The sequence below is a fragment of the Pseudomonas sp. 05L36 genome (genome assembly GCF_056398125.1).
This window is the reverse complement of the sequence record NZ_JBFTOU010000020.1, coordinates 57,672-114,923: the sequence shown is the minus strand read 5'-3', so window position 1 is coordinate 114,923 and position 57,252 is coordinate 57,672. Positions and strand designations below refer to the sequence as shown.

Annotated in this window: 55 protein-coding genes and 2 pseudogenes (2 of these 57 running past the window's edge); 40 read left to right on the top strand and 17 right to left on the bottom strand. The window is 56.3% G+C overall.

Annotation, left to right across the window (positions count from 1 at the left end; translation table 11 throughout):
• Both speF and AC1DKH_RS20625 read right to left on the bottom strand, forming a co-directional pair.
• Nucleotides 1-1,250, bottom strand: partial view of an ornithine decarboxylase SpeF gene (gene speF / locus AC1DKH_RS20630; RefSeq protein WP_477799130.1) — the 5' portion only. The gene continues 934 nt to the left of window position 1, outside the view; only the first 1,250 of its 2,184 coding nucleotides appear in the window; its start codon is at nt 1,248-1,250; its stop codon lies beyond the left edge, outside the window.
• A gap of 224 nt (nt 1,251-1,474) precedes the next feature.
• Nucleotides 1,475-2,347, bottom strand: a complete 873-nt coding sequence (locus tag AC1DKH_RS20625; protein WP_477799129.1) for a DNA/RNA non-specific endonuclease — start codon at nt 2,345-2,347, stop codon at nt 1,475-1,477.
• A gap of 348 nt (nt 2,348-2,695) precedes the next feature.
• Between AC1DKH_RS20625 and pdxR the strand changes: the two genes are divergently transcribed.
• The 4 genes from pdxR to AC1DKH_RS20605 all read left to right on the top strand — a co-directional run bounded on the left by pdxR (nt 2,696) and on the right by AC1DKH_RS20605 (nt 8,460).
• Nucleotides 2,696-4,204 (top strand): MocR-like pyridoxine biosynthesis transcription factor PdxR, encoded by a 1,509-nt coding sequence (gene pdxR / locus AC1DKH_RS20620; protein WP_477799128.1) that lies wholly within the window; start codon nt 2,696-2,698, stop codon nt 4,202-4,204.
• Between the two features lie 112 nt (nt 4,205-4,316).
• Nucleotides 4,317-5,387, top strand: a complete 1,071-nt coding sequence (locus AC1DKH_RS20615) for a sugar phosphate isomerase/epimerase family protein (RefSeq protein WP_477799127.1) — start codon at nt 4,317-4,319, stop codon at nt 5,385-5,387.
• A 51-nt stretch (nt 5,388-5,438) separates the two neighbouring features.
• Nucleotides 5,439-6,704, top strand: coding sequence for an MFS transporter (locus tag AC1DKH_RS20610; protein ID WP_477799126.1), 1,266 nt, complete (start codon nt 5,439-5,441; stop codon nt 6,702-6,704).
• Between the two features lie 268 nt (nt 6,705-6,972).
• The gene (locus AC1DKH_RS20605) at nt 6,973-8,460 is read left to right on the top strand and encodes a sensor histidine kinase (RefSeq protein ID WP_477799125.1); all 1,488 of its coding nucleotides are present in this window, start codon (nt 6,973-6,975) and stop codon (nt 8,458-8,460) included.
• Here the strand turns inward: AC1DKH_RS20605 and AC1DKH_RS20600 are convergent.
• The 7 genes from AC1DKH_RS20600 to AC1DKH_RS20570 form a co-directional block, all read right to left on the bottom strand.
• The gene (locus AC1DKH_RS20600) at nt 8,450-9,154 is read right to left on the bottom strand and encodes a response regulator (RefSeq protein WP_477799124.1); all 705 of its coding nucleotides are present in this window, start codon (nt 9,152-9,154) and stop codon (nt 8,450-8,452) included. The two genes, AC1DKH_RS20605 and AC1DKH_RS20600, sit on opposite strands and share 11 nt — an antisense overlap.
• Before the next feature lie 331 nt (nt 9,155-9,485).
• Complete coding sequence (locus AC1DKH_RS20595) at nt 9,486-10,937, bottom strand: multiheme c-type cytochrome (RefSeq protein WP_477799123.1); 1,452 nt, start codon at nt 10,935-10,937, stop codon at nt 9,486-9,488.
• Between the two features lie 452 nt (nt 10,938-11,389).
• Nucleotides 11,390-11,848 carry a MarR family winged helix-turn-helix transcriptional regulator gene (locus AC1DKH_RS20590; protein WP_477754574.1) on the bottom strand — a complete coding sequence of 153 codons (459 nt, stop codon included), beginning with the start codon at nt 11,846-11,848 and terminating at the stop codon, nt 11,390-11,392.
• Nucleotides 11,849-11,974: 126 nt separating this feature from the next.
• The gene (locus AC1DKH_RS20585; RefSeq protein ID WP_477799122.1) at nt 11,975-12,427 is read right to left on the bottom strand and encodes an Ohr family peroxiredoxin; all 453 of its coding nucleotides are present in this window, start codon (nt 12,425-12,427) and stop codon (nt 11,975-11,977) included.
• A 590-nt stretch (nt 12,428-13,017) separates the two neighbouring features.
• Nucleotides 13,018-13,668, bottom strand: coding sequence for a hypothetical protein (locus AC1DKH_RS20580; RefSeq protein WP_477764258.1), 651 nt, complete (start codon nt 13,666-13,668; stop codon nt 13,018-13,020).
• A gap of 493 nt (nt 13,669-14,161) precedes the next feature.
• Nucleotides 14,162-14,857: a tRNA (adenine(22)-N(1))-methyltransferase gene (locus AC1DKH_RS20575; protein ID WP_477799121.1), complete on the bottom strand. Its 696-nt coding sequence runs from the start codon at nt 14,855-14,857 to the stop codon at nt 14,162-14,164.
• A gap of 111 nt (nt 14,858-14,968) precedes the next feature.
• A complete protein-coding gene (locus tag AC1DKH_RS20570; RefSeq protein WP_477799120.1) occupies nt 14,969-15,925 on the bottom strand; it encodes a threonine dehydratase in 957 nt (318 codons plus the stop codon).
• Nucleotides 15,926-16,021: 96 nt separating this feature from the next.
• Between AC1DKH_RS20570 and AC1DKH_RS20565 the strand changes: the two genes are divergently transcribed.
• The 3 genes from AC1DKH_RS20565 to AC1DKH_RS20555 all read left to right on the top strand — a co-directional run bounded on the left by AC1DKH_RS20565 (nt 16,022) and on the right by AC1DKH_RS20555 (nt 18,006).
• Nucleotides 16,022-16,843: a helix-turn-helix transcriptional regulator gene (locus tag AC1DKH_RS20565; RefSeq protein ID WP_477799141.1), complete on the top strand. Its 822-nt coding sequence runs from the start codon at nt 16,022-16,024 to the stop codon at nt 16,841-16,843.
• A 160-nt stretch (nt 16,844-17,003) separates the two neighbouring features.
• Nucleotides 17,004-17,294, top strand: a complete 291-nt coding sequence (locus tag AC1DKH_RS20560) for a hypothetical protein (protein WP_477754579.1) — start codon at nt 17,004-17,006, stop codon at nt 17,292-17,294.
• A 151-nt stretch (nt 17,295-17,445) separates the two neighbouring features.
• Nucleotides 17,446-18,006, top strand: coding sequence for a magnesium transporter (locus tag AC1DKH_RS20555; protein ID WP_477754580.1), 561 nt, complete (start codon nt 17,446-17,448; stop codon nt 18,004-18,006).
• 32 nt (nt 18,007-18,038) lie between these two features.
• On the opposite strand, the gene AC1DKH_RS20550 is transcribed toward AC1DKH_RS20555, so the two are convergent.
• From AC1DKH_RS20550 to AC1DKH_RS20530, 5 genes are read right to left on the bottom strand one after another with little or no spacing between them, the layout of a single operon-like run.
• Nucleotides 18,039-18,356 (bottom strand): cytochrome C oxidase subunit IV family protein, encoded by a 318-nt coding sequence (locus tag AC1DKH_RS20550; RefSeq protein ID WP_477754581.1) that lies wholly within the window; start codon nt 18,354-18,356, stop codon nt 18,039-18,041.
• 13 nt (nt 18,357-18,369) lie between these two features.
• Nucleotides 18,370-19,083: a heme-copper oxidase subunit III family protein gene (locus AC1DKH_RS20545; RefSeq protein WP_477799119.1), complete on the bottom strand. Its 714-nt coding sequence runs from the start codon at nt 19,081-19,083 to the stop codon at nt 18,370-18,372.
• A gap of 6 nt (nt 19,084-19,089) precedes the next feature.
• Nucleotides 19,090-19,782 carry a cytochrome c oxidase subunit 3 gene (locus tag AC1DKH_RS20540; RefSeq protein WP_477799118.1) on the bottom strand — a complete coding sequence of 231 codons (693 nt, stop codon included), beginning with the start codon at nt 19,780-19,782 and terminating at the stop codon, nt 19,090-19,092.
• Nucleotides 19,779-21,554 (bottom strand): cytochrome c oxidase subunit I, encoded by a 1,776-nt coding sequence (ctaD, locus tag AC1DKH_RS20535; protein ID WP_477754588.1) that lies wholly within the window; start codon nt 21,552-21,554, stop codon nt 19,779-19,781. Before ctaD ends, AC1DKH_RS20540 begins: the two co-directional genes overlap by 4 nt.
• A 49-nt stretch (nt 21,555-21,603) precedes the next feature.
• Nucleotides 21,604-23,076: a c-type cytochrome gene (locus tag AC1DKH_RS20530; protein ID WP_477764253.1), complete on the bottom strand. Its 1,473-nt coding sequence runs from the start codon at nt 23,074-23,076 to the stop codon at nt 21,604-21,606.
• Nucleotides 23,077-23,391: 315 nt separating this feature from the next.
• Between AC1DKH_RS20530 and AC1DKH_RS20525 the strand changes: the two genes are divergently transcribed.
• The 3 genes from AC1DKH_RS20525 (at nt 23,392) to AC1DKH_RS20515 (ending at nt 26,393) form a co-directional block, all read left to right on the top strand.
• A complete protein-coding gene (locus AC1DKH_RS20525; protein ID WP_477799117.1) occupies nt 23,392-23,730 on the top strand; it encodes a hypothetical protein in 339 nt (112 codons plus the stop codon).
• Nucleotides 23,731-24,004: 274 nt separating this feature from the next.
• Nucleotides 24,005-25,417, top strand: coding sequence for an NAD(P)-binding protein (locus AC1DKH_RS20520; RefSeq protein WP_477799116.1), 1,413 nt, complete (start codon nt 24,005-24,007; stop codon nt 25,415-25,417).
• A gap of 16 nt (nt 25,418-25,433) precedes the next feature.
• Nucleotides 25,434-26,393, top strand: a complete 960-nt coding sequence (locus AC1DKH_RS20515) for an alpha/beta fold hydrolase (RefSeq protein ID WP_477788534.1) — start codon at nt 25,434-25,436, stop codon at nt 26,391-26,393.
• 57 nt (nt 26,394-26,450) lie between these two features.
• Here the strand turns inward: AC1DKH_RS20515 and AC1DKH_RS20510 are convergent, their stop codons facing one another.
• Nucleotides 26,451-26,942 (bottom strand): metallophosphoesterase family protein, encoded by a 492-nt coding sequence (locus tag AC1DKH_RS20510; protein WP_477799115.1) that lies wholly within the window; start codon nt 26,940-26,942, stop codon nt 26,451-26,453.
• A 159-nt stretch (nt 26,943-27,101) separates the two neighbouring features.
• Between AC1DKH_RS20510 and AC1DKH_RS20505 the strand changes: the two genes are divergently transcribed.
• The 9 genes from AC1DKH_RS20505 (at nt 27,102) to AC1DKH_RS20465 (ending at nt 34,438) form a co-directional block, all read left to right on the top strand.
• A complete protein-coding gene (locus tag AC1DKH_RS20505; protein WP_477799140.1) occupies nt 27,102-27,737 on the top strand; it encodes an eCIS core domain-containing protein in 636 nt (211 codons plus the stop codon).
• Nucleotides 27,738-27,794: 57 nt separating this feature from the next.
• Nucleotides 27,795-28,280, top strand: coding sequence for an adenosine-specific kinase (locus AC1DKH_RS20500; protein ID WP_477799114.1), 486 nt, complete (start codon nt 27,795-27,797; stop codon nt 28,278-28,280).
• A gap of 500 nt (nt 28,281-28,780) precedes the next feature.
• Entirely contained in the window at nt 28,781-29,833 is a 1,053-nt protein-coding gene (locus AC1DKH_RS20495; RefSeq protein ID WP_477799113.1) for an alpha/beta hydrolase family protein, read from the top strand.
• Between the two features lie 387 nt (nt 29,834-30,220).
• Nucleotides 30,221-30,481, top strand: a complete 261-nt coding sequence (locus AC1DKH_RS20490; protein WP_477799112.1) for a hypothetical protein — start codon at nt 30,221-30,223, stop codon at nt 30,479-30,481.
• 92 nt (nt 30,482-30,573) lie between these two features.
• A complete protein-coding gene (locus AC1DKH_RS20485; protein ID WP_477799111.1) occupies nt 30,574-31,410 on the top strand; it encodes a hypothetical protein in 837 nt (278 codons plus the stop codon).
• A gap of 391 nt (nt 31,411-31,801) precedes the next feature.
• Nucleotides 31,802-32,200: a hypothetical protein gene (locus tag AC1DKH_RS20480; RefSeq protein ID WP_477799110.1), complete on the top strand. Its 399-nt coding sequence runs from the start codon at nt 31,802-31,804 to the stop codon at nt 32,198-32,200.
• An 18-nt stretch (nt 32,201-32,218) separates the two neighbouring features.
• Nucleotides 32,219-32,440, top strand: coding sequence for a helix-turn-helix domain-containing protein (locus AC1DKH_RS20475; RefSeq protein ID WP_477799139.1), 222 nt, complete (start codon nt 32,219-32,221; stop codon nt 32,438-32,440).
• Nucleotides 32,441-32,741: 301 nt separating this feature from the next.
• Nucleotides 32,742-33,551 (top strand): glycosyltransferase, encoded by an 810-nt coding sequence (locus AC1DKH_RS20470; RefSeq protein WP_477760510.1) that lies wholly within the window; start codon nt 32,742-32,744, stop codon nt 33,549-33,551.
• 83 nt (nt 33,552-33,634) lie between these two features.
• Nucleotides 33,635-34,438: a 2OG-Fe(II) oxygenase gene (locus AC1DKH_RS20465; RefSeq protein ID WP_108215750.1), complete on the top strand. Its 804-nt coding sequence runs from the start codon at nt 33,635-33,637 to the stop codon at nt 34,436-34,438.
• Nucleotides 34,439-34,561: 123 nt separating this feature from the next.
• Here AC1DKH_RS20465 and AC1DKH_RS20460 read toward each other — a convergent pair whose 3' ends face one another.
• Nucleotides 34,562-34,954: a GFA family protein gene (locus AC1DKH_RS20460; protein ID WP_477799109.1), complete on the bottom strand. Its 393-nt coding sequence runs from the start codon at nt 34,952-34,954 to the stop codon at nt 34,562-34,564.
• A 34-nt stretch (nt 34,955-34,988) separates the two neighbouring features.
• Complete coding sequence (locus AC1DKH_RS20455) at nt 34,989-35,789, bottom strand: transporter (RefSeq protein WP_477799138.1); 801 nt, start codon at nt 35,787-35,789, stop codon at nt 34,989-34,991.
• 307 nt (nt 35,790-36,096) lie between these two features.
• Here AC1DKH_RS20455 and AC1DKH_RS20450 point away from each other — a divergent pair, with 307 nt between their 5' ends.
• The 21 genes and pseudogenes from AC1DKH_RS20450 to AC1DKH_RS20350 form a co-directional block, all read left to right on the top strand.
• A complete protein-coding gene (locus tag AC1DKH_RS20450; protein ID WP_477799108.1) occupies nt 36,097-36,777 on the top strand; it encodes a DUF3313 domain-containing protein in 681 nt (226 codons plus the stop codon).
• Nucleotides 36,778-36,944: 167 nt separating this feature from the next.
• Nucleotides 36,945-37,139, top strand: a pseudogene (locus tag AC1DKH_RS20445) (transposase); the annotation flags it as partial.
• Nucleotides 37,140-37,749: 610 nt separating this feature from the next.
• Nucleotides 37,750-38,571 (top strand): winged helix-turn-helix domain-containing protein, encoded by an 822-nt coding sequence (locus AC1DKH_RS20440; protein WP_477799107.1) that lies wholly within the window; start codon nt 37,750-37,752, stop codon nt 38,569-38,571.
• Nucleotides 38,568-39,050 carry a hypothetical protein gene (locus AC1DKH_RS20435; RefSeq protein ID WP_477799106.1) on the top strand — a complete coding sequence of 161 codons (483 nt, stop codon included), beginning with the start codon at nt 38,568-38,570 and terminating at the stop codon, nt 39,048-39,050. The genes AC1DKH_RS20440 and AC1DKH_RS20435 overlap by 4 nt, the downstream gene beginning before the upstream one ends.
• Before the next feature lie 184 nt (nt 39,051-39,234).
• The gene (locus AC1DKH_RS20430) at nt 39,235-39,534 is read left to right on the top strand and encodes a hypothetical protein (protein WP_477756866.1); all 300 of its coding nucleotides are present in this window, start codon (nt 39,235-39,237) and stop codon (nt 39,532-39,534) included.
• A 178-nt stretch (nt 39,535-39,712) separates the two neighbouring features.
• Nucleotides 39,713-40,045 carry a hypothetical protein gene (locus AC1DKH_RS20425; RefSeq protein WP_477764236.1) on the top strand — a complete coding sequence of 111 codons (333 nt, stop codon included), beginning with the start codon at nt 39,713-39,715 and terminating at the stop codon, nt 40,043-40,045.
• A 127-nt stretch (nt 40,046-40,172) separates the two neighbouring features.
• Nucleotides 40,173-41,138, top strand: a complete 966-nt coding sequence (locus tag AC1DKH_RS20420; protein WP_477799105.1) for a helix-turn-helix domain-containing protein — start codon at nt 40,173-40,175, stop codon at nt 41,136-41,138.
• Between the two features lie 235 nt (nt 41,139-41,373).
• The gene (locus AC1DKH_RS20415; protein WP_477799104.1) at nt 41,374-42,969 is read left to right on the top strand and encodes an EAL domain-containing protein; all 1,596 of its coding nucleotides are present in this window, start codon (nt 41,374-41,376) and stop codon (nt 42,967-42,969) included.
• A gap of 70 nt (nt 42,970-43,039) precedes the next feature.
• Complete coding sequence (locus AC1DKH_RS20410) at nt 43,040-43,540, top strand: outer membrane beta-barrel protein (RefSeq protein ID WP_477799103.1); 501 nt, start codon at nt 43,040-43,042, stop codon at nt 43,538-43,540.
• A gap of 918 nt (nt 43,541-44,458) precedes the next feature.
• On the top strand, nt 44,459-44,980 hold the full coding sequence (gene rfaH, locus AC1DKH_RS20405; protein ID WP_477799102.1) for a transcription/translation regulatory transformer protein RfaH: 522 nt from the start codon (nt 44,459-44,461) through the stop codon (nt 44,978-44,980).
• Nucleotides 44,981-45,029: 49 nt separating this feature from the next.
• On the top strand, nt 45,030-46,190 hold the full coding sequence (locus tag AC1DKH_RS20400; RefSeq protein ID WP_477799101.1) for an outer membrane beta-barrel protein: 1,161 nt from the start codon (nt 45,030-45,032) through the stop codon (nt 46,188-46,190).
• A gap of 12 nt (nt 46,191-46,202) precedes the next feature.
• Nucleotides 46,203-46,736, top strand: a complete 534-nt coding sequence (locus tag AC1DKH_RS20395; RefSeq protein WP_477799100.1) for a polysaccharide biosynthesis/export family protein — start codon at nt 46,203-46,205, stop codon at nt 46,734-46,736.
• Nucleotides 46,737-46,738: 2 nt separating this feature from the next.
• Entirely contained in the window at nt 46,739-49,054 is a 2,316-nt protein-coding gene (locus AC1DKH_RS20390) for a GumC family protein (RefSeq protein ID WP_477799099.1), read from the top strand.
• 124 nt (nt 49,055-49,178) lie between these two features.
• On the top strand, nt 49,179-50,570 hold the full coding sequence (locus AC1DKH_RS20385) for an undecaprenyl-phosphate glucose phosphotransferase (protein WP_477755840.1): 1,392 nt from the start codon (nt 49,179-49,181) through the stop codon (nt 50,568-50,570).
• Nucleotides 50,571-50,617: 47 nt separating this feature from the next.
• Nucleotides 50,618-50,716, top strand: a pseudogene (locus AC1DKH_RS20380) (hypothetical protein); the annotation flags it as partial.
• 107 nt (nt 50,717-50,823) lie between these two features.
• Nucleotides 50,824-51,531 (top strand): WecB/TagA/CpsF family glycosyltransferase, encoded by a 708-nt coding sequence (locus AC1DKH_RS20375; RefSeq protein ID WP_477799098.1) that lies wholly within the window; start codon nt 50,824-50,826, stop codon nt 51,529-51,531.
• 10 nt (nt 51,532-51,541) lie between these two features.
• Complete coding sequence (locus tag AC1DKH_RS20370) at nt 51,542-52,618, top strand: glycosyltransferase (protein WP_477760505.1); 1,077 nt, start codon at nt 51,542-51,544, stop codon at nt 52,616-52,618.
• Nucleotides 52,615-53,727: a glycosyltransferase gene (locus AC1DKH_RS20365; RefSeq protein WP_477799097.1), complete on the top strand. Its 1,113-nt coding sequence runs from the start codon at nt 52,615-52,617 to the stop codon at nt 53,725-53,727. The genes AC1DKH_RS20370 and AC1DKH_RS20365 overlap by 4 nt, the downstream gene beginning before the upstream one ends.
• A complete protein-coding gene (locus tag AC1DKH_RS20360) occupies nt 53,724-55,043 on the top strand; it encodes an O-antigen ligase family protein (RefSeq protein WP_477799096.1) in 1,320 nt (439 codons plus the stop codon). The genes AC1DKH_RS20365 and AC1DKH_RS20360 overlap by 4 nt, the downstream gene beginning before the upstream one ends.
• Nucleotides 55,037-55,990 carry a glycosyltransferase family 2 protein gene (locus AC1DKH_RS20355; RefSeq protein ID WP_477799095.1) on the top strand — a complete coding sequence of 318 codons (954 nt, stop codon included), beginning with the start codon at nt 55,037-55,039 and terminating at the stop codon, nt 55,988-55,990. The genes AC1DKH_RS20360 and AC1DKH_RS20355 overlap by 7 nt, the downstream gene beginning before the upstream one ends.
• Before the next feature lie 13 nt (nt 55,991-56,003).
• Nucleotides 56,004-57,252 carry the 5' portion of an oligosaccharide flippase family protein gene (locus AC1DKH_RS20350; protein WP_477799094.1) on the top strand. Its footprint extends 170 nt past the window's final position, so 1,249 of the gene's 1,419 nt are visible here — the first part of the coding sequence; it begins with the start codon at nt 56,004-56,006; the stop codon falls past the right edge of the window.

Genomic DNA, 57,252 nt, shown 5'->3' with positions numbered 1-57,252 from the left:
GCGTTCACATCGAGCGAAGCGAACAACGGGTAGAACGGGCTGGTGGACGCCTGCGCCATGAAGGCGTTGTTGAGCCGGTGGTGGTTGCAATAGCGCGGCTGGCCTTTGATGTGCCGGTCTTTCTTGTGCACCTGGGAGGCCTGGGAAAAGCCGGCTTGCTGTTTGTGCACCGACTGGGTGACGAAGATGCCCGGGTCGTTCTCGTCGAGATCCAGCAACAGCGGCGAGCAGTCCTTCATCATCGGGATGAACTGCTCGTAGCCGACCCACGCCGAGTCGAACAGGATGTAATCACACAGCTTGCCGATGCGGTCGACCACTTGCCGGGCGTTGTAGATGGTGCCGTCGTAGGTGCCCAGTTGAATGATCGCCAGGCGGAACGGCCGCGGCAGCTGGGCCTTGTCCGGGGCGACCTCGGCGATCAGTCCGCGCAGGTAGTCCTCTTCGAAACAGTGGGCGTCGATGCCGCCGATAAAGCCGTACGGGTTGCGCGCGGTTTCCAGGTACACCGGCGTGGCGCCGGCCTGCAGCAACGCGCCCTGATGATTGGATTTGTGGTTGTTGCGGTCGAACAGCACCAGGTCGCCGGGGGTCAACAGGGCGTTGGTCACCACCTTGTTCGAAGCCGAGGTGCCGTTGAGCACGAAGTAGGTCTTGTCGGCGTTGAACACTTGCGCGGCATGTTTCTGCGCCAGCAGTGCCGGGCCTTCGTGGATCAGCAGGTCACCGAGCTTGACGTCGGCGTTGCACATGTCGGCGCGAAACAGCGTCTCGCCGAAGAAGTCGAAAAACTGCCGGCCCGCCGGGTGTTTGCGAAAGAACTGGCCGCCCTGGTGACCGGGGCAGGCAAAGGTGGCATTGGCCGCTTCGGTGTAGTGCTTGAGTGAATCGAAGAACGGTGGCAGCAGGCTTGCTTCATAGGCCTTGGCGGCTGTCTCCAGTTGGTTGCCGTGGTACTCGGCATTATTGCTGGATAAGTCGAAGACGCCATTGACCTGCAAGATGACATCCTGCAGTTGCTTGTAGATCGCCAGGGAGCGATTGCTGCGACCCTGAGAGGCCACCAGGAAGATCGGGATGTCGAAGCCGGTACGCTTGATGGCATCCAGCACTCCGGCGGCCAAGTCATCAACGCAGAGCACGGCGACAGCGACATCGGTAAAGTCCGTCTGGTCGAGCCGGACGATTTCACGGGAATTACGAAAGCAAAATCGTACCGCATCGCTGGCAGCGATTTTCAAGGCGTTCATAACCAGAATCTCTCGGTCTGTTTGACGTTGAAGTTCCTGGGACGACCGACTTCAGAGGCATCATGTCCCGGGGTCAGGAGCGATTGCCCTATTGGGTATAGTTCATTTTTACTATTTGTTACTTCTTGCTGAATTTGTTTCCTTGATATTGTTTTTGCGTGGTTCATGACAATGAAACACCCCAACGGTTGCATCCAACCTTTGGGGTGCTGCTCATCCAGCCATCAGGTGCGCCCTGCGGAACCCGTGACGGGCAGGTTCCCGAGCAATTTGAGCCCGGTGCTCTTCACGAAAGTGTCGTAGTCCATCGGCTTCTCGATTCGGGTCTCAGCGTTAGGCAGTACGTAGGCCCAGGCACGTTTGGACGATGCGTCATAGACCAACTTGAACAGGCGCGTCGGCACCCACACCTGGTTGTCGCCAATGGTGGAGTGGCCAGAGTCAAACAGCGGGCCGGTAAAGACAAACACGTTGCCATCGGCGCGCTTGGCAAACTTTCGGACATCAGACTCGACCTTGCTCCAGATCTTGCGGTTGTTGGTCGGGTCTTGCGGCACCATGTTCGACAGCGCAAAGGATTGGGCCATTGCATTGGGGTTCGGTGCATCGGCGGCTGGGGATTGGTGACCACGGTCCACGGCCGGATGCTGGCTGCGGTAGTCGCTCAACTCAGCGCGCCCACCCTTGGGAATGCGTGGGTCCGGATAGAACTGGTTGGTGCGCTCCTCCCCTTTGGCATCCTGCAACTGGGCCGCGTTCAGGCGTTCGACCACGACCAGCGGGGTCTTGCTGGTTTGCGAGTACAGCACCGCGAAGTTGTCGGAACACAGCGCCAGGGGCTTCATGGTTGCAGGCACGGTGGCGGTGTTGATCGGTTTCGCTGCCGGGAACAGATCTGCGCAGCCGTCAAACGATGCCTGTTTCTGTTTGCTTGAATAGAGGTCCAGGGCCGCGCTCTGGCTGATCGAGCCCGAGCGGGACGTTTGTTCATGTTGCGCGGTGGGCGGCTTGAGCAGGTCCAGCAGGCTGCGGGCTTGTGCCCCGGTCGAGAGCAAAACAAGGGCCGACAGCCCAACTGCAATTTTGCGTAGGTGCATGCTTAAAATCTTCGAATGGAATTGAGGGGTAAACGTAGGGCGAGTCCCGATTCACGGAACCAGGTGGAGGCCGTTGCTGATTATGTGGCGGCGAGCATGCTTTCACTGTCCTTGATCAAATTACCGATGCGGGGCCGGTCGGTTCCGGGCAGTTCGACCGCTGAGGGTCGTGCGGGGTTTATTGACCATGACAAGATACGTTAGTGCCGGGTGGCGGTTGGATTCTATTCGCAAGTGCTCGGCGAAGAAGCGGACCGGATGACATATCCAGTACCGCTCGATACCCTTGCGCCCCCAGGTGCCTGACGGCAATTCAGGCCAGACTCACTCCATCCAGACGAACCAAAAATGAAATCCTCCGCAGGTTTGCTGTTGTCAGGTATCGAGCTGGACCGTGCCAGCTCCATCCCCTTGTACCGCCAACTCTACTTGCAGATTCGCAAACAGATTCTCGGTGGCAGGATTCAGGGAGGCGTACGTCTGCCATCCACCCGAACCCTGAGCAAAGAACTGCAGCTTTCGCGAATCAGCATTCTCAACGCGTTCGATCAACTGATTGCCGAAGGTTTCCTGACGTCGCGCACCGGGGCCGGGACTTACGTCGGCCATGAATGGGAAGGCCGCGGTACTGATGACGAAGAACACCAGCCCCGGCCGCCTCGCCTGTCCGATCTGAGCCAGTCGATGCTGTCGTTGCGCAGCGATCATTTCCGAGGGGTTTCCTATGCGGGCTGGTCCACCGAGAGCCCGACCTCGTTCCTGCCCAGTCACACTGCCTACGATGCGTTTCCGCAATCTGTCTGGAAGCGGTTGATGAATCGCCACCTGTACAAACCGACCAAGGCCATGCTCGGCTATGGCGAGCTGCAAGGGTTGCTGGCCCTGCGCGAGGCGATTGCCGAATACGTCTTCGATGCCCGTGGCATCGACTGCACGGCCGATCAGGTGGTCATCGTTTCCGGTGCCCAGCAAGCCTTCAACCTGCTGGGCATGCTGCTGCTCAACCCGCAGGACAGCTTCTGGATGGAGGACCCGGGGCATATCGCGGCGCGCATTGCGCTTCAGGCCCAGGGCGGCCTGGTTGTGCCGTTGCGTATCGACGAACAGGGCATCGATGTCCAGCAAGGCCTGGCTCAGTGCCCTGACGCCCGCCTGGTGTTTACCACGCCTTCGCGTCAGCATCCGCTGGGCATCACCATGAGTTATGCGCGGCGCCAGGAGCTCATCGATTGGGCCGCGCGCAATCAAAGCTGGATCATCGAGGACGACTGCGACAGTGAATTTCGCTACAACGGCCGCCCCTTGCCGGCACTCTATGCCATGGACCAATGGGCCCGGGTCATCTACGCCGGGACATTCAGCAAAGTGCTCTTCCCCTCGCTGCGCCTGGGTTACGTGATACTGCCGAACGCCTTGGTCGAACCCTTCTGCACCCTGCGGGCGGTCATGGACCGCAGCCCGCCCACACTGCTTCAGGCCGTCACGGCAGACTTCATGCGCGAAGGCCACTTTCTCGGTCATATCCGGCGCATGCGTGCGCTGTATCAGGCTCGCCAGCAAGCACTGGTCGAACAATTGCAGCAACGGCTCGGCACGTTTTTCAGGATCACGCCCGTGGAAGCCGGCATGCACCTGATCGCCTGGTTACCCGCGCACCTTGATGGCGACACCCTTGCCAGGGAACTCGGCCAGCATGGCATCCATACCTATGCCCTGAGTGACTACTGCATCGCGCATGTCTTGCCGCCGGCTCTGCTGATCGGTTTTGCCAGCACGCCCGAGGACCAGGCCCGGGCGCGCGTCGAAGCACTGGTCCAGGCCTTGAGCACATTGGGCTACCTGCAGCAGGCCACTTGACGCAAGGCAAGTGGTCTTATGATTTAACTGATAATGGATCTATCGAGAGTTCCTGACTGGCGCGATAAAGGCTGCGCCGGTAGACCCGGCGTCTGAACCAGGAACGACTCGAATGAACAATAAGATCCAGGAACGATTCAACGCCTTGCTCAGCCATAAGGCTGCCCGGGCCGGGGCTCCCCCCGTACTGACTGAGGCACTGGCCCGCCAATTGCTCGACCGGCTTGGGCAACTGCGCCTGTTTGCCCATGCCTACCCCTTGCTGACCAACCTGACCCACGGCCACGTGACACCCGCTGACCTGCTGGACTTCGCCTATCGCCACGAGCTGCAGGGCCTGAGCCTGCACCTGCTCGACGGTGAGGAAAACAGCCTCAGTCAAATGACAGCCGCGCAACTTCAGGCGTTCGCTGCCAAGGCCAAAACACTCGGGCTGGATGTGCATCTGGAAATCAGCAGCACCCTGAAAAAAGATGTCGATCAAGTGATCGCCATTGCCAAGGCGCTGGGCACCCGCAACATCCGTGTTTACTCACGCTACGAAGGGGCGCTGTCGCGGGTCATGGACGTTATCGAGTCAGACCTGCACTACCTCGCGCAGCAGGCAGACGAGCACGACCTGTTCTTCGACTTCGAACAGCATGAGGAACTCAAGAGCGGCGAGATCGCGCAACTGCTGAGCCGGCTGAACCACCCTCGCCTGCACGCCCTGTTCGACTTCGGCAACATGATCAATGCCTGCGAACAGCCCCTTGCTGCGCTCCGTAACCTGGCGCCGCACATACGCCAGACCCACCTCAAGGGTGTGCGCATCGTCCCCGAGCAAAACGCATTCGGCCATTACGGCGTGCTGCAGGGCTGTGACGAAGACGACCTGCCCAACGCACGCATGTTGTTCGAACTGCTGATGCTCGGTGAGTCAACCCCGCAAGTGATCGCCTTCATTCTCGAGCAGGAAAACCACTACGTGGCCCCGGCGTTCCGCCAACTCGACGAAGCCGCCGACCCGTTCATTGCCTACCGGGAAATGAGTGAAACGGCGCTGCCGCAAGGCTTCTCGCTGGAGCAAATGCTCGCCGGTGAACACCGTTGGGCCAACAACCAGGTGGCCTTTGTACGAGGTCTGCTGGCCGAGTTCCGCACCCTGGCCGAGTTGACCCTGGCCCATTGCACTGGCGCCTGAACCTGACGTGCCGAGCGACACTGCGTACCCAATCAAGCCTGGAGAATAATAATGACATCCCAAGACAAGGCCAAATGGCTCAGATTCCTGATTCTCATCCTCGGTGGTGGCACCATCTACAAGCTGGCGAGTCTCAAAGACGCCTTCTACATCCCCATGCAGGAATTCATGGGGCTGTCCCACACTGAAATCGGCCTGCTGCTGAGCGCCAACGCCATTATCGCCACCGCGCTGTTTGTCGTCGGCGGCATGCTCGCCGACCGGTTCGACACGCGCAAGCTGATCCCCCTCGGCCTGATCGGCACCGGCAGCCTCGGGCTCTACCTGGCGACCTTTCCGCCCTTCAGCAATCTGCTGATCGTGTTCTGCCTGCTGGCCGTCTGTGCCGACTGTCTTTTTTGGCCTTCGCTGCTCAAAGCCATCCGCAACCTGGGTGACGATAAGGAACAGGGGCGCCTGTTCGGTCTCCTCGAGGGTGGACGCGGCGTCATTGATACCCTGGTCGCCTTTTCCGCGCTGGGCGTGTTCGTCGCCATGGGCTCCGGTGAAAACGGTCTGAAGTCGGCGATCCTCTTCTACTCGGTCATCGACATTCTTGCCGGGACCCTGACCTGGCTGCTGCTCAAGAGCGGCAATAGCCAGTCGACCGTCAAGCCCAAGAACGGTTTGTCGAACCTGCTCGAGGCCATCAAGGTGCCGGGCATCTGGCTGGTCAGCCTCAACGTGTTCATGGTCTATATCGTGTACTGCGGCCTGACCTATTTCATTCCCTACCTCAAGGAAATGTACGAACTGCCTGTCGCCCTGGTGGGCGCCTACGGCATCATCAACCAGTACTTCCTCAAGATCCTCGGCGGCCCTGCCGGTGGCTTCATTGCCGACAAGCAGTTCAAGAGTTCCAGCCGTTATCTGAAGTGGGCATTCCTGGCGTTGTTGCCGTTGATGGGCGTCGTCATGCTCATCCCGAAAAGCCCGGATTACATCTACGCAGGCATGGCGGCCACCCTCTCCTTCGCGCTGATCGTGTTTTCCATGCGCGGCGTGTTCTGGGCACCCATGGGTGAAGTCGGCATTCCCCAGCACATCACCGGCTCGGCCTTTGGTATCGGTTGCCTGATCGGCTATGCGCCTGGCATGTTTGCCTACGTCATCTATGGCGCAATCCTTGACCACTTCCCGGGTCAACAGGGCTACAACTACGTGTTCTCGTTGATGAGCGTATTGGCGATTGTCGGGTTCATGGTGTCCAGCCTGCTGTATCAAGCGGTACGGAAAAATTCCACGGTCACTGGCAAGGTCAGCGCCGCGCAAGCCTGAACATAGACCGGGTGTACGCGTCGCAACACCACGCCGTGCGGCGGTAGCCGGAGCCTTTCGGTTACCGCCGCACGGGTGCCGCCATCAAGCAGCACCGACGATGCACTGGCTGATCATCCGTGGTGTGTAGTTCATCAGTGAAGCTGTCGGATCGCTATACAGTGAACTACTGTCAATCATGGGTGTGGCGCCCATAGCCAATCTCCAGATATCCACTGAGTTGCAGGGTTTCCAACCGACTTATCACGATGATCAGGGAACCAGGTCGATGGCAAAAGATGCAAAAGTCGAATCAAAAAACGCGACTTTTATCGCGCAGGAGACTGAGGCTCTGGTCGAGCCAGCCCCTGTTTCCGATGCGGCTCGCAATGGAATCTGGCGCACACGGATCGGGGTCAAGGCGCGCAATCTAAGTCGCTCGACCCAGTTTGTCATTGCCGCTGCGGTGATCCTGGGACTGACCATGTTCTTCGTCGGCAATCTGGTGAGTGAACGAATAGAAAGTGCCGCAGTACAAAGCGCGGCAGAAGCAGCCGCTCAGTACATGGATACGTTTCTGGAGCCCTATGTGCAGGAGATGAGCCGGGAAAGCGGCCTCTCGGCTGCAAGTGTCCAGTTCCTGGACCGCCTCACTGAAAGTCGTTCGCTAAAACAGCACATTGTCTCGATCAAGATCTGGCGAGCGGATGGCACGGTGATCTACGGCACGAACAAAGCCATCACCAACCGCCAGTTCCCATTGGATGAGATCTCCGAGGCACTCAAGGGCAAAGTGGTCACCGACCTTCAAGACCTGAGCCAGGATGAGAACGAGTTCGAGCGCAATCTCGACCTGCCGCTCTATGAGATCTACGCGCCCCTGCGGGACTCAAGCTCCGGAAAAATCATCGCGGTGGGCGAATTTTATGAAAAGGCCGATAGTCTGAAGCGCGAGATCGATCGCGTCCGGGATCAGGTATGGGAGGTCGTTGGCGCCGCGACCCTGGCAATGCTGACGCTGCTTTTCTTCATCGTGCGACGCGGTGACAAGATTATCCAGCGACAACAAGTGGCACTGCGCTTACGGCTGCAGGAGCAAACCCGTCTGCACATCAGCAATGCCGAACTCCAGCGCAAGATGGCGACGGCTACCCAGGAGTTTTCCCATGTCAACGAACTCACCTTGAGGCGCATTGGTGCAGACCTGCACGATGGGCCAGCGCAGTTGTTGACCTTGATTCTGATCCGGCTCGACGACCTGGCCGAAAACTGCTCCGCTGTCGATCAGGAGTCGCTGGAAACCATTCGTGGCGCCGCCACCGACGCATTGAGTGAGGTCCGCGATTTATCGCGAGGTCTGGCACTTCCGGAAATTAATGAATTGAGCCTGGTGGAAGAGTTGCAACTGGTGGCGCAACGGCACGAGCAACGCACTGGCACCAAGGTCACATTAACCCTGGGGCTGCTACCGGAGGCCGCGCCACTGCCGCTCAAACTCTGTTTGTACCGTTTTGTGCAAGAAGCCCTCAACAATGCTTACCGTCATGCCAACGGCGAGGGTCAGGTCATCCAGGCGCAATACATTGATGAAGTATTGAACATCAGCGTCAGGGACAGTGGTCCAGGCATGGCGACGGACGCCATGCTGCAAGAGACATCCGGCAGAACCCGATTGGGGCTCGCAGGTTTGCGTTATCGCATTGAATCTCTGGGCGGGTTGTTCAGCATCGACTCCTGCGTCTCTGGTACGTCGGTCAATGCACAGTTCAAACTCTAGGGAGCGTTCCGGCATCCATTCGTGTTTTTGCTGCGCCGGTGTGAAGTCGCCCGACCGCTTCGCGCTCCCTGTAATGCCGTAGAGCCGTGACCGCTTCGACACGATTTCGGGCGTGCAGTTTCTGCATCACGCAGCCCATGTGGTGCTTGACGGTTTTTTCGCTGATCATCAGCTTTGTCGCAACCTCCCTATTGGTCAGCCCCTTTGAAACTTCACGAATGACCTCCTCCTCCCGATGGGTCAGATCAATCGTGTGAATTTGCGCTTCGTGCTTCTTGTCGTTACTCAGCAGTTTGTTGGCGAACTCGGGGGTGATATACGTCTCCCCCCTGGCAACCGATCTGATTGCCAGGACCAGTTCCGGTCCGCTGACTCCTTTCAACACATACCCGCGCGCGCCGGCCTCCAGTGCCAAAAAGGCGTCGTCTTCGGATTCTGAAACCGTCAGCATCAGTACCTTCACATTCGACAGTTGAGTGGAAATGAACCGCACCGCGGCGAACACATCGCCCGGCATATTGACGTCCATCAACATCACATCCGGACGGATCTTGCGGGCAATATCCATGGCATCTTGCGCATTGGCGCCCTGATCCACGACCTGCAGATCCGCCCGTTTTCTCAACGTATTGGCAACGCCCTCACGCAACATCGGATGATCGTCGGCAATGCCGATGCGAATGGATGGATTCATGACGCGCTCCCGAAAGGATCAGCAATCGAACACTCATTGATTAATAGCAGGGAACCGGGGACGTCGCCAGTCGCATGTCCCAGGCTCCAGGTGTTCGAAAATCAGACTTAGGTCGGGCAAAATTCGATCGTCAACAAGCATTCATTATGACAAACCCCTGATTTTCAGACGCCAACCCATTGTTTTAAAACACCATTAAAAACGTCAATAAACAGACAGCTTCATAAAACCCGGCCCCATCTTTCATCCGACCAACAGTCGCTCTCCTGCACTCAGGTACATGCAACCCCGGCTCGATAGCAGGCCCGGCCAAACTAATTGAGAACGCCCCCTAGCGTCGGGACGCAGTGATCGGTGACAAGGGTACGCTCTGCGTAACTTTGGCCATCTGGGTGATTTCCACCTGCACCTTGTCCTTGCCGAGCAGGTAGTCGGCCAGCTTCTGCGAAAACGGCCAGTAGTTCAGTGCGGCCGTCAGGGTCAGCGGCCCGACTGCGTCGGCCGGCACCAGGAAGGAGAACTCCCCGATATCGTAGCCCTTGGGCAGAATGCGGTTGTCCGAGAGAATCTGCGTGGCATTCCAGACCTCGACATCCAATGGATTGCCGTCCTTGTCGCCGATGTGCACTTTGAAGTTTCGCGTGTTGTCCTCGGTCTTGCCGTCCTTGATCGAGCCCAGTCGATAGAGCTCGCGACCACTGGCATCGAGCACCCGGAAATCGATCCACATCTCCCGTCCCTCTGGAAAACCGGTCGGCAGCTTGTGCCCGGCGCCGACGTTGGAAACTTTGACCGCTACCGAGGTGTATTGCCCGGGAATGATGGCTGCCGGCGGTTGCTGGAAGGTTATTTGCGCTGCGCTCGCGAGCATGTCGCGAGCGCGTTGCGAACCCTCTTCCTGACCGAGATGCTTGAGCATCATGGCGTTGGCTCCACTGAACCAATGCGAGGCGACCTCTTCGCGGTCTGGCCCCATGATCGCGGCCTTGCCCGCAAAACCCGGCATATGGCAGCTCTGGCAGGTGACATCGTTAAGGCTGTAGGTGCTCTCCTGCCATTCGTCATAGGTGCGCTCGACCGCCACGCTGCTGAAGGGATGCGTGACGTTGTGGCAGGTGCCGCAAAAGTCCGAGCGTGTGTGCAGAGCGGAATATACGGTGTCGTGATACGGCGAAACGGCATCTTTGCGCGGGCCGAACTTGGTCGGTTTACCGTGTGCCCGAGGGCTCAGAACATAGGCACCGTTATCGAGGCCCGTGCGGGCACTGATGTTGTGGCAGGTCTCGCAATCGACCCCTGGCATCGGATGATTCTTCGTGCTGTCTTCAATCGAGGAGCGGTTGACTTGCGAATTGATCTGCCCGGTCGTGAGACCGATCGGGGTATGGCAGCCAGTGCAGAAGTTATCGACCTTCCCCTCGGTGGATGAACTCGCACGCTTGAGCAAGGCCCGATAGATGGGTTCATCCCAGGCCTGGGACATCATCGACGAGCGCCACTGCCTGTAGATCTCCGTATGGCAAGCGCCACATACCTGGGCATTGTCGAAGTCCTTCACATTCAAAACCAGGTTGCCGGGGGTATTGGCCCGATGTGGAAAGAACGGCATCGCGCCAGTCACATGCATGAGCTTGGAGCGTGCCGGCTCCAGCCACTTCTCGTTACTTTGATTGTCATTGCCCTGAGGTTCGTCTGCCGCCATCAGCGTTACCGTCAGCAGGCTGGCTAGAAAGCACAATCCGAGCAGCGCTACCCGCGCACACGTGTATCTGGAGTGGCTCATAAGCATTTCCCCTGGACGGTTGCAGAGGAGGACTGCAGCACTTCTATTGAGTAGCCAGGGGTATTTACGTGCAATCACTCAATGGGGTACTTACAGCTCCACAGTTTCCCGACTCTGCACCTTTCATGGTCGGGATACGCTCACTCAGCAATTACCTTGCCATCGATGTAACAAAACATATCGGCCGACCTGAGAGCCCGGCAAACATTGCTCAGAACTTGAAATTCTTGAGCTAATGGAGGTGCGAATTCTGCCGGGGAATCGCGCCCATTAGTGGGGGGGGCTCGCTCCGAAATCGGGGGGTATCAAGACCAGAGGGCCAGCCCTGCCGTGCAACCGCCACACAACATCCGATAGCCCAATTGCCCCCCGGGTTTAATGAGCCGCTCAGATCTGATCCGTTATTTGCTGCACCTCGCAAATCCGGGGCCACTCACTTGACTCGCTACGACTTACTCCCTGTCTTTCGTCGACCGGATGAGACTGCCCCGTAACTTCACTATGGCCTTCTGCATTTGCACGAAGTCGTCGGGGTCAAGACCGGTTTGCGGGAAGCCATCTTCGGTGAGGCCTTCGCGCAGTTTTCGCCCCTCTCTGGTGAGACTGATCCGCACCTGGCGTTCGTCTTCCGGGTCGCGCTGGCGCAGCAGATAACCCATCGCTTCCAGCTTCTTCAGGATCGGTGTGAGGGTATTGGATTCAAGAAACAGCTTTTCGCCGAGGCTGCCAACGGTCTGGTTGTCTTCCTCCCACAGCGCAACCAGGGTGATGTATTGCGTATAAGTCAGGCCAAGCCGCTCGAGCATCGGCTTGTAGGCCTTGCCGAAGGCCAGATTGGTTGAATAGACCGCAAAACACAGGAAATCGGAGAGTTTGAGATCCAGGGCGGATGTCTTGTCGGTGTTTTTCATGGACATACTCTTGGGTCAGTCTGGCGAGACTGAAACTTTACATCGTACGCGATGGTATCGGAAGTGCGCATAAACACTGAAGGCCGGCTCACCGGGAGATCCCCGGTGAGCCGGCCGTGGAGTGGGTTATGCCGTCAAGACATTGATGTCGATATCAATGTTGCCGCGTGTGGCCTTGGAATACGGGCAGATTGCATCGGCGTTGTGGGCCAACTCGGTCGCCACCCCATGATCCAGCCCCGGCACACGCAAAGTCAGTCGAGCCTGGAGGAAGTAAGCCGCGCCGGTCTGGCCCAGATCGACTTCAATGTTGACGGCCGTGTCGGTCGGCAGCGTCACCTTCATCTGTAGGGCGGCCAGCCCCACCGCTGCGATGTAGCAAGCCGACCACGCTCCGGCGAACAGTTGCTCGGCTTTCGGGTGCGGCTGGACGGCGGTGAGCACGTGTGCCGGTGTGTCGCTGCCAGGGGACGACAGCACGATATCGAGGTTGCCGTTATGGCCGCGCGAGGTGTTGCCTGCGCTGTTATGAGTGGTGTGGGTTTTGCCGGTTGCCAGTACTTTTTCGATCTTGCTCATGGGGCCTTCCTCAGGATTTAATGTTTCGTGCGATTGTATCGCATGCGATATTTATGGCGCTTAAAATGCAACGTTCATCAATTGGCGTGTGCAATGATCCAGTTGTTGCCGTTTTGGCCATGGGAAGCGTGGGCGGTCGAGATAAACATTGTGCGGCGGCTTCCGGTGTTCATGGCTGAGTCTCCAAACGGCAAGGGTTGTTGCTACATCATATCGCGTTCGATTAGATCGCATGCGACATATGAATACTCAACCAAAGCCCCAATGATGTCAAAGCCTATTTTGTGCCTTGGCGATGAGCGGTAGACGCGAGATCAGCCTCGCTACCCTCCCCCCTTGATGGACTTCTCACCGTCCGGCCCTACGGGGACCTCTGGTTACGCGCTTCGGATCGCTTTCACGCATGACGATCAAGTCGTTGGCGCTGAAATGAAATGGATGTCTTTCACTCGAAAAAAAAACCGGCCAATCGAGCCGGTTATCTTTGACCTCCTGTTTCCCACACGCACAAAAACCCCCTCGCCAGGAGGGGGTCTGATGTTTCAAAGGGTCAAACGGTTTTACCCGTCTTTACCTGGGTTTTCGTCAGCTCAGCGCAGCGCAGGAATACCCGCAAACAGCCACGAAGTCTCCTGAGCTGGCGTTGCTTCGTTGCGCTTGCGCGCCCACTGAGTCAGCGCCACCATCATCGCAAAGCCGAGCACGATCAACACCGGATAGGCCATCAGCAACTCGGTGAGCGAATATTTCCAGGCCAGTGGTCGACCGACACCGAGCATGGCGGCATACAGCCAGGACACGCCCGACAGTGCGCCAGAGAACAGGGCAAACATTCGTACACTGACCTTGAGATCAAGCAGCGACCCGGCCTTCAGCATTGCCGGCAATACAAAGCGGTGCAACAACATGCCGTTGAACGTCAGCAACAATACAATGATGACTTTGGCTTGCAGTTTTGGATTGGCAAAATAGTTCATGCCTTTATCCAGATAATCAATGCCTATTACCGCGGCTCCGGTGATCCACAAGAATATCAACGCATTGGAAACAGACTTCTGAAGACTGGCCATATGTTCATTATCGTGCCCCGACGACACACGACCTTTCCATAAATCCTTGACCATTGCGGCATCGCTGGCAAACACCAGGCCAATCGCTACGCAGCAAGCCAACAGGTGAACGTAAACAACACCTAAACGCAAAAACTCCATGGATTCTTTCTGGCCAATCAGGCCGATCATTGTATTAATATCCAAGATGACATCTCCACTTATAGCCGCAGTGCAAATTGACCATGCCCCAGGCATGCGAATTATTTATTCGCACCTGCAAGATCAAGTTCGCAATGATTGAAGCAACTTAATAATTAGGTATTACAAGAGGGAGCGACTCGCCCAGCGAGTCAGTGATGACGGCATACTATCACTCCAGGTCTCAGGTAAAAAAAATCCCCATGTGCATTCCATTCAATGCAGATGAGGTATACGTCCTTTTTATTAGTGAGTGCAGCGCGACCTCTCAAAGGATCCCGTCTGCCGGAACATCAGAGCGAAGCCTATCAAAATCGTTCACTTTTTGAGCAGGATGCTCGACAAACGGTACCAAATCCAACACCAGGGAGTACCTGTCTCCTTGGCTGAAACCGGCGTAGCCAAGGAGCTGAATCGTTTCCGGTTTTATTCCGAAAAAAAACCGCCATCGCGCTGTATGCACATCGCCTGCCCCCACGCGTCCTCAAGCCAGTAACTGGGTGATCCACCGGGCCTGACGCGCGATGTCCTGCACCTTTTCCTCGGGCACGGCCTGTTGCACCCGGGCAAAGTGGGTCAGGGTCTTCTGCTTCTGGCGCAACTTGCGCTGCCACTTGAGCAGGAACGCCGGACTGCGGGCCTGCATCTGCAATGGGCCGAAGTACAGCTCTTGGGCGGTGTACATCACCGGCCCGGCGCGCTCGGCGACGATGATTTCATAGTCGAAACGACTCTCCCGCAGCACTTCCTCGCAGAGGATGCGGTAGCCATTGTCCATCAGCCATTGGCGCAGTGGCTGTTCGCCGCCGTTGGGTTGCAGGATCAGGCGCTCCTGACCGCTCAGGTACGCCTTGCCGCTGTCGAGGATGTCGCGGATCGTTTCGCCGCCCATACCGCAGATGCTGATCGCCGTGATCCCGTCTCCCGGCTCGATTGCCGCCAGGCCGTTGGCCAGGCGCACGGTGATCTGCGGGTCCAGGCCGTTCTCGCGCACGGTGCGTTCGGCCGAGCGGAACGGCGTCAACGCCACCTCGCCGGCCACCGCCGCCGCGATGGCGCCACGGCGCATCAGCGCCACTGGCAGGTAGCCGTGATCCGAGCCGATATCGGCCAGGCGCGCGCCGGCTGGCACATGCGCCGCCACGCGCTCCAGGCGCATGGACAATGTCTGTTCGTTCACCTGCGGCCCCTTTTCACCACAAACGTCCGGCGCCTTTTGGCCGGATCGGGGCGCGATTGTGTCGAGCAACGCCGTGCATTTCAAATTTATGTGACCAAGGTCATTGCCCCTTCACGCAATCACTTGCGCATACACCGATCTGTCGACGTTGCCGCCGGATAGAATCACACCCACCCTTCTTCCCGACATGGCTTCACGCTCCGAAATGAGCGCTGCCAGCGCCGCCGCACCGGCCCCTTCAGCGAGGTTATGGGTATCGGTGTAATACACGCGCATGGCCTCGGCAATCTGCGCGTCACTGACCGCTACAATCCGCTCCGCACCTTGCGCGTAGACGGCAAAGGCCTCAGGCACTGGCTTGCGTACGGCCAGACCGTCGGCAAAGGTGGTTGCCGAGGCGGTTTCGCATAGGACCCCAGTGTCAAACGACAACTGTGCGGCGGCCGCTTGCGTGGAAACCACGCCCACCACCCGGGTGCTCAGTCCCAGCGCATCGCGGGCGGCGATCACCCCGCAAATCCCCGAGCCACAGCCAATCGGTACATATACGGTATCCAGGTCCGGCGCCGCATTGAACAGCTCCAGCGCATAAGTGGCGACGCCTTTGACCAGCTCGGTGTGAAACGGCGGGACCAGGAACAGGTCATGCACCTGCGCAAGGCGTGCAGCCTCTTCGCGGGCCTCATCGAAATCGCGCCCGTATTCGACCACTTCAGCGCCAAAGCCGCGCATGGCGTCGTTCTTTTCTACCGAGTTACCTTGCGGCACTACGATCAACGCCCGCAAACCCAGTGCGCCAGCTGCCAGCGCGAGGCTCTGGCCATGGTTGCCGCGGGTAGCGCTGACAATGCCTTTCGCGTCTGGGTGCTCGCGTTTGAGCCAGTGCATGAAGGTAATACCGCCGCGCACTTTGAAAGCACCGGTAGGCGTGTGATTTTCGTGCTTGACCCACACCGTGCAACCCAACCGCCGAGCCAGCAACGGCCAAGGGTATTGGGCGGTGGCCGGCATGACCTGGTAAACGTTGCGTGCAGCCTGTTCGATATCGCCGCGAGTCAGTCTGTGCATGATTGATCCCCCTGAGATTTTGCCCAGTCTGGACACGGACGCAGTACGCTGGCTTTCAGAAAACCGACCTGACTTTTGTCCCCCCTCTTCACTACTATGGTGTTCATGAGCTATCGAAACCGCATGACGCCGCCACTCCTGTCCGAACCGGTCCGCCGTATCGAGGCCGGCCCCTGGGCGATCGAATTGCTCCCCGGCTGTGCCTACGCGACCCGCTATGTGGCGACCCAGGCGGGAATCGGCTTTGCCTTCGACAGCCAGCGAGGCCTGCACGCTATCGGCAGTGACCGAATACGCCCTTTCGATGCCGTGCCCAACGGCCTGGCGTTCGTTCCCGCTGGGTGTGACGTGTTGTCCGAATCACCCACGGGCGGTGAATACCTGCGGGTGATGCGCACCGACGGTATTGCGTTGGTCGGGGATCGCGCCTTCAACAATCGCATCGACCGGCAGGCCACTGCCCTCGCACGGCGAATGCGCGCCGCGCTGTTGCACGCTTGCGTGGAGGACGATTGGGAGACCTGGGCACTGGCATTGTCTGCCCGGGCGACGGATAGCGAAGCAGTGCTGTCACCGGCCCATGGCTCGATAACCGGTTACCGGATGCGCTTGCTCGATGAGTTCATTGATGCTGGCCTCGATGGCCCGTTGAGCGTACCGGCAATGGCGGGGCTACTTGGATTGTCCGAAGGCTATTTCATGCGGGCCTTCAAAAACGCCACAGGCAAAAGCCCGCACGGTTACCTGATCGACCGACGCCTCGCCAGGGCCCGAGCCCTGATGCGCGATTCGACTGCCACGCTGACGGAGATCGCCTACGCCTGCGGTTTCAACTCCCAGGCACACATGGCGACCACCTTCAAGCAACGCCTTGGCGTGAGCCCGGCGCAGTTGCGTCAATGTTCAAGGTTCAGTTAGCGCCGGGTTTGATGTTTGCGATGGGCCGGTGGTCGTTACATTTCGGTTGTCGCCGGCGTTTGGCTAAGCTTAATAAATCAGGGCGAGTTGAAACTTGTGTGATTGCGGCCATCAACGGATCTGGATGGGCATCAAGACGGTACTCCCAAAGGAGACGACTATGTACGCGGTGATAAGAACCTACCTGGGTACGGGAGCAAAGCAACTTTTCGAGCTTCTGGAAAAGCGCAAAGACGACATCGAAGCTACCTTGCGGACAGTGCCTGGCCTCGTAAGCTACACATTGCTGAATACGGGTGACGGTGGTACGTCGATCACTGTTTGCATAGACAAGGCCGGCAGTGATGCGAGCTTGAAAGTAGCGCGTGACTGGATTCAGAAAAACACCTCGAGTATCCACGCGAACCCGCCGATCGTAACGGAAGGTCCGGTCATTGTGCAGATCAATTAGCGACCGATCCGCATGCTGGCGAGTGCTATACTTTTTTTCAGATTGCATGAAGTATGCAACGTTCCCCACGGTACAGGTACCGACTGTAAATCCTGGTTAACAGCTGCCGGACAAAGGAGGTCTACAGCAAACACGAGTTGGGAGGTGTGGCATGAATCGACACTATTACATCAGTGACAATCTCAACGATCTCGAAACCGTTGAAAATGAATTGGAAGCCAGCGGCATCAATTCCGAACAAATTCATGTGCTCAGTGAAAAAGTTGCTGATGTCGAACAACATCACCTCCACGAGGTTAACTCGTTAATGGAGCAAGATGCTGTTCACTCTGGTGAGATTGGTGCGGTGATCGGTGTGCCCCTCGCAGCACTGGTCCTGGGTGTCGCCTATTGGATGGGCTGGACAGAATCCGCCGCAGGCTGGATGCCAGTTATCTTCCTTGCCATTGTTATTTTGGGCTTCTGCATCTGGGAAGGCGGCTTTTTTGGGTTCCAGGTGCCGAACACTCACTTCCGCAATTTCAAGCAGGTGGTAAACGAAGGCAAACATATCTTCTTCGTGGATGTTGAGCCGGATCAAGAATCGCTATTGGACCAGGTAATCAAACATCATCCAATGCTGCAGATCGCCGGCACGGGAACGGCAGCCCCGCACTGGACAGTGGCCTGGCAGCACAAATGGCATCAGTTCAAGCGAGTGATATCGGGTTAACGCCTGGAGACTCAAGGCCATCCGAAAGCTGCTTATTGGCCAAAGGAAATGACCCGGCTGAGGAAAACATAGTCTGCCTCGGTGGCCATGAGTCCGACGAGCACCAGTAAACACAAAGGTGGCACCAATATGGCGTAGACCATGGCCAACCGCTCCCATGCCATATGCATGAAGATGGAGACAATTAAACCTGCCTTCAACAACATGAAAGTGATAATCAGCGTCCACCGAAGGTAGCCATGGAAGTGGAAATAGTCGACAAGGTACGACAGCGTGCTGAGGACGAATAACAGCCCCCAGATTTTCAGGTACAAACTGATTGGATGTTGCTGACCCTGAGCATGTGCCATCACCCGTGCTCCTCTACCACAAATAGAAGAAAGCAAAAATAAACACCCACACCAAATCCACGAAGTGCCAGTAAAGCCCTGCTATCTCGACGTTCTGATAGTTTCCGGAGCGCTCATAATCTCCCCGCAAAACTTTCAGCGCCACAATGCTGAGGTAGATGGCGCCGATTGACACATGCAGTCCGTGAAAACCGGTAATCATGAAAAAACTGGCACCAAATTGCGCCGCCCCCATGGGGTTCCCCCAGGGACGCACCCCTTCTGCGATGAGCTTGGTCCATTCAAATGCCTGCATGCCGACGAAAGTCACCCCCAAGGCAGCGGTCGCCAGCATCAGGGCCGTGGTTTTCGCACGATCACGGCGATAGGCGAAATTCACGGCCATGGCCATGGTGCCGCTGCTACTGATCAGCACAAAGGTCATGATGGCGATCAGAATAAGCGGGATTTCCCTACCGCCGATCGTCAATGCGAACACTTCACTGGGGTTCGGCCAGGCGGTGGTGATAGTCATGCGTACCGACATGTAGCCGGTTAAAAAACAGGTGAATATAAAAGTATCGCTGAGCAGGAATATCCACATCATCGCCTTGCCCCAGGGGACCTGCTTGAAGGCCTCTTTATCCGAGGACCAATCGTTGGCGATGCCCTGCCATCCCGGCGCAGGTGGCGAACCTGGTGGATTGGATGAACTGGTCTCGACTTGGGCTTGCGGGTGCAATGCCATGGCTGTTCACCTCAGGCCGCAGAATCTGGCGATGGCTTCATAGGTTTGCGGGGTGCTGGCCAGCAGCGCGAATAGCACGAACCAAAGGCCCAGCAAGTAATGCCAATAGATGGCACAGAGCTCTACGCTGGCGCTGAGTTGTGCCAGTGGCACATGACGCAGAAATTTAGCGACGATCCAACACCAGGCGATCAGCCCGCCCAGCAGGTGGAGCCCATGCAGGCCGGTCAACAGGTAGAAGAAACTGTTGGCCGGATTGCTGGCGACAAAGTAGCCCCAGGCGACAAACTGCTGCCAGACCCAGAGTTGCCCCGCCAGAAAGGCAATGGCAAAGACTCCCCCCAATGCAAAACCAATGACAGCTGCGCCCGGCAGAGCCTTTCGGGCGGCCATACGCGAGCACTGCAGTGCGATGCAACTCAATACCAGAAAAGCCGAATTCAGCCAGAGCGGTCGGAGATTGCCTAACGGCGCCAAAGGCTCTGTCAGGGGTAGCCAGTCGGCCATTTGTGAACGGGCGACAAAGGCGATCAGGAAGAGGAAGAATAACGAACTCACCACCACCAGAAACAAGCGCAGGCCTACCCTTGCGGTTTGCCTTCTATCGGCACCCTCGGCGGCCTGAACACCCTCAGGGTCGCGATTCCAACTGCCGCCGGGGTCTGCGCCATCGGCGTTTCTCAATAGCAGTCTGTTCATGTTTTAACGTCCGCTGTCCTGGTTCCGGCACTGAGTTGCCGCATTTGCTCCAACTCCTCGGCCGAGACTGTTTGCGGCACGAAATCCTGCTCTATCCCCGGCACACTGTAGTCATAGGCCCAGCGATGCACGACCGGCAGCTTCTCTCCCCAGTTACCGTGTATCGGCGGGGTGTTCGGCGTTTGCCATTCCAGACTGGCCGCGCCCCAGGGATTACTGCCTGCGGGTTTGCCCTTGAACGCACTCCAGGTCAGGTTGAACAGGAACAGCAACTGGGAAACGCCGACAGTCAATGCGACTACCGTAATGAAGGCATTCAAGTCTTGAGCGGACTGCGGGATGAACGCGTAGTTTTCATAGGCGTAGTAGCGACGTGGCATGCCCTGGAAACCCAGGTAGTGCATGGGGAAGAAGATGGCGTAGGTGCCCAGAAAGGTAATCCAGAAATGCAGCTTGCCCAGGGTGTCGTTCCACATCCGCCCGGTGATTTTCGGGAACCAGTGATAAATGCCGCCGAACACCACCAGGACCGGTGCAACCCCCATGACCATATGAAAATGGGCTACGACGAAATAGGTGTCCGAGAGCGGAATATCCACGATCACATTGCCGAGAAACAACCCGGTCAGACCACCGACCAGGAAGGTGACGATAAAGGCCAGGGCAAACAGCATCGGCACGGTCAGATGGATGTCGCCCTGCCACAGGGTCAGCACCCAGTTGTAGACTTTCAGCGCAGTCGGCACCGCGATGATCAAAGTGGTGACGGCGAAGAAAAAGCCGAAGTACGGGTTCATTCCGCTGACATACATATGGTGCGCCCAGACCACAAAGCTGAGTACGCCAATCGCAATAATGGCCCACACCATCATTCGGTAGCCGAAGATGTTTTTACGTGCATGAGTGCTGATCAAGTCGGAGACCAGGCCAAACGCAGGGAGAGCAACGATGTAGACCTCCGGGTGGCCGAAGAACCAGAACAGGTGCTGGAACAGTATCGGGCTGCCACCCTGGTGATCGAGGTGCTGCCCCAGCGAGACCATCGCCGGCATGAAGAAGCTGGTGCCCAACAGCTTGTCGAACAGCATCATGACCGCACTGACAAACAACGCCGGGAAGGCCAGCAAGGCCATGATCGAGGCCATGAAGATGCCCCATACCGAGAGTGGCATGCGAAACAATGTCATGCCGTGCGTGCGCGCCTGCAACACCGTGGTGACGTAGTTCAACCCGCCCATGGTGGCCGCGACAATGAAAATCGCCAGTGAGACGAGCATCAGGACAATGCCCCACTCGACCCCCGGTGTCCCCTGGGAAATGGACTGTGGCGGATAGAGCGTCCAGCCGGAACCTGTGGGGCCGCCAGGGACAAAAAAACTGCTGAGCAACACCAGTACCGCCACCAGGTAAAACCAGTAGCTGAGCATGTTGACGTAGGGGAAGACCATGTCGCGGGCGCCCACCATCAGCGGGATCAGATAGTTGCCGAAGCCGCCTAGAAACAAGGCCGTCAGCAAGTAAATGACCATGATCATGCCGTGCATGGTCATCGCCTGATAATAAGTACTGGCATCCATGAACGCCAAACTACCGGGGAAGCCTATCTGCATGCGCATCAAGCCGGACAACACCAGAGCGATAAGCCCCACGAAGATGGCCGTCAACGAATATTGAATGGCTATGACCTTGTGGTCCTGACTCCAGATGTATTTGGTCAGGAAACTTTTGGGCTCGTGCAGTGCTTCTGTTTCGGCTTGCTCCGCATAGGCCATCACGTCATCCTCCTGCCGAAGTTTCAGTGTATTCCTGGCTGTTTCACGGCTACTTCCCTGGCTCCGCCTTGTTCGCATCAGCGTCAGCATTCGCTTTGGATTTGATGAAAGCGATCAGTGCATTCAGCTCCTCGTCACTCGGAGCCAATACCGGCATGACGGCTGCATAGCCCTTGACGATTTTGGCATTGGGATGAAGAACCGAATCTCTGATATAGCTCTCATCGACCTTTACGCTCGAATCGTCGGCAAGGGTTTCCGTCTTGCCGTACAGGCCCAGCCAGCTGGGGCCGACGCCCTTGTTGCCATCGACACTGTGGCAGGCCAGACAGCCGAGCGACCCGGCCAGTCGCTGTCCCTGCGCCACCAGGTCTTCACCCGAGCTCGACGCTTCGCCGGTAGAAGGTTCATCGACTTGCCCCGCAGCACCCAGTGATTTGATCAGGGCGATGACAGCACCCAGCTCATCGTCTTTGAGAGTATAGGCCACCATGACCGGCGGGTAGCCCTGTACCAGTCGGGCCTTCGGATCGAGAATCGACTCTTTCAGGTAGGCCTCGTCGACCTGCACACTGGTGCCATCGGCAAGCTGTTCAGTGCGGCCGTACAACCCCTTCCATCCCGGTCCGAGACTGGCACCGCCATCCTGGCTATGGCAGGCCTTGCAGCCGAGTTGTTCGACCAACTGGCGGCCTTTTTCCAGCACGCTGTCTCGACCGGGTTTGGCAGCTGTCGTCAATGTCTGCGCAAAAGTCGGCTGGCCTTTCAACCATTGATCGAAGACGCCCTGCTCTTCCACGATCATATGGCCGCGCATGTTGTAATGACCCACGCCACAATATTCAGCGCAAAGGACGTCATATTTTCCGGTTTTAGTCGGCGTAAACCAAAAGTACGACACCATCCCTGGCACCATGTCCATCTTGCTGCGAATTTGCGGTACATAGAAATCGTGCAGAACATCTTTAGCGCGCAGTAAAACTTTCACCGGCCGATCGAGCGGAAGACGAACTTCATTATTGATTACAAGCACATCGTCCTGCCCTGCAGGATCCTTGGGATCAAGGCCGAGGGGATTGGCGGAATCAATAAACCTGATATCCGATCTGCCCAGCTTTGCGTCTTGACCGGGAAAACGAAAGGCCCACTGCCACTGCTGGGCGACCACTTCAAGTTCGTAAGCATTTTTCGGCACCCGGACGAAGTCGTTGTAAACAACCAGACCTGGCGCCAACATCCCGGCAATACCTACCGAGGTAACGATAATCAACCATAATTCCAGCTTTTTATTTTCTGGCTGGTAGGCCGCCCTGGCACCCTCCTTGTGACGATAGCGCATCACCGCTACCGCCATAAATATCGTGATGGCGATGAAAAACACCCCGCAAATGATCAGGGTGATGAACAGGGTGGTGTCTATGGAGCCCCAGTTGGAAGCTGCCGGTGTCGCCTGCCAAGGCGCTAGTATGTGGAATAGCACTGATGCAATAACGATTAGTATCAAGACAATTGCTATTGCCATTTCCTCTTCATCCTATTCCTGTTGTTCATTGGTTATGCAAAAGCATCGCCACTTACGTCCAGGCAGGGCAGACAAATACCACCCGTCCGGGCGGTAAAGTCAGTAAGGAGTATAGAGCCATCGGCTTGTACCGTGAGGTTGGTAAAGGAGGTTCGGTTGCCAGCTATACTCAATTTCTGATGACGGACGGCAGAGATCGACCGGAAGCGGCCCCAAAGGATGAACCCTGCCCTTGTGCAGTCATCAAACATAAGTGATGGCATTGAGCAGGAACGATAGCTACAGAGTCCAGCAATCCACATGGGAGGTTTCCTCATGAGTGCCCTGACGATTGAAGGCTGGTGCAAAACCAGCGACGCCCCAAAGTCCACCCCGATGGGGGAAGTCCATTTCTACGTCGACGGACCTCTGCATCGCCGTCTGGAAGATGCCGAAGAGCGCTTGCAGAAGACCCACGAGACTGAAGCCATGGTCGATGTCGATATGGACTCGATGGATTTGATCATGCCTGAGGGATACGCCCCCTTGTCCGACTGTCAAATGCGTGTCTATTTGCAACACGACCGCGGTCAGTTTCACCTGGTCGGGCACCGTGCGAGCGATGACAGCTTGATCTATACCAATGCGGTGTTGATCGATCAGCTGCTTGATTAACGGCTACGTGATTCTCGGCACCGGACTTTCTCATGCTGATTATCTGCGCCAAGTGCCTTGGGAGGTGCCGAACTGGCGTTTGAGTGCGCGAGTGTGGAGCCACCTCGTGCATACGCCAGAGAGTCAGATATTGCATCGACTGGTGAGTCGTAACTCAGGCTGCAACCATTAATTCCATCGGTTATGTGTGTGAGGAGCATTCGTTCTATCGGGCTCGGTACAGGTAGCTAATCTTCTGGGGTTGAGGGTGGAACCTTCAGAAAGGCGAAAGCATATGGACGCAAATCTGATCGAAACCGACTACCTGATCATCGGTGCTGGCGCGACGGCCATGGCTTTCGTCGATACGCTACTCAAGGAAACGAATGCACGCATCATAATGGTGGATCGACACGACCGACCTGGCGGGCACTGGAATGATGCCTACCCGTTCGTCCGATTGCACCAGCCCTCGGCCTTCTATGGCGTCAACTCACGGGAACTGGGCAGCGGAACGAAAGACCGGGCGGAACTCAACGAGGGCCTATATGAGCTAGCCTCCGGCGCCGAGGTGGCGAGCTACTTCGACCAGGTGATGAATCAGCAGTTTCTGCCATCAGGTCAAGTCCGTTACTTCCCCATGTGCAACTACACCGGCGACCGCATTGACGACCACCGGTTTACCTCGCTGGTCAGCGGCGTAAACCACCAGGTCCAGGTGCACAAAAAGGTGGTAGACGCCACCCATGCCCAGACGGCAGTTCCCTCAACCCACCCGCCCAGGTACCGGGTGGACCCCGGCGTGCAATGCGTGCCACTGAACGACCTGCCGAAGATCCGGCACCCTCACTCTGGCTACGTAGTGGTCGGATCGGGCAAGACCGGGATCGACGCTTGCCTGTGGTGTCTGCAAAACGGTGTTGCACCCGCAAAAATCTGCTGGATCATGCCGAACGATCCGTGGTTGATCGACCGGGCCAACCTGCAACCCGGCCCCGACAGCTTCGAACGAACAATCGGCGGCCTCATGGCGCAATTCGAGGCCATCGCAGCCGCAGACTCGATCCCGGACCTGTTCGCAAGACTTGAGGCCGCGGGCCAACTCCTGCGCCTGGACAAGTCCGTCGAACCCACTGCTTACCGCTGCGCCACCGTCACACAGGCGGAATTACGCGAGCTTCGACGCATCGGCAACATTGTGCGCCTGGGCAGGGTGCGAGCTATCGAGCCAACGCGCATCATGCTCGACCGGGGCAGCATCGCCACGAGCCCAGGTACTCTACACATTGATTGCAGCGCCAGTGCCATCCCGTCACTGCCTGAAATGAAGGTGTTCGACGGCGGCAAGATTAACCTGTTGATGGTAAGCAGTTGCCAACCCGTGTTCAGCGCGGCCTTGATCGCTTATGTGGAAAGCCACCTGACCGATCGAGCGCAAATGAACGCGCTTTGCACGATGGTCCCCCCGCCTCACGTCCCCACGGACTGGATCAGAATGTGGGCGGTCTACCTGGGTAACCAACTACGCTGGGGAGAGCATGAAGGCCTGTCGCGCTGGATCAGGCAGTCGCGCTTATTCTTTCTGACTGCGGTGCTCAGGGGCCTGCAAGAAACCGACACCGGGAAAGTGGCACAACTGTATCGGCTCTCTGTCAGCAGGCAGAAGGCTCAGGCGAATCTGCCGCGGTTGCTGGAGTCCATCGCTTGAATGGCAGGAAGCGCACATGAACGAGCCACACCTCGAAATGCTCGACATCAATGGCATCCGCATGCGGGTAGCAACGCAAGGTTGCGGCCCGTTGGTCTTGCTATGCCACGGCTTCCCGGAGCTGTGGTACTCCTGGCGCAATCAGCTTGCTGCGCTGGCGGCCGCCGGCTATAGAGCGGTCGCGCCCGACATGCGTGGCTATGGCGGCACCGATGCGCCGGCCGAACCCGACGCCTACACCACACTCCACCTGGTAGGCGACATGGTGGAGTTGGTCAACGCACTCGGCGAACAACAAGCCGTGATCGTCGGTCATGACTGGGGTGCGCTGGTGGCATGGAGCGCAGCAATGATGCGACCCGATCTGTTCCGCGCAGTGGTCGGCATGAGCGTTCCCTTCTCGCCACCGGGTCGCGTGGAGCTCCTGAGCGCGCTTGCCTCGCTGGGTATCAGCGACTTTTATATCCAGTACTTCCAGACGCCGGGTGTGGCCGAGGCCGAGCTGGAAAGAGATGTCGAGTCGTCGATCCGGCGCATCTACTTCAGTGGCTCGGGTGACGGGCCCGATTGGCCGGTGTTTGGCCGGTTGCAGCCGGGACAAGGCTTGCTGGGGGGGATGATCGAGCCCGAAACCCTGCCAGCCTGGCTAAGCCTCGAGGATATCGCCTACTACACCGGCGAATTCACCCGCAGCGGATTTCGCGGCGGCTTGAACTGGTACCGCAACATGACGCGCTCATGGGCACTGCTGGCACCCTGGCGCGATTGCATTATCCGGCAGCCGTCGATGTTCATTGCCGGGAGCCGCGACGACGTGCTGAAGTTTCCGGGTTCCCCACGGCAGATCGAAGCCTTCGCGCAGACACTGCCGGAACTGCGCGGGTGTCATATCCTCGAAGGTGCCGGCCACTGGATACAGCGAGAGCGCGCGACAGAGGTCAATGAGCTGCTACTGGGTTTCCTGAAACAACTCTGAGGACGTATCACCAGCATTTAATACATATTCTCTTTTGTATTTTTTAATACTGCCGTTTCAAATCGTCGAGGGTTCAATCAATCCGGGGGGCTGCTCCAACAGGTCAAGCAACCGAGGCTCAATCGAAGTCGCCGTTACCTCGAGCAGCGCCAGCGTGACAGGCAGCTTGAAGCGTCGTCGCCCCGCGCTGCCTGGATTGACAAACAATCGCTCTCCACGCCATTCCATGCGTGGCTTGTGGGAGTGGCCGGTGATCACCAGCTTTATGCCTGGGTCCAGATCGACCGGAACATCGGCAATGTCATGCACCAACAGCGCCTGCCAACCGTTGAGGTCCAATCGCAGAAAATCAGGGAGATTTCCTGCCCATGCCTGGTTTTGATCATTGTTCCCGCGCACGACGTGCAGCGCAGCGATAGACGCCAGTCGGTCAAGAATTTCCGGGCTACCGATGTCGCCGGCATGAATGATCTGCTCGCACCCCGCCAGGGCGGCAAGCGCTTCGGGACGGAGCAAGCCGTGGGTATCGGAAATCACGCCAACTTTCATGCAAGCTCCAGAACGATATGGGCAATGGCCTGAATAATATGTGGACCCCAGGGAATCGAACGGTACCCAAAGCGGTCCAACACGTGGCAGGACAACCTGCCCGAATGATCGCCTGCCGACCGCCATTGCCTCTGGGAGAACCAATTGTCACCTGCCTTTATGCGTCAACTTGTCCGCTTGGCGATACCGCTTTTCTGCATTGCTACTTCGTCCTCTGCTTTCGCCTGCCCGCAAGGACAGTACCAGGTCTGCGTGGTTGCTTGTTTTTGTGCTCCAGGCTCCAAAGGGGACGTTGGGGAGATCTTCGATAACATGAACCAGATGGCGGCCGCCGGTTTACAGAGCTGGATCGTGCAATCGCGCAATACCGTGGCAACGGGTGATATCCAGACAGTCCCGCTGAATATCCGGGCCCAGCTCGAACCCTACTATGACATTCGAGTGCTCGATTCGGCTCGCTACAAGGTTGGCGACGATGCGCAACTGACCGCCGCAAACACCATACTGCAGAATCCCGATGTAAATGCAGTCACCCTTGTCGACATCATCGTTTTTCGCAGTCCCGATGATGCACTGAACAATGTCGCGCTGTGGGCGCACGAACTGAAGCACGTGCAGCAGTACCAGCAATGGGGCGTCAGCGAGTTTGCCACTCGCTATACCCGTGATTACTCAGCCGTCGAAACGCCTGCCTACGAGATCCAGACCCAGGTAGCCAGAGCGCTGAGAGCCAGCGTGGCCCAGTCAGGGTCTCCTCGGGTTCCTTCAGAGGACGGAGCGATAACCAACGAGTAGCTATGCTTGGTTTATTGACAGACTCTGGTAGCAACATCGTGAAAGGAGGCGTTTGAGATGCAACTCATCACGTGGAAAATCGATAAACCGGATGTGACGAATTTCATTTTGGGTCAGACGCACTTCATCAAGTCCGTCGAGGACATCCACGAAGCGCTGGTTAATGCCGTACCAGGTATCCAGTTTGGCGTGGCCTTTTGTGAAGCCTCTGGCAAGTGCCTGGTGCGATGGTCTGGCACCGATACCTCAATGATTGAACTTGCACAGAAGAATGCGAAAGCCATCGCCGCAGGCCATAGCTTCATCATTTTCCTGGGCGACGGCTTCTATCCGCTGAACGTGTTAAACACCATCAAAATGGTTCCAGAGGTATGCCGTGTTTTTTGTGCAACCGCCAATCCAACCGAAGTGATTCTCGCTGAGACGGAACAAGGGCGAGCAATCCTGGGCGTAGTGGATGGCTTCTGTGCCAATGACATTGAAGGCGATGAAGACATCCAGTGGCGCAAGAACCTGTTGCGGCAGATTGGCTACAAGCTGTGAATTGCAGAGCGAGTATTTCGTAAGAAAGGGACTGGTTTGATTTCGTCTGGCTGAACATCTGCGACGTGTCGTTTGCAGCTGGTCGCGGATGGCCGGGGTCGGCCGATTCTGTTGAAAAAGTCGGTCCGCCCAAACTGCCTGCTCATTGGCTGGTGAAAACGCCTTTTTTTGCACGCGGCTACGTGAAATCCGAGTCCGGAAGCCTCTGCCAAAAGTAAAGATTTCAATCTCGGACGCGTACTTTTCCGATGCGCAAACCATGGCCGACTTTTTCAACAGAATCGGCCAATAGCGGCCCTTCGGACTTGCCCCGAAAACCCGGCTGCTGACCGGTCAATGCAGATAACGAAAACTATGCATGTCAGTCGGAGTATCGGCTTTAATGTCGGTGCAGTTCACCTGCTCACCGCGCTGGTTTTCTATATTTTGCGCGATGTGATGCACGCTATCAGTGGGTTTCAGGTTCTGAACCCCTATCTAAATCAAGGAAGACAACCCCATTGAAAACAGCTCTCGGCGCCCTGCTTTTAACCTGTCTGACGACCAGCGCTCTCGCTGACGTCAACTCTGTCGGCTTCCAATCCTCCACCCTGCCGGACCCACACAATGAGCGACCGCTGGAGATGGTCGTCTGGTATCCCAGTACAACGACCGTCACCCCACAGTTGATCGGCGACGATGTGGCGTTTGTCGGTGCTTCTGCGGTTCGCAACGCGCCACCCTCTGCTGGCGAGCACCCATTGGTGGTGCTCTCCCATGGATTCAGAGGCAATTGGAACAATCAGAACTGGTTGGCGAGTGCATTGGCCCATAAGGGTTACATTGTCGCAGCGGTCAACCACCCCGGCACCACGACCCATGATCGCAGCCCGCAAGCGGCGGCGCAGTTATGGCAGCGACCCATTGACCTGCATCGGGCCATTGAGGCAGTCACCACTCAACCTGAAAAATTTGGCGTGGTCGCAAAGCGTCAAATTGCTGTAGTGGGCCATTCACTCGGCGGCTGGACTGCAATGGAGATCGCCGGTGCTCGTTTCGACCCGGCCCTGTTTGCCCGTGACTGCAAACTCCATCCGCAGTTATCCAGTTGCACCAATTATCAAAAGATCAACCCTGAGAGTACTCCGGCATTAAAGGCTGGTCTGGCCGGCGATTTGCGCGATCAACGCGTCACCGCTGTGGTTTCTTTGGACCTGGGACTCTCGCGCGGGATGACCGATGAGAGCCTTGCGGCACTGCCGGTGCCGGTGCTAGTTATCGCTGCCGGCGCACCGTCGGTGGAACTGCCTGCTCAGTTGGAGTCCGCCAACCTGGCCACACGCCTGCCCCAAGCGTCCAGCCGCTATGTCGAGATCAGTGACGCCAGCCATTTCAGCTTCTTGCCGATTTGCAAACCAGGTGCAGTGGCATTGCTCGAAGAGGACATTCCTGGCGATGGCATCATTTGCGGGGATGGCGACAATGCTCGCCCGCGCGAGGTAATCCAACAGCAGGTTACGTCACTGATCACCGAGTTTTTGACGCAGTCCGCGAACAACAAAGTGGAGCTCTAGGATTGCTGGCACTCGGCAACTCAGCAGACCTGAAATTTGCGTAGGAGCGCAATTTTTGTGTCGAATCCAGCCACCTATTACGATCAAAAACGTTTTTACACAGCCTCGGTCGAAAGCGGACCAATTCGAACGTCCGTTTTTGGCCGATCACAGCCTGTAGTGAAGGCTCGGAATCGACCTAGGCTGTGTAAAAACGTTTTAGAGCAGGTTTAACGGTCAGAACCAGAACGAAAATCGCGCTCCTACGCAAATCGCAGGTCCGCTGATTAACCAATCACTGGCAGATTTTACGTAGCGACGCGGACTTCAAAGCAGTGGCTACGTTTTTACACGGCCTGGACCCATTGCGGCCCGTCAAATCGTCTAGTAAACCAGGGACGATTCACAGTGACTAAGCGCTTCAGTCGGCACACGAAGAAATTTAATGACCCATTCACATTACGTGACATCCGCCGGACGGGCAAAACCCTGATGGGCGTTGCAGGTCTCGACAAAGAATTGAAGGACCGAATTCAAGGGCATGCCTTCGGTGATGTGGGATCGAAGCATTACGACCGGTATTCCTACTTCAAGGAAAAGAAGGCGGGTCTGCAGCGGTGGTCGGGGTGGTCGCAAAAAAATATCGTTTCTAAAAAAACTCACTCATGACGCTACAGGGCTCTCTTTTCGAACATTGAATTTCGACAGATCATGGCGTTGAAGCCCATTCATTCACACGGCATCACTAGGAGCATTAGGGAATGAATTTTTTTGATTTTATCAGATCAGTCCCAGATGTTGTTTGGTCTGGCTTGTTAGCGTCGGGTCTGACACTCGGGGGTGTTCTTATATCCAACAGGAGCAATAAATCGCGGTTGGAAATGCAACTTAACCATGATTCGACTATAAAGTCTCAAGAGCGCACCGCGTCGCTAAGGAGAGATGTCTACCTGGACGCCGCGAAAAAGATGCCGAAAGCGTTGAGCTCATTAATCGAGCCTTCCGATAGGGATGAGTCATTCATAGTTAGCCCTAGTTTAAGCGATTTCTTTTCCGTTGCAGCGCAGATTCAGCTAGTGGCGGAGCCTGTGACGGCATCGTTGGTCAGTGAGCTCGTATCAAAATATAACGATCTTTTGATGAGGTCTGCCTTCAGTAGAGCGGTACTCGGTAAGGCTATCAGTGACAGAAATGGCTGGGAGAAAAAGTACGAACGTTCAGTTTCAGAGTCTGAGCGAGTGTTACTTGAGCTGAATAAATTGAAAGAAGTGCCACCTGCAGATTCGAAAATTATTGACGCGGTTTTGGGGTCTTATGAGCGTTATTTTGCCGAGGCGGAAGAGGCAAGATTGGAGCTGGACGGTGCTGAAACTCGGGTGAGAATAGAACGTCTTCGTTTGCTGAAGAGTTTACTGCCGAACGTTAAGGAAATTGCTGAGTTTCAGGTTTCTGTTCTCGTGGGCATCCGAAAAGATTTGGGTTTGACTTCGAATGTTGAATTGTTGGAGCTTCAGGCGAAAAAAGAATTAATGGTTATGGAAAATGCAATTAATTATTTAGATGAATTAGTGGGTCTACATAGCGGTGACAAGGTTTAGGGCCTGAAATAATGAGGCCGCTTATGCGGCCTCATTGTTTTTCCATTCGGCAGGGTGCGGGATAACAACCATTCCGCCCTGTGGAAGATGTACTGGCTAGCTATGCATCTACTGAATTGTCCCCGCTTTCCTAGACGCCCTCCCGAAGGGTTTGGGTTGACATGGCCTTCAGTGAGGGGCTGCTTTTGGCTGTGGAGCGGACATCGAGATAGCAAACCTCAATGGGGCCGAACACTGAGGCCGTTGGCTATTTAAGCAGCGGTTACCTAGAACTTTTCCTTATTTATCGGTCTATGTGGGTAGGCACATCCGCTCGGTAAGCGCGAGCTCGCAGACTTCCCGCAGCCAGATGGCCATACGCCCAAATGTCAATCAGAGGTTTTCTTCGCTCATGAAATTCCATGACCCACGGATGGTGCTCTTCGGCCTGTTCGCGTTCGCGGCAGTGGGCTCGGCATCAGCAACACAGATGAAGGCCTCAACCTCTGCTTTCGCAACTGAAGTCGCAGCCGTTCAGGTTCCGGTCCAGGCTGCCGGCAACCCTTGGCCGACCTTGGCCAGTATGGCCGGCAAGCAGCCAGGGCCGTTGCTTGCCCATGACGACCGATACTGGCATGACGGCCGTTGGCATGATCGTAGAGACGATTGGCGCCGAGACGACTGGCGTAGAGAACAGTGGCGTAGAGAACAAGCCCGTCGAGAAGCCCAGCGCCATCGTGATTGGGAATACCACCAGGATCGGGCCATGCGACACCGCTACGAGGACGATCACCGCTACTATCGTCGCTAGTGCGACGCCACGAGATCAATCCGCCTGCACGATGAAGGCACCACCTTCCGAGCCTTGCTGGCCGAGGCCCGCAGCCGCAGCGCCATCGAGATACTCAATGACGAACGCTTGAGCCTCACCGAGATTGCCGAGCGACTGGGTTTGAGTGACCTGTCGAGCTTTTCCCAGGCACTCAAGCGCTGGTATGGGGTAGCTCCAAGTCATTTCTCGCTACGAAAAAGTAGCGGTGGCATGTGCTGAATGACGAACTGGAGTGATCAATGAGCTCAGTTCACACCGTCCCAAGACGCTCGCCTGAGCAGCCTCCTGACTCAACGAATCAAGTCACGGATATTTACCTATAGAGCAGATCCTTATACGATGAAGTCCGCTCTACTGCGCTCCATCAGATCTGAGTAAGCCATGGTGGTTATGCATAACAAAGCGATCTAACAAAATGTGCTCTATAGCCACGAAAATTTTGCGTAGAAAACCAGACAGAATCTGCATGCAGATTCAACTACTTCTACAATTAAATACAATACCATTGAGCACCTGAACAATGAACAACCCTGATTCTCCGCCCGAAAGCTCTAAAGCTTTCAGCATCGTCATAGTGAATTACAAAACACCGGAAATCACCAAGATATGCCTGGACTTATTGCACCAGCATGTAGGAAGCAACGGCGCCCCAATATGGGTAGTTGACAACTATTCCGCCGATGAAAGCACTGAGTATTTACGAACGCTTGACTGGATCAATTTAATCGAGCGCTCTGTTACTGAACCAGAACCGGGCCACATCGCGCATGGCAAGGCACTTGACCTGGTTTTGGAGCGAATTGAAACTGATTATTTATTCTTGATGCACACTGATACGTTTGTTTTCGATAAAAATGTTTTTCCGATGATGCTGAATAAATGTTTAAAAAACCCGAACGTCGTGGCCGTCGGTTGTGTTGAGCAATTAAACCGCGGTGCCACCAGAACTTTTTGGCGTTTTAGCTCGCGACTATTCAAACATCATTTCCGGCGTCTGAAAATCTCGATGGGATTGCGCTCCAGAGAGCCAAAACCGTACAAAGAAGTCTACTTGAAAAGTTTCTGCACATTGTGGAACTGCAAACTTATCAAACAGCACGACTTGCATTTTTCGATGGATGACCGTGTACCAGGCTATACTCTCCAAGACCGCATGACCGAGCTTGGCTATGTCGTTGAAATGTTATCGCCGCGTAAAATCTTCAGTTATCTGGATCACATTCAGGCCGGCACTGTTGCAGCGGCTGGTGGCTATGACAAGACTCATAGACGAACCAAAATGTACAACAACATCCTTAAGCGTCTGAACAAGGACGACAAAAAAAATTAAACTACGAATAGACGCAACGAGCCGTGAGCTCAACGCTGTTTGACGTCACCTATCAGTCTTTATATCAAGTTATTGGAGCGGTAATGGCCCCCATCACTCAAGCACTACCTATCACCCTGTCCCCGGAGCTTGATTTCGACCAAAACGCCGCCAGCGCCTTTGGTGAGTCATTGACCAGTCGCTATACTCAGGCTACGCCATTTCCGCACATCGTCATCGACAACTTCTTGCACGAAGACCTGATTGCAAGTATCTGTTCGCACTTCCCAACCGAGCCAACCAACAACGAAATGCTCTACGAGCGAGGCTATAAAGGTCAACGAAAACGTCAAATCAGTCCCAACGAATGCGCGCCCCATTTGAAAGCTGTTTTCAACATCTTTAACTCGGCCCCCATGTTGCAATTTCTTGAAAAGCTCACAGGCATCGAAGGTTTGATACCCGATCCCTACTTTGTCGGTGGCGGCCTGCATGAAACCAAAAGCGGTGGTTTCCTGGGGGTGCACTCGGACTTCAGGCTCAACAAAAAGCTTAATGTCGAGCGCCGACTGAATATCATAATTTATCTGACTGAAGACTGGCGAGAGGAATACGGCGGCAACCTGGAACTTTGGGATGTCGACATGAAGACCTGCCTTAAAAAAATCCTGCCGATTTACAATCGTTGTGTCATTTTCAATACGGACAAAGACAGTAATCATGGGCACCCAGAGCCCTTGACGACTCCAGAGCACATCACCCGCAGGTCTATAGCACTTTATTACTACACTGCAGGAACCATGGTGATCGATCCTGCACAAAGAAACAAAACCCACTACAAACCAAGGCCAAAAGATCGCTTTAGCCTAAAGTACTACATGAATAAACTAATCAAGAAGAAAAACTAAACGGTATCGCCAGACGATCGAGTTCGTACTTTTTTGAGCGTTAGTTCGCCAATCAGGATATGCCCCCATGCTCAGTTACAGCGTCGATCAAATGGCCCATGGGGGCGCCAAAGATTATAGCCGCTAGTCCTCAAAACGCCCCGTGGCATCTCGATCGCGTTCGTAGTGTCGTGTGAGCGCAAACGGCGGCAACCAGGCCTCGCGACGCACGATCCAGCTCTCGTAGGTTGGGGTCAGTTGGTCTGGGGCATCGAGGGATCCGAGGTTCACTTCGATTTCGTCTGCGCTGCGCGAGAATACGGACGAACCGCAGTGCGGACAGAAATGCCGCCCGGCGTAGTCACGGGTTTCACCTTCGATCGTCACCGCATCCTGATGAAATATCGCGGACGCATGAAACAGCGCCCCGTGATGCTTGCGGCAGTCGAGACAGTGACAAACGCCAACCCGGAACGGGCGCCCCGTCGCGACAAGGCGCACCTTGCCGCACAAACAACCACCGGTGAATTGGTCCATGCGGTGTCTCCTCCAAGCTGTCCGAAACGGCGTATCAGCGTGGAAACAGGAACGTCACGGCAGCGCGAAAGCCCCAGCCTTGCGGGCCGTCTTCCGGGCTGTCGAGCCAGTAGCGCGGGCCGGCCTGCACCGTCAGCGGTTGGCCGCCGATTCTCAACAGTTGGGTGACCGTCAGGTTGACCGGTACCGACCATTCGCGCGATTGCCAATTGTAGGTCGACTCGGTGTTCACCCCGTAGGTCGTGTACGTATGAGTGGTGTACGAGAGGAAGGGTTGCAGGAAGGTCTGGTTGACCTTTTCCTTGTCGTCTGGCGGGCTGCCGTCCAGGCCCCAGATATGGTTGGCCAGAATGCCTCGGGTCCAGCCATTGGACTGTTTCAACGCCACCGCCGTCGGGCCGAGGCCCCATTGCTCGCTGCTGAGCAATTCGTCACTGCCGGTCGGTATCAACAACGCCGGGCCGCCGCCGAGTATCCAGCCACTGTCCGTGGGCTTGGTCGGCGAGAAGAAAAAACTCTGGGTGATATCGCCGGTGCCGGATTTGTCCGCCGCGCCATTGGGGGCCAGGCCGTGCTGGTCGATGACCGGCAGAATGGTGCGAGAGATGAGGTTCCAGTCTTCGTTCAAGGCAAACGGCAGCACAGGCTGGATATTGGTGACGCTGTGCATGCCCTCCCCGGTCGGCCCTATCTTCTGGTCCCAGTTGTACTGCACCGGCAGGCTGTACATCGCCGCGACCGGGTTGAGGGCTTTCTTCGCCAGCTCTGCCGAATCTTCGGCCTGAGCCAGCGGGATGAAGCCCAACGCAACGACGAGTGTCGACGCGGTACACATCCATCCTTCTTTCAAATCCATCTCACTCACCTGTAGACGCCAAAACCGGCGTTGCAAAGGGTTAGCATAGGCAACTGTGATCGATGTGCAATTTTTCCTGGCCGCGTGTTTAACGGTTTTTGAGAGTTATTGATTCGGATTATCCCGCTGCTACAGGCAGCATTCGGCCCGCATTGGACGGCGTGCAAGCACCTGCTTTGCGTAACCGACTGGCAAGTACCAATGCCTGAATACAAGGCACCCGGACCAATGCCCGGGGCCAGGTCGGAACCCGAATGACAACTTTCATCACTTGAGAACCAAATACATGGGCATGTCGAATAAATGGATTGCGGGTATAGCTTTGAGTTGTGTATTTCAGGTCGGCTGTGTCTCGAAAGTGGCGCAGCAAGAGCAATACTCAGGCTTCCTGGGCAATTACCAGGGCCTGGAGGAGCAAACTACGCCGAGTGAGCAGAAAGTATTGCGCTGGGTATCGCCAGGGTTCGATCCTCGCGTGTACTCCACTGTGGTGTTCAGGCAGATTGAGCTGTATCCCGCGCCGCAGCCGACCGCGCGCGTCAGCCTGAAGACGCTGCAAGACCTGCAATTGATGGCCAGCAACAGCGTCAAGACCGCCTTTGCCCAGCGCTACACGATCGTCCCCTATGCGCAGTTGGTACCGACCGATTCGCGATCGCTGATCCTGCAAGCGGCGATCACTCACGTCAGCGCCAACAACGAAGGCATGCACTGGTATGAGGCTGTTCCAATCGGGGCCATTGTCGGGGCGACACAAGCAGCCACCGGGCATCGGGATCAGACTGCCGAAATGTACATCGAAGCCAACCTGATCGATGCCAAAACCGGTATGCCGGTCGCGAAGATCGTGCGCAAGGTATTCGGCGAGACCATCAAGAATGCCGAACAGCCGATTGTTGCCAATGACTTCAAGGTTGCACTCAAAGGCATGACCGACGATATGCAGGCCCTCCTCCTCAAGCGTTGACGCTCAGGTAAACCCCATCGCAAGCAGACCGGCATGGGGTTTCAATGTGATGCCCCGCCGTGTTTCCCCTCTGACAAACCGTTAGCCGTGCCGACGCCTGACGTGAGACTCAATGATGAAAATACTGGCCCATACCTTAGCGCTCGTTACGATGTTGCTGAACACCAGCTCTGATCCAGTTCGCCAAACGACTAAAGGGTTACTGGCGGGGCATCGTGAGCCGGGTTCGCTGGCCGATGCACACCGGTCAGTTGGAAGGAATAAACAATCGAATAAAGGTCATCAAGCGGATGGCGTACGGTTACCGGGATAGCGAGTTCTTTTTCATGAAGACCAAGAGCGTCTTTCCCGGTAATCCGTGAAGAACCAAAAAAAAGCCCCGGGCCCTTCATGAAAGGACTCGGGGCAAAGCCGTAGAACGAGAGGTGAGGATCGTTTACGCCGCGACAAACCAACCCTGTACGCGATGTGCATCAACGCTCCTCGAGATCCATTTAAATCGGTAAAAACCCTGGTTCAAAGCTAATAAGAATCAAAAATAATCTTTCACAAACCTGGCGCACAAAAACACAATCATTGATTTGTATCCTGATAGTTCAAGCTGAAATAGAAGCCTGTCGCAACAGCGAGGTTAGTTCATTCAGGCGTGGCTCCACGCAAACCCACCCGCCCGAGCTTGCAGTTTTCGGATAGCGCAGATAATCCATTCCAAGCATTATTCACGGTGTCCAAATCGAAAACCATGGGTCATCCAGCAATGCTTTTTCTTTGTTTAACTGAACTGATACCTCTGACAGGCCGGGCTGCTTGCCGCACTGCACACCTTTGAAACGAGCCAGTCCGGCATTGTAAATGTGACACACAGTGCACCTTCCGCCTGGCCCTCATCTTCGTTCACCTCCCGGACCAGAATGCACCGAGCCAAATCCGGCCCCTATACTCAGGCCAGTACCGCCTGAACGGAAGATTTCTATGAGCTACACCTTCAAGTTGAAAAATGGCGCCGTGGCGGTATTCGACCCGGACAGCGCCATGCTTTCCATTACAACACCCTATGGAGATGTACAAAACTCCACGCTAGGTAGAGCTGAGTCGCGCCTGTTGGACCTGCTGCTCATGGAGCCAGGTGTCACTAAAAGCCGCGATGAAATCATCGACTACACCTGGAATGACCGCGTGGTTGCCTCCGGCAGTTTGAACCAAACGGTTTTCTCACTACGCAATATTCTCAATGACAGTCGGGATCACGAGATCCTGATGACTGTTCCTCGACGCGGATACTGCTTCAACCGGCACTGTGTAGTCGATGCAGCAGCAGATGCACCAGCACCCTCAGAGCAAACAGCGCAGCCACCCGCCCCCATCCCTGGACAACTACCGCCACCTGGTAGTGATGGGCTGCTTGCACCCTCAGGTAAAACCAATAAATCCACTCGCATTACAAAGGCCCAGCTGATCGCTTATATGGTTACGCTGGCAGTCGTTGCCTTTACTATTTTTAAATTCGACTTCGACGCGCCAAAAATTGAAATTTCCAGCGTCGACAAGAATGGACTGGTCATACACGCCGTGGGCAGCGATCTTGCCGAGGCTCAAGCCCTGATGAACTTGTCGGCCAAACAAACTGAACAATTACCGCCAAACCTGAAGGGTCAAGTCTGGATCAACCTGTATAAAGCCAATTATTCCGTTTCGTGCATTCGCCCGGATCTAAGCACTGCAAATCTACAATTGAACAGCAGCGAAAGAGACCTCGCCTTGATGATCCGTCAATGTTTGGAAGTCACCCTATGAAGTTTGAAATTCCGCAAGCCGTTCACTGGCCGGTCATAGCCTTGATCAATGCACTCTGCATTTTTTCGCTTGTGTACTCTCCTTCGCACTACATGGAAAACACCAGTTATCAAACAAAAGCCCGACAATGGCTGGAAGATCTTGATCAACTGAACACCGAAGAGTACCTCACTATCGGGCATGGCCGACTCACGGGGACCACGCTGGAAAGCCTGAATGGAAAAATCCGCAATGCGACCATTTCAGCGAATATAATCGACGAAAGCAAAACTCACGTCGAAATCAAAGTCAGCAACATAAAACTCAGCCAGGACAATGAACTTTTTGCCATTGAAAAGACCCCTGACCTGTTTTTCAGACGTCAATACGTCTTGCAAGAAGGCGCCATTCTAAACTACGAATTGATTCCGACGCCGGATAAAAACGCCGTGTGTTTTTACGTACATGAACTTGGTCGCTTGCGTTGCATGAACCATTAATCGGCCTCCCGAATCGACTCAACACCCGCTTGGCACAGCTTCACATCAAAGAACTTCTCAAACAAAAATAACACTTATTGATTTGAATCAAACGTCTCTCCTGCCAAAAATTCCTCGCCGATAATCCTTGGAGTCGAGCCTGCCTGATTCTCGTCCGGGACAATGCCCTATACAGGAGAATCAAGTGAAAGCCCTGCATTTCCTGCGAACCCATAATTCGACGACTTTCGGATTTCTGGCGGTTGTATTTTTGTCTGCCATGCCACTTTATTCGTTGGCTCACGACGAGCACTCCGTAGAAAGCACGACCATTGAATATTATGAAATTGAAACAAGCCCGGATGACCGCCAGAAACTATCGCATCTGAAAATCCATAGTGAGAATGAGTATCACTCGGACGATCAGGACAGTGATTTTCCTCTCTCCACCCCACCACAAGGTGATACAGGCACGAGTTACGCCAGCTCGCTCATATTACTCTGACGTGTAGGGTGTAACCCGGTGCAAACGGTGTTTTGACCATTCTGACGACCTCATAAATATGAGTTATTGACTTTGGCAGACACCATCGAGGTGAGATTATTTTCAGGCCAGGTCGTGGCAGAGATGCAGCTGACATTCTGCTCTGCCTGAATAAACTGTTTATAAGGAAATCGCCTCGATGCTACTGAAAAACTTCGTCACCGTGTCGTTTGGCTTATTGCTTTCTCTCAAGGCCATGGCCGACGACAAGAGCGTCTACAGTGCCAAATTGACGAGTGTCGAAACCAACAAGAAGGTCCCAAGTGCAGTGAAAACAAGCTATCAGGTAAAAAACGGTTATCGTATTGACGACTTTTACACCTTTACAGCTGCAGCCATTGACCCGATGAAACCCCAATCGCAGATCTTCAGTTCGAAAATTGACCCGCGCAACGTTCAACACATGGATGATTCACCGTTGGACAGCAAGTACGCATTTTCGGCGGAGCTGGAACTGATCCGGGGACTCTGACAACCCGTTCAAAGCCAATGGCAATGGCGTCGAACTCACCGACAGCAAGGACGCCGAATTGCGTATCTTCTCCATGACTGCCCGTCAGGCCTGACCCTAATCATTTAACAGATGAGCCTTCAATTTCATGAGTATCGCACCGCCCGACGAGATCTTTCATTTGTCTTCTGCCTTGCCGAGCCAACTGAACAGAACAATAGGCAAATGGGAAATGAGCCTTATTCCAACCGAGCAAGAGGCACGCATTCGGCAACATAAACTCTTTCACAGCCCGGAACTGCAGTGCAGTCGCCTTGAGTTCGACTCATCCGTGACGCTGGTCAGTTCTGTTCCTGCCGGATTCGTGACATTCGCCATCTCGCAGCCTCCGATTGGACGCCCCGTCGTAAACAATCACAAACTACGGCCTGACGAAATCATCGTACTGCACAGCGATGAATCGGTGCATTACACCTGCGAACCGAATGAAACACTTTTCAGCATAACCACAACACTGGAAAACTATGACCGGTGCCGCCAACATCACGCGGTCATGGATATACTTGCCAACAGAACACAACACAGCTTCCAGGCTGAAAACTATCAACTCATACAATCTGCCGTTCAAGCCATCAGCGCTTGCTGTGTCGACATCAACGACTCTGATTCTTCACAGCACAGCGAAGCACAGGGTTCAGCGATTGAAAGTGCGGTGCTTGCTTCTCTATTGCAGTCGTTGACACCCGCTGGTGGCTTCAGCCGTAAAGTCCCGACAAGAAGAAAGGTGGCGATAGAAGCTATAGAGTACATTCATGAAAACACAAAAAAAACGCTCACTATAAAATCGCTGGTAAGGCAACTTGATACCACCACTCGCACCCTGCATTTTGGCTTTATTGAAACGTTCGGGATGTCGCCAATCGCTTACATCAGAAACCTGAGACTCGCCAGTGCCCGCCGCGATCTGATCAATAAAACGTGGCCCACCGTGACAGAAACCGCGATGTACTGGAATTTCCACCATCTGGGTCGGTTTTCCAAGGCGTATCAGATTGCTTACGGAGAGACTCCGTCAGAAACGGCCAGGCGCAACTCAGCCAAGCCCTGCAAATGATGATTAATAATTTCCTTTGATTAAACATAGGGACCCACCATTGCCTATTTGCCCATTCAAGGAAATAAGCATGCATCATCGAATAAACACACTGCCGCTCAAGCAGAAAATCATTCTGTGCATTACCGCCTATGCCAGCGGCATCTTATTGGCCTGGGTTATTGACGGGTACTGAAGACGTTCAATCCGCTACTACAGGGTGCACAGTGAAATAATGATACCTCGAGGTTTTTCGATGGTTGCCGCATATAAAGCGTTACTTGGAAGGCACGCAGTCACTGTATGTCTGATTGCTGCAGCGGGCTGGGCCGCATGGTTTTGTGCCGGGGGACTGGCTGAGCAATTCATTGAACGGAAGTTGAATAACGTTTACGCCGATCTGCGCGCTGCTCAAGTGGAGCCCAATGCGCAGATCGACAAAGCACTGGAAAACCTCGGCGATCTTGATCGTTCGGGTCAGGAATGCTCCGTCGATCAATATTCACAACTGGCTGACCTGGTCAAGAACCTGCGATTTGTCGATCAAGCGGCAATCCAGTTGCCCAACGGCAAGATCTGCTCCTCCTACGGACAAGAACTCCCTTCAGTACTGGCAGGCAATGAGAAGCGCAAGTTCTCAATTGGAAGACGAACTTATTGGGTAGGTTCCGGCCACGCAGCTTCTGCGGACACCGACTTCATCATTGTGTCGGAACAGTCAACCTACGTCTGGGCAAACAAGAAGATCCTGCTCGACAATTTGAAGTTTCCAGAGGACCTGCAACTGGACCTCATCGGCCCCGGCGGCGCTGTGCCCATTGCTTCCACGGGCCCTCAGCCGCTGAAGATGCAGAAGCCGTTCCACCTGGACGAACTGGTTACCTCGCCAGACAAGGTTCTGATCGCCTTTGCGGGCAACCGAAATGAACTGATCGCCGTCATTTCTCTTCCGTTGAGTTACCTGACAAGTCTCAAATTCAAATTATTCATTGGCCTTGTGTGCGTGTTCGCAGCGCTGCTCTTGCTCGCAAGGTGTGCCCAACGGTATTACACCTCTATCGCCGTACGACTTCGCAATGCCATAAAAACCAACACGCTGGGTGTTCACTACCAGCCTATCGTTAACTTGACGACGGGCTATCTGGTGGGCGCCGAAGCACTTTCTCACTGGAGCGACAACGGCACCCACGTGCCTGCGGATGTTTTCATTGCAGTGGCGGAGAAGTCTGACTTGATCCGCAAACTGACGCGCTCGGTGATTCGACAAGTGGCGGAGGATTACAGCACCTGCCTTTGGGCGTGCAAGGACTTCTACATTACGGTCAATCTTTGCGCCCGGGATATTCAGGACCCGAGCTTCCCAGACTATGTGGCCAGCGTGCTGGCAACCTACAACATGCCTGTGTCCGCCATGGCCTTTGAAATCACCGAAAGGACCCTGCTCGATCAGAAGCCTGCCGCCCGGCAATTGCAACGGCTTCGTGCGTGTGGACATCGCATTGCCGTGGACGACTTCGGTATCGGCTATTCCAACCTCTCGCTTCTTGATTCGGTGCCTTTCGACATTCTGAAAATAGATCGCTCATTGATCGCAGACGACAAGATCGCTGCCGAGGATGCCTTGTGGCGACACATTGCCCGGTTGGCCAAGTCGCTGAGACTCAAGGTCGTGGCCGAAGGTGTCGAGACTCAGGAGCAACTGCCGCATCTGGTTTCGGAGGGGGTTCTATTGGCGCAAGGCTGGTTGTTCTGCAAAGCGCTGCCTGTTCAAGCGTTGGCAAGACGCTACTTTCAATGCCCGGCAAACATCCCGCCTTACGACGCAAAAATATCAATCAATGACTTCTATTAACCCCTCACGGCCCCTCAAATGCTCGCCGAACCCTAACACCTGACAAACCTGTACAAGGACTCCACCACACATGCGACTTCGAAACCTTGGCTTCGCTTCACTGCTATCGTTGCTGTCTTTTCAGGCGCTCGCTGATGACAAAGGTTTATATCTTGGAGCTGGCGTAAGCAGCATTCAGACCGACGAATCCAGACTGGACGACGACGACACCAGCTACAAGGTTTATGCCGGGTATCGCGTCAATAGTTACCTGGCCTTCGAGGGGGCCTACGTCGATCTCGGTCAATTCAAGGACAAGAATGTCGATTTCGAAGGCAAATCGGCTCAGGCTGCCGCCCATCTCGGCTTTCCGCTGGGCGATCGGATGCGGGTATTCGGCAGTGTCGGTGCTCACGCCTGGGACGCCGACGGCAATGCCACCGACGACGATACCGGGGTTGATCTGACCTACGGTGTCGGCCTGGAGGTCGATGTCTTTCGCAACATCGGCCTGCGTGCTGAATACGAAGTTCTGGAGGTCGGAGAGATCAACCTGAATCAGACGACCGCATCCGCCTATATCCTTTTTTAATACCGCTGCAACTGAGCGACCTTCCCCGGTCGCTCATCGCACTCTGTGCGACACTCTTCCCTCGCCCTGCCTGCCCCACGATTACTTCGCACATTAAGTCCGACTGCCAAAGCATCAAGACTCTTGTAACTACAACGTATAAAGAAATAGCGACACACTCAAATTTTGGCACATTTCAAATTGCCATCAAACAGAAACCACCCTTGAATAAATGAAGCATCACGGGGCTTTTACGCACTCCAACCATAAGTTGTGCACCAAAAGCGCGCCAAATGTACGCAACATACCATACAGCACGTGCAAAATAGAATGATTAACAAATACACTGGCACCACTTCAACTCAATAGTACAAGTGCACTAGCCCCGACAGACTATCGATATCACTGAAAGTTTAATTTTTCCGACAAAAAAAACGATTTTCAAACAAAAACAATCAATTACAAGCAGTCCGTACACAAATCGATAAAAGGTATGCTTTTTGACTTCTTATGTTTGACAGACCGCTTAGAGTGGTCGATAACTGCATCTCGGACAGGTGAATATTCCAAGGTGCAGCAGCATCTGATATCCGCATATCCAGGGCAACACGTGATACACTATTACTTACTAGGGCGCCAAGTGCGAACCGTGCGGTAGCTTTAGCCCAAAAAAAGTTTAAGCGCTTTCATTCTATATACAAATATACATATATCGCGCCGAACTGCTTCAAACTTGAAACATATAAGCTCACTTTTGAAACACATATAAGCTCACTTCTGAAACACCTGCAACTGCCAACAATGAACATGACGCTCTGGGATCATTTTTTAAGGCCTCGTTGGCCTACTTTACTACCTACTAGCGAGCACGACGGTGTCTCCCCCCGACTGATCAGGCCCGCCGTGCTTAAAAACAAGCTATGTACGGAGCTCTCCAGAATGTTGACCAATAACCCCAATGACGCTCATTGGTATCTACTGCAATGCAAACCCCGACAGGACGAAAGGGCCCAGCTCAACCTGCAGCAACAAGACTACATCACGTATCGCCCTCTACACGTGAGTGAACGCCTGGTTCGCGGCAAGCGGCACCGGGTGCTGGAGTCCCTGTTTCCAGGGTATCTCTTCGTCCAGCTGAGTCGCAGTGACCACTGGGCGCCCATACGCTCTACCCGCGGCGTGAGCCGTATCGTTGAATTCAACCATGTCCCCGCAGAAGTGGCCGACGAGGTCATCGAGCACTTGCGTTTGCGCAGTATTCAATCGCTGGATAAATTGCATGACTGCAAGGCAATCGAGCCCGGGGAAATGCTGCAAATCGTCCACGGCCCGCTGGCGCCGCTCGAAGGTGTGTTTATGTCAATGCTGGGGGCTGAACGGGTCATGCTCCTGCTACAGTTCTTGAACCGGCAGCAGCAAGTCTGCGTCCCGCTCAGTGATCTGGAGCGACAACGTTCGTAACGACACAAGCAAAAACAGCCGGGCTTATTCACTTCTCGGGAATAACGATATGCCCCTCAAGCCGCACCGCCCTTTTGCATTGCTCGTGGTCTCCCTGTATCCCGGCATTGCCTGGAGTATTGACCCGCAATCCATTGATATTTACGGATTCCAGTTCATTCCCACTTTCGGTTTGTCGGAAAGTTACGACGACAACATTCGAGAGGTCGAGCATAACGTCCAGTCCTCGATGGTGACCAGGATTGCACCTTCCTTCGAGCTCAAGGCGGAAGACCGCAACAGCGCCACCCGGCTTACCTGGCAACCGACCCGCAACATCTATCATTCGCAGTCCGATGCATCGAGCACCGGGCAGCGCCTGCGGGCCGACAGCATCATGGAGTTCACCGACCGCCACCGCCTGAAACTCGACGCCGAATACCATAAGTTCGAGCGAACGACTTCAACCGCGGTCGAAGGTATCAACGACAAACTCAACGACAAGCGCGTGGGGGGCGTCTACACCTACGGTGCCAAAACCGCCGACAACCAGATAGACGTCGGCGCCAATTACGCGCAACGGCGCTACGACAATAGCGACGGCATAAACGACGACAAAGAACGCAACACCACCGGTCTCACCACGACCTGGTACCACCGGATCGGCAGCAATACCCGCGGCTTGATTGAATACGATCACACTCGCTTCGATTACCTGCAGTCCAACAGTCCGCGCAGTAGTAAATCCGATGCCGTACTGACCGGTGCCCAATGGGACTTTACCGCGCGCACCTCCGGCAAGGTTCGGGTCGGGTATGAGCGCAAGAACTTCGATGAAAGCACTTCCAGCGATCTGAGTAATCCGACCTGGCAAATTGACCTTCAATGGAAACCCCGCACCTATTCGACCTTCACCTTCCTGGCCCGCCAGGCACTGGCTGAAGGTGACGATGGTTCAGACGCCGTCAAGGCGACCTTCACCCAGATCGGCTGGCGCCATGGCTGGACCGAACGAATCACCACCGTCGCGCAGGCCGGTTATGGGCACTACGTCTACGAAGGTGAAAACCGTACCGACAAGCTTCAAGACTACAACCTTGCGGTGATCTACCAGATGCGTCGCTGGCTGGACATCGATCTGAGTTATCGATTGCGCGATAACAACTCCGATGCCGACAACGAAAGCTTCTTGCGCAATGTGTTTCAGCTCGGTTTCAACGTCAGCCTGTAAGAGGACATGCACATGAACCGGCGCCTGTTTGGTTTGTTGATATGGCTGTTGCTCGCTCCCGTCACCCAGGCAGCAGATCCCTCCACCGAATACAAACTGGCCGCGGGTGATGTGTTGCGCATCACCGTGTTCGGGGAGCCGGGATTGAGCATCAAGAAAGTCCGACTCAACGATGCCGGGACGTTTTCCTACCCGTTCCTGGGCGAAATCGTCGCCAAGGGGCTGACCCCGAACCAGGTCGAGAGAAAGATCGTCGACGGGCTCAAGCAAGGCTACCTGATCGACCCGAAAGTCAGCATCAGCCAAATCGAATACCGGCCCTTCTACATCAACGGCGAGGTGAAAAAACCTGGCAGCTACGCCTTCGTGCCGGGCCTGACCCTGGAAAAAGCCATTGCCTTGGGTGGCGGCCTGACCGAACGCGCTTCGATGAAACGCGTGACCATCCTGCGTGGCGACGGCGGCCCGGCGCTTGAAGACAACATTTCCAAGACCACCGTAATTTCCCCCGGTGACACCATTTCCATTGCACAAGGCTTTTTCTAATCATGGACAATAGCCCTAGCACCTACGTCGAACGTCCGCTCCAGGCGCATCTGCGCCCGCAGCACAGCGAAGAGTCGGACACCCTTGATCTGCTCGAACTGTGGAGGGTCCTCTGGCTCGCCAAATGGAACATCGCCTGGTTTGTGGTGCTTTGTTGCGCCCTTGCGGTGGCGGCATTGTCCTTCATCACGCCACAGTACCTGGGCAGCACCACGATGTTGATCAAGGAAAAAACGCCGCCAGTGCTGACCTTCCAGCAAGTCTCCGACTCTGGCGCGTCGTCCACCGCAGACTATCTGCAGACCCAGCAGGCGCTCCTGCAATCTCGGGACCTGGCAGAACGGGTGGTGAGGAAACTCGGGCTCACCACCAACCCGATCACCGATCCGCGCCAGCATACGCAAACCTGGTTCAAACCTCGTCAATGGTTAAACGATCTCAATGCCGGCCAATGGTTGCCCTGGCTGGCTTTTTTGCCCCCGGAGAAACCCGCGCCCACTGAAGCGGACGTGTTCAATGAAGTCACGCAAAACCTCATGCTGCAGACCACCGTCAAGTTTGTCGGCAAGAGCCAACTGATCGAAATTGCCGTCGAGTTACCCGACCCTGATCTCGCGGCGGCAGCAGCCAACGCGCTGGCCCAGAGCTACATCGACAGCCAGCTCGACACCAGCCTGAAGTCCTCGCAAAACACCACCAGCTGGATGAACACCCGCCTGGTGGAGTTGCGCAACAACCTGCGCGCCGCCGAGGACAAGCTGCAAGGCTATCGGGAAGAGCAAGGGTTGGTGGATGTCGACGGCGTGGCAACGATCAGTGCCAACGAACTGCAAATGACCGGCAATCGCATGATCGACGCCCGGCGCAATCGGGCGGAAGCCGAAAGCCAGTACCGTCAGGCCCAGTCATTGACCAACGGCGACATGAGCCGGCTGTCCAGTGTACCGGCGGTGTTGAGCAACCCGTTGATCCAGCAATTTCAGGCGGAGGTGGCCAAGGCGCAAGCCAAGGTCGAGCAGCTGTCCGGACGCTATGGTTCGAAACACCCGGCGCTGATCTCCGCTCAATCGGAATTGCATACAGCGCAAACCAGCTTGCGCCTGCAAGTACAGCAAGTGGTGGCTGGCATCGAGCGCCAATATCAATTGGCGGTGGCCAGCGAAGGTGCCCTGCAGAAATCCTTCAACACCAACAAGGCGCAGATCCAGAACATTTCACGTAAAGAGTTCCAGCTGCGCGAGTACCAACGGGAAGTCGACAGCTCCCGTGCGCTGTACGAAACGTTCCTCACCCGCCTGAAGGAAACCGCCGCCACCTCCGACATGGACTCTGCCAAGGCCCGCGTCGTCGATCCGGCGATCACACCGCTGGAACCCAGCAAGCCGCACAAAACCTTGATTGTGGCGATTGTCGCGGTGGTCGCATCGATCATCGGCGTCGCGCTGGCCTTCCTGTTCGAAACTTTGAGCAATACCTTCAGGACTGAGGACAGCATCGAAAGCATTCTCAACGTGCCATTGCTCAGCGTGGTTCCGCTGGTCATGAAGAAAAGTCGCCGGCAACTGGCGCGTCTGTTCGAAGACAACGACAACCCGCGATTCTCCGAGACAATCCGCAATCTGCGGACCTGGCTGATGCTGCAGAGAACAGAAGAACCTTCGCAGGTGGTGCTGATTACCTCGACCGCACCGGGCGAGGGGAAAAGCACCATCGCCAATAACCTCGCCTCCTCGCTGGCACCACTGGAACGGGTGCTGTTGATCGATGCCGATTTGCGCCAGCCGACGTTGTCGTTGAACTTCGACTTTCCGCCGGACAGCCCGGGGTTCGCCGATGTGATCGCCAGCACCGCACTCCTTGAAGACTGCATCTGCACCGTGGGCAATCTCGACATGCTGCCGGCCGGGAGTGTCTCGCGGCCCTCGATGGACATGTTCAACACCCCTCGCCTGCCTTCGCCAAACGATCCGCTCGACTCGCTGCGCCAACCACCGGCGCAGGACCTGCTCAGTTCGCCGCGGGTGGCGCGCATGCTCGAAGTGCTCAAATTGCGCTACCGGCACATCATCATCGATTCACCACCCGCCGAGATGGTCAGTGATGCGCTGTTGCTGGCCCAGCATTGCAATGCGGTGATCTATGTGGTGAAAGCCGACAGCACACCGGTCGAGCAGGTGCAAAAAAGCCTGGCGATGCTGCAGCAGAGCCATGCGCCGGTGTTTGGGGTGGTGCTCAACCAGGTCGACCTGCGCAAGGCGCGCAAGTACGGCCACAACCACTTGAAATCCCTCTACGACTATGACTTCGCCCCCCGGTAACAACGGGCAGCGGCCTTAGCTGCATTACCTCACCACCAGCATTACCTCACTACCAGCGCGCGTATCAAAGCCGTGACGTTCACAAACGGCTTCGAATGACTACCCATGCCTGGAGATTGAGCCGATGACTTCGCTATATACCGCTCAAATGGCACATCGCCGTGGCGTGACCTTCTGGTGCCAATGGTTGAGTGCGATCACTCTGGTCAACCTGTTGCTGATACTGCTGGTACAGATGCGCGTCGGCACCCTGACCCCCGAGTACCGCGTCCTGATCATTCTGACCGTCCTCGGTTCGGTGCCGATCTACAGCCTCATGCAGGTCTACCACAAGCGTCATGGCCTGTTGGTCGGGCTCAGTCGGTTGTTGGCCGGCTGGCTGATCCTGCTGGCGGTGCTGATCAGCATTGCCTTCCTCACCCAGACCAGCGCCCTGTTTTCGCGACAGGTGATCATCGTCTGGGCCTTCGCCGGGTTCCTCGTCCAGGCAGCCAGTTTCCTGCCCTTGCACTACTTTGCCCGGCTGTATTCGCGGATGATCTTCAACGAACGTCGCTCGGTGATCATTGGCACCTGTCCGACCGCCCATGAGCTGGCCAAGAAACTGAGCAGACCCAATCGCGCGCTACTGTTGGGGTTCATCGCCGCGAAAGACCATCATGGCCCCGCCCCCAGCATTCTGCCGCTGCTGGGTCACGTCGAAGACATACGGGAACTCATCACGCGCATGGAAGTGCGCCGGGTCTACATCGTGTTGCCGATGGCGGAGGCCGCGACCATCGAAGCGCTGTACATCGACTTGCTGGACATGAACGTCGACGTGGTCTGGATTCCCGATTTCGGCAGCATGGTGCTGCTCAACCACTCGATCTCGGAGATCGAGCGGATGCCCGCCATCTACCTCAACGAAAGCCTGATCAACTCCCACCCCGGCAGCCTGTTTTGCAAAGACCTGTTCGAGCGCAGCCTGTCCGCCGTGGCCCTGATGCTGCTCAGCCCGTTACTGCTGAGTGTGGCGCTGGCGGTCAAGCTGACATCGCCGGGCCCGGTGTTGTTCAAGCAGAACCGCCACGGCTGCGACGGCCAGGTGTTCAAGGTGTGGAAGTTCCGTTCGATGCGCGTTCACGATGAGGGCGAGGTCCGCCAGGCCACCCGGGACGATGACCGCGTCACACCGTTGGGGCGCTTTCTGCGCCGCAGCTCCATCGATGAACTGCCGCAACTGTTCAACGTGCTGTTCGGGCAAATGGCCCTGGTCGGCCCGCGTCCGCATGCGGTCACGCACAACATCTATTACACCGGCAAAGTCCGCGCCTACATGGCCCGTCACCGCCTCAAGCCAGGCATCACGGGGCTGGCGCAGATCACCGGCCATCGGGGCGAAACCGAAACCCTGGAGAAGATGCAGCTGCGGGTTGCCCAGGACCTCAACTACATCAACCAGTGGTCACTGTGGCTGGACATCAAGATTCTGCTCAAGACGCCCTTCACCTTGTTCTCGAAAAACATCTACTGACTTCGTGGCCGATCCTGGATCGGCCCCACGAAAACGGAGGTTTTCCCATGAATATGAGTGTATTTGGCATTGGTTATGCGGGGCTTGTACAAGGCGCCGCGACGGCCGAGGTCGGTCACACCGTGATGTGCGTGGACGTCGACGCCGTTGACGGACGCAACCTGTACAACCCGCAGCGCCTGAGCAAACGCGGCTTCACCTATGTGTCGGTGGGCCGCCCGCCTCGACCGCTGGTGGCACCGGGAGACGGGCCATGATCCGGCTGGATTTGATCGGCCAGTATTCGCCGGCCCTGCTCGAGGCCAACAAAGCGTTTTCCTTTATCAACTTCGCGTCGATCGGCAGTTTTTTCCAGCACCCGCCTGATGCCATCGCCTACTTTTGCGACGGCATGCTGATGTCGAGTTTCATGTCGCAAGTCACCGGGCGATCCATCGCGCGGGTCAGTTTCGACTTCACCTCGATTGCCGGACCGGTGTTCAGCGACGCAGAACAACAGGGCAAGCGGGTGTACATCGTCGGCGCCACGCAATCCGAGCTGGAACTGTTCATCCGCAAACTGCAGACACGCTACCCACGGCTGCCGATTGCCGGTTATCACCACGGTTACTTCGATGCGCCTCAGGCGGCGGCCATCCAGGCGGACATTCGCCTGGGTCGGGCCAACATCCTGATCGTGGGCCTGGGCGCCGGGTTGCAAGAGCGCTTCGTGCTAAGCGCACTGAATGCCGGCTTCACCGGTGTGGCGTTTACCTGCGGCGGTTTCATTCGTCAGGAAGCGATGACCAACGGTGTCTATTACCCCGAAGCAATCAATCGCCTGCACTTGCGGGCGTTCTATCGCATGTACCGCGAGCCGCACACGATCAGGCGTTACCTGGTCGACTACCCCGGCAACTTTCTGCAACTGGCGGCGATGATCCTGTGCCACAAAGTCGCGATCAACATCACTACGCCCTGAGCGCCGGAGAATGGCCGTGCACATTATGTTCACTCTCAAGGATTTCAAGCTCGGCGGTGGCATCGAGTGTGTCCAGCAACGCCTGGCCGGGCAGTTTCTCAAGGATGGGCAGCGTGTGAGCTTTTTCGTCATGAACGGCGAAACACCGGATGTAGCAGGGGCGCGAATCCTCGACGGCGGCGGTAACGGTCTCCTGGGCCTGATCAAGTCTATTGTGCTGCTGCGCCGGATCATTCGCCGTGAAAGCGTGACTCACCTGATCAGCGCCAAGGAACAAGCCAACCTGTGTACCTGGGTGGCCACCCTCGGCAGCCGTTGCCAGGTCATCTACACCCGGCACACGGCCCTGGATTGCACGGAACAGAAAACCGGTGTCCACAGCCTGCGCCTGCTCTATGCCCTGTACCTTTGCGGCAGCGGCAAGGTGGTGGCCGTGTCCCATGACCTGCAACAGACCATTGCCCGTCTGATGCCCTGGGGGCGTGAACGCATCCGCTATTGCCCCAACGCGGTGGTCACCGAACAACTGCACAACGCCTCCCGGGCGCCACTGCCCAACGGCTTGCCCCACGAATACTGGATCGGCGTGGGTCGGCTGGTCGAGGTCAAGGGCTTTCATTTGATGCTCCAGGCCTATGCCCTGGTGATCCACAACCCGGACGTACCCGATCTGGTGATTGCCGGTGACGGCCCGTTGCGCGAAGAACTGATCGCTCAGGCGCGGAAACTGGGCATTGCCAACCGGGTGCACTTTACCGGCCACGTGAACAACCCCTACCCGCTGATCCGCCATGCACGCCTGTTGATCCTCAGTTCTTTTTTTGAAGGCCAGCCCACCGTGTTGATCGAGGCACTGGCGCTCGGTACACCCGTGCTCGCCAGCGACTGTCCCACCGGCCCTCGAGAGCTGCTCGACAACGGGCGCCTTGGCCAACTGGTGAGAGTCAACGATGTGCCCGACCTGGCGCAAGCGCTGCAGCAAAGCCTGTGTTTCAAGGCACACAGCGCAAGATCAATGGCCAAAACCGTGCGCCCCTACACCAGCGAGCACGCCGCACGGGCTTACTACGAGGTGTGGGATCGATGAAACGGTTGCTGATCATCCTGCACGACCTCAGCGCAGGCGGGGCCGAAAAAATGATGGCACGCCTGGCCGGTGCGCTGGTTGACGCCGGCAATGACGTGACGTTGCTGATGCTCACCGGCGGCGGTGTCAACGTGGCGCTGGTCGATCCTCGGGTCAAACAGGTGGAATTGCACAGTGCCCGCAGTGCCAGCGCGGTGCCGGCGCTGGCCAGTTTTCTGCGCCAGAACCGCTTCGACGCACAACTGGCCGCCCTTACCCACGTCAACGTGGTGGCCATTGCCGCCGCTACGCTGTCGGGGACACTGGCACAATTGCATGTCAGCGAGCGCAATGCGTTTTCCCGGGATAAACACGTCAATCCTTCATTGCGTGTACGCCTGGCTTACTGGTTGGCGCCGTTGCTGTACCGGCTGATTCCCAACCCGGTGATCTGCGTCTCGCGCGGCGTGGCCGAGGACCTCGTCGAGACCACTGTCGCCCGCGCGCAGGACGTCACCATTGCCGACAATCCGGTACTGGATAATGACTTTCGCGACAAGCCACCGGGCAGTCCGACGCATCGCTGGCTTCAGGAAAAAACCACCCCGGTGATTGTCGCCGTGGGTCGCCTGGCACCGCAGAAGGGCTTTGACACCCTGGTCGAGGCGTTCGCCCGATTACCGTATCGCAACGCCCGGCTGATCATTTTCGGTGAGGGCGGGCTCAGGGCCGAGCTGCTTGAACTGGCCACCCGCCTCGGCGTGGCGGACCGCTTCGATCTGCCGGGCTATGCCGATCGACCCATGGCACAAGTCGCCGCCGCCGATTGTTTTGTCCTGTCGTCACGCTTCGAGGGCAGCCCCAACGCCCTGGTCGAAGCGCTGTCGACCGGCACACCGGTGGTCTCGACTCGCTGCCCTTACGGCCCGCAGGACATTCTCGAAGATGGCGTGGTGGCTCCGCTGGTGAACGTTGATGACCCCCAAGCACTGGCCCAGGCCATCGGTATTGAATTGACCCGGCCCAGGGACCGGCATCGCCAGGTCCGCATCGATGCCGCCGCCCGTTTCATGAGCGGCCGCGCCGTACAGACTTACCTCGCTGCACTGCTTGGGAGCCAGTCGTCATGAACAAACTGGAAATCAGGTATTCCACGCTGCGCGATGCCTTCACGCTGTTTGGCCTGTTGTTTTATTTCCAGGTGACGTCGTTCTTTCTCGGCCTGGGCAATGTGGCGACCCTGGACGGTATCGGAAAAGACCTCGAAGGCAACGTGCTCAATCAGGTGTGCGGCCTGATCACCTTGCTGGTGCCGTTGTTCCTGTTCGTGCACCACAAGGTGTTCCTGAGCAAGAGTTTTTACCGCGGCAACTTCTTTTTTCTGGTGTTCCTGGTCTGCGTGGCGGCATCGATCAGTTGGTCCGACGATCCGATACTGAGCTTCAAGCGTTATATCGCGATGATCAGTGTGGTGTGCTTCGCAGGGTTCATTGCCTACAACTACCGCATCGAAAAAATCGCCCTCATGCTCGGCTGCGTCATCGGTGCCGTGGCGTTGATGGGGCTGATTTTTGCCGTGATCAACCCCGATATCGCGTTCATTACCGGCGGTATTCGCGACGGCGCCTTCAAAGGGATCTTTGCCGAGAAAAACGCCGGCGCCCGGCTCAATGCCATCGGCATCCTGTTGCTGCTGCCGGCGATCAGGCAACGCAACCTGCTGGCCATCCTGTGTGCACTGTTCTCGCTGATTGCCATCGGGCTGGCCCAGTCCGCCACCGCCATTGCCCTGATCGTGGCTGGCGCGGCGAGCTACGGGTATTTCCTCACGCTGGTACGGTTGCGCGTCAACCGTTCGATGATGGCGTTCTTCGGCGCCACACTGGTTTATGCCCTGATCTGCGTGTTTTTGTACGGCAATTACACGTTGATGCTGAACCTGCTCGGGCGGGACTCGTCACTCACCGACCGCACGCTGATCTGGGAACTGCTCACGCCGCTCATCGATGACAGGTTCCTGAAGGGCTACGGCTATGGCGCGTTCTGGACCAGCAACGATGCCGAGGTCTTTATCAAGCGCTGGGGCTACATCGGCAATGCCCACAGCGGCTACCTGGAAACCCTGCTCAACGGCGGCGTGATTCAACTCGCGGCGCTGATGCTGCTGTTTGTCGAAGCCTTGATCAAACAGTACCGGGCGATCACCTCCGCGCAGTCGGCTCAGGTGCGCGCCTGTGCCCTGGTGATCATCGGACTGTTCATCGTCTCCAACTACGTGGCGTACGTGATTCCCAACTACCGCAGCGCCGAGTTCCTGGTGTTCTGCACCCTGGCCCTTTCGTTTCGGCACCATCACGCGACTCGTCCGCACCTGTCACCGACAACAGGCCGGGCCTACTACCGTGGGCCGGCGAAGATGTATCCCAAGGAGAAAACCTCGTGCTAGAGCCAAGCCCCTCTTCGGTGCATTCAGTGTGCGTCGTGATCCCGATGTACAACGGTGCCGACAGTATCGAACAGACGCTGGGCTCGTTGACCGACCAGACCCGACTGCCCGATCACGTCATTGTCATCGACGATGGGTCGAGTGATGACGGACCGCAACGGGTCAAGGATTTCGCCGCGCCGTTTCGCCTGACGTTGTTGCATCAGGCCAATGAAGGCCCGGCCAGCGCCCGCAACCATGGCTTGCGGCACACGGAAGAAAGCCTGGTGGCGTTTCTCGATGCCGATGACCAATGGCATCCGCAAAAGCTCGAAAAGCAACTGGCGCTGTATGACGACCTGCTTCGTCAGGGACGGCCCGTGGGGCTGATTGATTGCAACGTGCTGATTGAATACAGCGACGGCACCCGGTTTGTGGAAGATCGCTACAAGAGCGGCATGCACTTCCATGATTTCATCCGCTGCAACATTGTCAATGGCGTCTCCACCGTGCTGATCCGCCGAGATTTGCTCACACAACTCGGCGGCTTCGAAGCCAGCCTGCGCTATTCCGAGGACCGCATGATGTGGGCCCGGATCGCCGAACACTGGGAAATCCACACGGTGCCGCAAACCCTGGCGCGGCGGACGGTCAACGGCGGCAACATCACCGCCCAACCGAAAAAGTACTTCTCGCACAAACTCAGGTTCATCGAGCTGTTCCTCGCCCGTTATGGTGCGCAGTTGAGCCAGCAACAACGGATCGATTTCGAGCTGGGCAACCTCGCGGATTTCCTCTGTGCCTTTTCCCGCTTCGGTGAACATGCCGAGGTGATCAACGTGTACCGGCGCATGCTGGCGTGTTCCTGGCAGGCACTGATTTTCGCCCGGGGTAAACCGACCTTGCGTTACCTCTATGCCCGCGCCAGAACCCTGGGCCGGACCGCCGAGTCAACCACCGCTCATTGAACCGGTGCCCGCCATGGCCAACCAGCGTCTGGTTACCCTGATCTGGATCTTCACCGAGAAATTCGGCCTGATTTTCCTGTCGATGATCACCTTTGTCGTCTACGCGAGGCTGCTCACGCCCACGGAGCTGGGCGTGGGCACGGTGATCATCGCGATTGTCGAAATGGTCGGACTGCTTTATTCGTCGGTACTGGAAGACCCGCTGGTACGGGCCGAGCGCCTGGAAGACAAGCACATCAGCACGGCGTTCTGGTTTGCCGTGCTGATCAGCCTCGTGTCCATCGGCGTCATCTCCCTGGCGGCCATGTTGTACACGCGCTCGCCGGCACTGCAATGGATGATGGCGGTGGCCTCGGTAAAGATTCTGTTCACCATGATAGCGCGTGTGTATGTCGTGGAAATGCGCCGCACCAGCAACTTCAAGAGGCTGGCGTCGCGTACGTTGCTGGGGAAAATCGTCGGCGGCGTCGGCGGGATTGTCGTGGCGCTCTGGGGGTTCGGCCCGTGGGCGGTGATCGCCCAGGCGCTGATCATGGAGTTTGTCTGCGTCGTGGTGCTGATGAACGGGGACCGGCGGCGCATCGCTTTGTACATTGACGGGCCTTTCCTGCGGGAACTGCTCAAGACCGGAACCCCGGTGGCGATCAATGCGCTGAGCGCACAAACCCTGCAACGTGGCGTCAACGTGGTGCTGGGCATGACCGCCGGGGCCCATGCGGTGGGCATGTTCAACCTGGCCATGCGCATCATCGATCTGCCGCGCTCGGCGATCTACAACGGACTGATGAGCTATGCCTTGCCGGTGTTCGCCCGGCGCAGCAGCGACCCGCCGCGACTGATCGGGATCATCAGCGACTCGACGGTGATCAGCGGTTTTCTGCTCACGCCGTTTTTCCTGGGGATTGCGCTGACGGCCGAGGATATCGTCCTGTTGATCTTCGGCGCCAAATGGGCCGACGCCATTCCCATGCTGCAAGTGCTGGCGATCACCGCAGCCATCGGCAACCTTGCCATGTACGCCACCACGGCGCTGGTGGCGGTCAACCACACCCGCGTCACCCTCAAGGCCGAGGTGAGCACCGCCCTGCTCGCCCTCGGGCTGGTTTATATGCTGGGCCCGACCTGCGGCGGCATGGGCGCTGCACTGGCCTTGCTGGTGCGCATGCTGCTCATCACGCCGTTGCAAATTCGCGGACTGAACACCGCCATCGGTTACGGCTGGGGCGTGTTCATCGAGTCCGGTTACCGCAGCGTGATCGCCT

What these genes read in the sequence shown, in the direction of transcription:
- AC1DKH_RS20625 (WP_477799129.1), bottom strand. Translation starts at nt 2,347, where the DNA reads ATGCACCTACGCAAAATTGCAGTTGGGCTGTCGGCCCTTGTTTTGCTC.
- pdxR (WP_477799128.1), top strand. Translation starts at nt 2,696, where the DNA reads ATGAAATCCTCCGCAGGTTTGCTGTTGTCAGGTATCGAGCTGGACCGT.
- AC1DKH_RS20615 (WP_477799127.1), top strand. Translation starts at nt 4,317, where the DNA reads ATGAACAATAAGATCCAGGAACGATTCAACGCCTTGCTCAGCCATAAG.
- AC1DKH_RS20610 (WP_477799126.1), top strand. Translation starts at nt 5,439, where the DNA reads ATGACATCCCAAGACAAGGCCAAATGGCTCAGATTCCTGATTCTCATC.
- AC1DKH_RS20605 (WP_477799125.1), top strand. Translation starts at nt 6,973, where the DNA reads ATGGCAAAAGATGCAAAAGTCGAATCAAAAAACGCGACTTTTATCGCG.
- AC1DKH_RS20600 (WP_477799124.1), bottom strand. Translation starts at nt 9,154, where the DNA reads ATGAATCCATCCATTCGCATCGGCATTGCCGACGATCATCCGATGTTG.
- AC1DKH_RS20595 (WP_477799123.1), bottom strand. Translation starts at nt 10,937, where the DNA reads ATGAGCCACTCCAGATACACGTGTGCGCGGGTAGCGCTGCTCGGATTG.
- AC1DKH_RS20590 (WP_477754574.1), bottom strand. Translation starts at nt 11,848, where the DNA reads ATGAAAAACACCGACAAGACATCCGCCCTGGATCTCAAACTCTCCGAT.
- AC1DKH_RS20585 (WP_477799122.1), bottom strand. Translation starts at nt 12,427, where the DNA reads ATGAGCAAGATCGAAAAAGTACTGGCAACCGGCAAAACCCACACCACT.
- AC1DKH_RS20580 (WP_477764258.1), bottom strand. Translation starts at nt 13,668, where the DNA reads ATGATCGGCCTGATTGGCCAGAAAGAATCCATGGAGTTTTTGCGTTTA.
- AC1DKH_RS20570 (WP_477799120.1), bottom strand. Translation starts at nt 15,925, where the DNA reads ATGCACAGACTGACTCGCGGCGATATCGAACAGGCTGCACGCAACGTT.
- AC1DKH_RS20565 (WP_477799141.1), top strand. Translation starts at nt 16,022, where the DNA reads ATGGTGTTCATGAGCTATCGAAACCGCATGACGCCGCCACTCCTGTCC.
- AC1DKH_RS20560 (WP_477754579.1), top strand. Translation starts at nt 17,004, where the DNA reads ATGTACGCGGTGATAAGAACCTACCTGGGTACGGGAGCAAAGCAACTT.
- AC1DKH_RS20555 (WP_477754580.1), top strand. Translation starts at nt 17,446, where the DNA reads ATGAATCGACACTATTACATCAGTGACAATCTCAACGATCTCGAAACC.
- AC1DKH_RS20550 (WP_477754581.1), bottom strand. Translation starts at nt 18,356, where the DNA reads ATGGCACATGCTCAGGGTCAGCAACATCCAATCAGTTTGTACCTGAAA.
- AC1DKH_RS20545 (WP_477799119.1), bottom strand. Translation starts at nt 19,083, where the DNA reads ATGGCATTGCACCCGCAAGCCCAAGTCGAGACCAGTTCATCCAATCCA.
- AC1DKH_RS20540 (WP_477799118.1), bottom strand. Translation starts at nt 19,782, where the DNA reads ATGAACAGACTGCTATTGAGAAACGCCGATGGCGCAGACCCCGGCGGC.
- ctaD (WP_477754588.1), bottom strand. Translation starts at nt 21,554, where the DNA reads ATGGCCTATGCGGAGCAAGCCGAAACAGAAGCACTGCACGAGCCCAAA.
- AC1DKH_RS20530 (WP_477764253.1), bottom strand. Translation starts at nt 23,076, where the DNA reads ATGGCAATAGCAATTGTCTTGATACTAATCGTTATTGCATCAGTGCTA.
- AC1DKH_RS20525 (WP_477799117.1), top strand. Translation starts at nt 23,392, where the DNA reads ATGAGTGCCCTGACGATTGAAGGCTGGTGCAAAACCAGCGACGCCCCA.
- AC1DKH_RS20520 (WP_477799116.1), top strand. Translation starts at nt 24,005, where the DNA reads ATGGACGCAAATCTGATCGAAACCGACTACCTGATCATCGGTGCTGGC.
- AC1DKH_RS20515 (WP_477788534.1), top strand. Translation starts at nt 25,434, where the DNA reads ATGAACGAGCCACACCTCGAAATGCTCGACATCAATGGCATCCGCATG.
- AC1DKH_RS20510 (WP_477799115.1), bottom strand. Translation starts at nt 26,942, where the DNA reads ATGAAAGTTGGCGTGATTTCCGATACCCACGGCTTGCTCCGTCCCGAA.
- AC1DKH_RS20505 (WP_477799140.1), top strand. Translation starts at nt 27,102, where the DNA reads ATGCGTCAACTTGTCCGCTTGGCGATACCGCTTTTCTGCATTGCTACT.
- AC1DKH_RS20500 (WP_477799114.1), top strand. Translation starts at nt 27,795, where the DNA reads ATGCAACTCATCACGTGGAAAATCGATAAACCGGATGTGACGAATTTC.
- AC1DKH_RS20485 (WP_477799111.1), top strand. Translation starts at nt 30,574, where the DNA reads ATGAATTTTTTTGATTTTATCAGATCAGTCCCAGATGTTGTTTGGTCT.
- AC1DKH_RS20480 (WP_477799110.1), top strand. Translation starts at nt 31,802, where the DNA reads ATGAAATTCCATGACCCACGGATGGTGCTCTTCGGCCTGTTCGCGTTC.
- AC1DKH_RS20470 (WP_477760510.1), top strand. Translation starts at nt 32,742, where the DNA reads ATGAACAACCCTGATTCTCCGCCCGAAAGCTCTAAAGCTTTCAGCATC.
- AC1DKH_RS20465 (WP_108215750.1), top strand. Translation starts at nt 33,635, where the DNA reads ATGGCCCCCATCACTCAAGCACTACCTATCACCCTGTCCCCGGAGCTT.
- AC1DKH_RS20460 (WP_477799109.1), bottom strand. Translation starts at nt 34,954, where the DNA reads ATGGACCAATTCACCGGTGGTTGTTTGTGCGGCAAGGTGCGCCTTGTC.
- AC1DKH_RS20455 (WP_477799138.1), bottom strand. Translation starts at nt 35,789, where the DNA reads ATGTGTACCGCGTCGACACTCGTCGTTGCGTTGGGCTTCATCCCGCTG.
- AC1DKH_RS20450 (WP_477799108.1), top strand. Translation starts at nt 36,097, where the DNA reads ATGGGCATGTCGAATAAATGGATTGCGGGTATAGCTTTGAGTTGTGTA.
- AC1DKH_RS20440 (WP_477799107.1), top strand. Translation starts at nt 37,750, where the DNA reads ATGAGCTACACCTTCAAGTTGAAAAATGGCGCCGTGGCGGTATTCGAC.
- AC1DKH_RS20435 (WP_477799106.1), top strand. Translation starts at nt 38,568, where the DNA reads ATGAAGTTTGAAATTCCGCAAGCCGTTCACTGGCCGGTCATAGCCTTG.
- AC1DKH_RS20425 (WP_477764236.1), top strand. Translation starts at nt 39,713, where the DNA reads ATGCTACTGAAAAACTTCGTCACCGTGTCGTTTGGCTTATTGCTTTCT.
- AC1DKH_RS20420 (WP_477799105.1), top strand. Translation starts at nt 40,173, where the DNA reads ATGAGTATCGCACCGCCCGACGAGATCTTTCATTTGTCTTCTGCCTTG.
- AC1DKH_RS20415 (WP_477799104.1), top strand. Translation starts at nt 41,374, where the DNA reads ATGGTTGCCGCATATAAAGCGTTACTTGGAAGGCACGCAGTCACTGTA.
- AC1DKH_RS20410 (WP_477799103.1), top strand. Translation starts at nt 43,040, where the DNA reads ATGCGACTTCGAAACCTTGGCTTCGCTTCACTGCTATCGTTGCTGTCT.
- rfaH (WP_477799102.1), top strand. Translation starts at nt 44,459, where the DNA reads ATGTTGACCAATAACCCCAATGACGCTCATTGGTATCTACTGCAATGC.
- AC1DKH_RS20400 (WP_477799101.1), top strand. Translation starts at nt 45,030, where the DNA reads ATGCCCCTCAAGCCGCACCGCCCTTTTGCATTGCTCGTGGTCTCCCTG.
- AC1DKH_RS20395 (WP_477799100.1), top strand. Translation starts at nt 46,203, where the DNA reads ATGAACCGGCGCCTGTTTGGTTTGTTGATATGGCTGTTGCTCGCTCCC.
- AC1DKH_RS20390 (WP_477799099.1), top strand. Translation starts at nt 46,739, where the DNA reads ATGGACAATAGCCCTAGCACCTACGTCGAACGTCCGCTCCAGGCGCAT.
- AC1DKH_RS20385 (WP_477755840.1), top strand. Translation starts at nt 49,179, where the DNA reads ATGACTTCGCTATATACCGCTCAAATGGCACATCGCCGTGGCGTGACC.
- AC1DKH_RS20375 (WP_477799098.1), top strand. Translation starts at nt 50,824, where the DNA reads ATGATCCGGCTGGATTTGATCGGCCAGTATTCGCCGGCCCTGCTCGAG.
- AC1DKH_RS20370 (WP_477760505.1), top strand. Translation starts at nt 51,542, where the DNA reads ATGGCCGTGCACATTATGTTCACTCTCAAGGATTTCAAGCTCGGCGGT.
- AC1DKH_RS20365 (WP_477799097.1), top strand. Translation starts at nt 52,615, where the DNA reads ATGAAACGGTTGCTGATCATCCTGCACGACCTCAGCGCAGGCGGGGCC.
- AC1DKH_RS20360 (WP_477799096.1), top strand. Translation starts at nt 53,724, where the DNA reads ATGAACAAACTGGAAATCAGGTATTCCACGCTGCGCGATGCCTTCACG.